The sequence below is a fragment of the Nonomuraea sp. JJY05 genome, assembly GCF_043496855.1.
In the GTDB taxonomy this organism is placed as follows: Bacteria; Actinomycetota; Actinomycetes; order Streptosporangiales; family Streptosporangiaceae; genus Nonomuraea.
Genome location: NZ_JBIEIS010000018.1, coordinates 113,193 through 169,726, shown reverse-complemented (window position 1 = coordinate 169,726; position 56,534 = coordinate 113,193). Strand labels below are relative to the sequence as shown.

The window sequence follows — 56,534 nt, the reverse complement described above, 5'->3', positions numbered from 1 at the left end:
GGGCTCGCGCCGCCCAGGCGCAGGGCCTGGGTGAGACGCTTGCGCGCACGGTGGAGCCGGACGTTGTACGTACGGACCGAGCAGCCCACGACGGAGGCCGCCTGCTCGGGCGGCAGGCCGTACCAGGTGGCGAAGATCATGGCCTCTACGTCGTGCTCCGGCAGGGCCGACAGCGCGGCCAGCGCGGTCTCCCGGTCGATGACGTGCTCGGCCACGTCCCAGGCCACCTGGTCGCGCGGGGTGGTCAGGGCCACGATCCGGTCGACCAGGGCCTGCCGCCGGTGGCGCGAGTCGCGCTGCTTGGCCAGCAGGTTGCGCGCCACCCCGAGCAGCCACGGCAGCGGCGGCTCCGGCAGGTCGTCGAGCCGTCGCCACGCCACGAGGAACGTCTCGCTGGAGACGTCCTCGGCCAGGTCGCGCTCGGCCCGCAGCAGGGCGTAGCCCAGGACGCTGCGATAGTGCCGGTCGTAGAGGTCTGTGAATCGTTCCTCGGGATCATCCACACCCAGTAGTCCCTCCGGACGCTCCTGGATTACCGCGACCTACCGAATTATTCGGTTGCTCTCCTCCCGCGTGAGCCGGTTACGACGGGCCGCCGGCCCGGATGGCGGCGGGGCCATGGCCGTACCAGCGGTGGATGGCCCGCCGCAGCGCCCGGGAGTCGGTGAAGCCGACCCGCGCGGCGATGGACTCCACGCTGAGCGTGGTCTCCCGCAGCAGGCGGTCCACCCGCCGCCGGCGGAGCCTCTCCAGCTCCTCCCGCCAGCTGGTGCCCTCGTCGCGCAGGCGGCGCTGGAGGGTCCGCGGGCTCATGGCCAGCTGCCCGGCCACCTGGTCGAGGCCCGGCGGGCCGCCCGCGACCGCGGACTCGAGCACGGCGTGGAACCGGTCGAGCCAGCCCAGCACCGGCCGGGCGGCCGCGACGGACAGGCGCGCGTGGTCGTCCAGGATCGCGGCGAGCGCGGGGTCGGCACGCGGCAGCGGGGCCTCGATGTCGGCCCAGGCGAACGTGATCGACGGGTCATCGGTCTCCAACCGGACGCGCCTGGTGCCGAAGAGCGCGCCCGGCCGCCACAGCTCCATGACCCGGTTGCTGCCGCCCGTCTTCCACGCCGGGCCGGAGACCAGCCCTACGCGGAGTCCGCCGAGAGCGGGCGGGTCATGGCGCTGGCGCTGCACCCGTTCGTCATCGGCCAGGCGTTCCGGCGAAGTACCTGGATCAGGCGCTCGAGTACGTCGCCGGCCACGACGGCGTATGGCTGACGACCAGCGACGAGATCGCCGAGCACTACGCGGGCATGGGGCGGTCGTAGAGTGACCGCGTGAGAAGACATATCGCGTTCGAGCGGCTGCACAACTTCCGGGATCTGGGCGGCTACCGGGCCGCCGACGGGAGCGTGGTGCGGTGGGGGCGGCTGTTCAGGTCCGATTCGCTGGCCAAGCTGCGCGACGAGGACTGGGACCGCTTCCTCGGCTTGGGCGTCCGTACGGTGATCGACCTGCGCTACCCCTGGGAGATCGAGGCCAAGGGGCGGGTGCCGCACCACGACGGGGTGACCTACCACAACCTCAGCATCGAGCACCGGCCCTACGACCAGGCGGAGATCGACCCGGACGCCGACCCGTGGCGCTTCCTGGCCGACCGCTACGCCGAGGTCGCCCTCGACGGCGTCGCGGAGCTGCGGCAGGCCCTGGAGATCATCGCCTCGGCGGACGAGCCGCTGGTGTTCCACTGTGCCTCCGGCAAGGACCGGACCGGGCTGGTGGCAGCGCTGGTGCTGGCCCTGCTGGAGGTGCCGGAAGACGACATCGTGCGGGACTTCGCGCTGACCGAGCTGGCCACCGACCGGCTGATCGCCGATTGGCGGGCGGCCCACCCGGGCCGCGAACCGAAGTGGCCCGGGTACGGCAGAGCCCCCGCCGAGATCATGCGGCTCTTCCTGGCCGACCTGGCGGCGGCTCACGGCTCCGTCCGGCGTTATGTCACCGAGCGGCTCGGCGTGGACGAGGAGCTGATCTCAGAACTCCGCGCCCGGTACCTCCACGCCGGCGACCATCGGTAGGAGGCGACCTCGGCGCCAGAGGGAGGACGGCGTCCAGGCGCTCCGGTCCCGCGGGCCAGGCGGGGCCCGCGCTGAAGGCCGTCTCACGCTGCCGCAGAGGACGCGAAGTCCTCGAGGAGGTCGTTGAAGAGGTCCGGGCGCTCCATGTTGGGGTAGTGGGCGGCGCCGTCGATCGAGATCGCCCGCCCGTCGGCGACGGTACGGGCGAGCCGTTCGGCCATGCCGATGTGGTCCGGCGAGTCGAGGACGCCGTTGACCGCCAGCACGGGAACGCCGATCCCGGCGACGCGCTCCCAGGTGTCGCGGACCGGGACGAGCAGGTCGGGTTCGCCGGCGGTGTGCTTGGACATGGTGGCCCTGGCCATCCGGCGCAGGCGGCCGGCGACACCGGGGTCGAGGTCGTCGATGGCGCGGTGCGGGCCCGCCGCGAACAGCATGAAGCCCTCGACCGAGCCCTCCAGATCGCCGGCGGCCATCGCCGCGTGCCAGGTGGCCAGGGCCCGGGCGGTCCAGGGGTCGGCGAAGTACGGCTCGCCGGTGCCGGCGCCGCTGACGAGCACGGCGGCGACCAGGTCCGGGTGCTCCAGCGCGGTGTCGACCGCGATGCTCGCGCCCATGGACACGCCTGCCAGGACCGCCGGCCCCGTGTCCAGGTGGCGCAGCAGCGCGGCGAGGTCGTCGGTGAGCCGGTACGGCTCGGCGGCGTTGGCGGAGCGGCCGTGGCCGCGGGCGTCGGGGGCGATGACGCGGTAGCGCGAGGCGAAGCGGGAAATCTGGTCGTCCCACATGCCGTGGTCGACGAAGCCGCCGTGCAGCAGGACGAGGGGGCGACCGGTGCCGGTGTCGAGCCAGAACAGATCCTTCATGACAACTAGGGTGTCATTTTCGAGCGAACATGACAACCTAGGTGTCATCATGGAGAGGTGAGCGACACGAACCGCAGTCCGGGCGACCGGCTCACCGAGGTGTTCGACCTGGTGGGTCCGCTGTATCGGCGCGCCCAGCGCAAGGTGGAGCAGGACGCGCCCATCGAGGGGCTGTCGGTCGGGGTACGGGCCGTGCTCAACCTACTCCGCGAGCACGGGCCCATGACGGTCCCCCAGATGGGGCGGGCCCAGGCGTTGAGCCGCCAGTTCGTCCAGCGGATGATCAACGATGCGGCCGGGCGGGGTCTGGTCGAGTTCGTCGCCAACCCGGCGCACAGGAGGTCGTCGCTCATCCGGCTGACGGAGCCGGGGCGGGTCGTCATCACCACCGTGATCGACCGCGAGCGCGCCGAGCTGCGCCGGATCGGCGGCGACCTCACCGACGACGAGGTCACCGCCTGCCTCCGGGTCCTCTCGCGCCTGCTCGGGCATCTCGACGACATCGACATGGACTGACCTGGACCTCATCCCACGGTGTAGTCCTTGAGCGGCACCACGTCCTCGGCCACCTCCACCAGGGGCTCGGTGGGCGGCTGGAGGAACCAGCGGGCCGCGGCCCGGCCGTGCAGCTGGTTGCGCTCGACGTAGTCGCGCAGCCGGCTCTCGTACGCGGCGAAGGCGGTGGCGTGGTCCGGGGCCTGCGCCAGCTCCCCGGCCAGCACGTACGCGCCGATCAGCGCCTGTGAGGTGCCGCGGCCGGAGGTGGGCGCGGCGCAGTAGGCGGCGTCGCCCACCAGCGCCACCCGGCCGGCCGACCACGAGTCCATCACCACCTGGCCGGAGGAGTCGAAGAAGAACTCCTCGGCCTCGCTCATGGCCTCCAGCAGCCGGGGCACCTCCCAGCCCGCGCCGGCGAAGTGCTCGGCCACCAGCTTCTCCTGCTGCCGGCGGTCGCGCCGGTCGTAGTCCAGGTGGTCGGCCGCGAACGACAGGCCGACGCGGAGCTCGCTGTTGCCGCGGGCGGCGAGGGCCAGCGCGTTGCGGCCGGCGGTGTTGTGCATCAGGCCCGTGCGGTCGAGGCCGAACAGGTTGGGGGCGGTGAACAGCGCGCCGTAGATGCCCAGGTGGCGGACGTAGCGGGACTCGGGGCCGAAGGCGAGCCGACGCACGGTCGAGTGCATCCCGTCCGCGCCGATCACCAGGTCGAACGTACGGGATCCGGCCCGCTCGAAGGTCACGTGGACGCCGGAGCCGTCCTGGTCGAGCCCCGTGATCGTGTCGTCGAACAGGTAGTCGGTGGTGTCGCGGGTGGCCTCGTACAGGATGGCCGTCACGTCGGACTTGAGCACCTCCAGGTCGCCGGAGATGGCGGAGGCGGGCAGCTCGGCCAGGGGCGCGCCGGCGTCGTCGACCAGCGTCATCCCGGTCATGCCGGTCTCGTGCCGGCGCATCTCCTCCAGCAGGCCCATCCGCTCCAGCACCTGCAGCGCGCTGCCGCGGAAGTCGATGGCGGCGCCGCCGCCGCGGACGGCCGGGGCCCGCTCCACGATCGTGGGCGCGTGGCCGTGCCGGTGCAGCCAGTAGGCCAGGGCGGGGCCGGCGACGCTGCCGCCGGAGATCAGGATCCGCATGGGGACTTCCCTTCTCGGTTGGGGTGGGGCAACCGTACGCCGAATTTGGGCAAATGCGCAAGACGTCTGTCTCACGCGTACGTGCTAGGCTGGCCGCCATGGGAAACCGTGAGGACCTGCTGGCCGGGGCGCGGCGCTGCCTGGAGGAGAAGGGGTGGGCGCGCACGACCGTCCGCGACATCTCGGCCGCGGCCGGCGTCAGCATGGCCGCGATCGGCTACCACTTCGGCTCGCGCGAGGCGCTGCTCAACGCGGCGCTGGTGGAGGCGATGCGGGAGTGGGGCGAGCAGATCGGCGCCGCGATGGCGGCCGTGGACGAGGCGGCCACGCCCGATGAGCGCTTCGAGGCGCTCTGGGAGCGGCTCATCGTGTCGATCGGCGAGCACCGCACGCTGTGGCTGGCCAATCTGGAGGCCATGGTGCAGGCTGAGCACTCGCCGGAGCTGCGTGACGAGCTCGTGGCCGGTCAGCGCGAGGGCCGCCGCGGCATGGCCGCGCACCTGGTGGACGGCGACGAGGCGGACATCGCCGAGCGCGAGGTGCGTACTGTCGGCTCGGTGCACCTCGCGCTGCTGCTGGGCGTGATGACGCAGTGGCTCAACGACCCGGATCAGGCCCCGACGGGGGCGGAGGTCCTTGCGGGCCTGCGGGCGCTGACCTCCCGGCTGGGTTGAAGTCCGTCAATCGCGTCGGCGGGATGCCGCTAGCGCCGCAGGTCCAGCCGTACCCTGGCCAGCCAGGACCCCCAGCCGTTCTCCGGCCGGCTGTCCCCGATGCGCAGGTAGAACGTACGGGCCTCGCCCCGCAGCTCGTTGAGGTCGAGCGTGCGCGCCGAGCGGTTGGACAGGTCGCGCACGTCGGCGCCCTCCTGCAGCACGGTCCGCCAGCTCCGGTTGTCGGCCGAGACCTGCACCAGGAACTGGTTGCCGAGGTCCAGCGTCACCGACCCCCCGCTCACCTGGGCCGGCAGCACGAACCGGTAGGTGGCGTGGCTGTCGCCGTCGGTGAAACGGGCGCGCCCGTCGAACACCTCGCCGTCGAGCTGGGACCCGTCGGCCTCCAGGAGCCAGGGCTCCTCGGCCGCCGTGCCGGGCGTGAACTCCACGGTGTCGCCGACCACCGTGACCGTCACCTGCTCGCCGGTCGTGCCCTGGTCGGAGGTCGCGGCGAGCCGGATCGGGTGGCTGCCGGGACCCGCCGTCGCCGGCACCGTCACCTGGAACGTCACGGTCTGCGACGCGCCCGGCGCGATGGGGCCGAAGGCGACCGCTCCCGAGGGTTGGACGGTCCAGCCCTGAGGGGCGGTCGCGGTCAGCCGCCCGGTGGCGGGCCGGTCGGCGTGGCCGGACACGGTCACCGGGAGCGCCACGGTCTCCCCGGGCGAGGCGAAGATCCCGGCGGCCTCGATGACCAGCGGTGACGTGGCGGGCGGCGCGGGCGCGAGCAGCTCGATCTCCGCGAGCGACGTGCCGCCGGCGAACCTGATCCGGTAGTGGGCGTACGCGCCAGGATGCGCGATCTTGAACGGCCGCGTCTGCAGCCGCCACGGGAAGCTCTCGCCGGCCCGCTCGTCGAGCACCTTCCACGACGTGCCGTCGGCGGATCCCTCCAGGACCCATCCGGACGGATCCTCGGACGGCCGGCCGGAGCCGGAGGTGAGCGTGTAGTAACGCGCCTCCCGGTCGCCGTCGAAGCTGTAGCGCACCCATTCGGGCAGCGTCGCCCGGGTCGCCGAGTCGTCGTCGAACAGCGCGCTCACGTCGGCGCCGCCGGCCGCCGACGCCGTGCCGCGCCCCGGCCCCGTGAGGTCGTGCAGCGGAGCGGGGATCCGGTCGTCGTCGGTGATCGAGGGCGGGGCGGCGTTCTTGCCGGTGCCCCAGCGTGACGGCTTCGGCCCCATCTCGAACACCAGCTCGCCGCCCTTGGCGATCAGGTCGTGCGGAAGGTACGTCTTGTCGTACGCCCTGCCGTTGACCTTCAGCCCCTGCACGTAGACGTTGCGCGCGCTGTTGCCCGGCGCCTTGATGACCAGCTTCCTGCCGCCCTCCAGGTGCACCGTCGCCTTCTTGAACAGCGGCGAGCCGATCGCGTAGCAGGGGCTGCCCATCTGCAGCGGGTAGAAGCCCAGCGCCCCGAAGACCTGCCAGGCCGACATCTCCCCGTTGTCCTCGTCGCCGGGATAGCCCTGGCCGATCTCGCTGCCCAGGTACAGCCGCGAGAGCGCCTCGCGCACCCTGGCCTGGGTCTTCCACGGTTGTCCCGCGTAGTCGTACATGTAGGCGATGTGGTGCGAGGGCTGGTTGCTGTGCCCGTACTGGCCCATCCGGATGTCCCGGGCCTCGCGCATCTCGTGGATGATCCCCCCGTACGAGCCGGGGAACGTCGCCGTCTCCTGGGCGGCGAAGAACGCGTCCAGCTTGGCGGCCAGCTTGTCCGCGCCGCCGTACAGGTTGGCCAGGCCGCGGCCGTCCTGCGGGACGTGGAAGGCCATGTTCCAGCCGTCGGTCTCGGTGTAGTCGAAGCCCCACGTACGCGGGTCGTACGCGCTCGGCTTGCGCCGGAAGGAGCCGTCGGCGTTCCTGCCCTGGAAGAAGCGCACCGCGGGGTCGAACAGGTGGACGTAGTTACGGGCCCGGTTCCGGAAATATTCGTATTCCTCCAGGTAGCGGGCACGCTGCGCCCCCGTGGACCGCTCGGCCAGCGCCCTGGCCATGTTCGCGATCCCGAAGTCGTTGATGTAGCCGTCCATCGCCCACGACATCGCCTCGCCGGTCGACTGGATGCTGGTGTACCCGAGGAAGACGGAGGTGGTCAGGCCCTTGCGGCCCACCTGCCGGGTGGGCGGGGCGACGGTGGCGTTCTTGACCGCGGCCTGGTACGCCGCCGCAGCGTCGAAGCCGGTCACCCCCTTCAGGTACGCGTCGGCGAAGGCGACGTCGGAGCTGGTGCCGACCATCAGATCGGCGTACCCGGGCGAGGACCACCGGGAGATCCAGCCGCCGTCCAGGTACTGCCGCACGAACCCGTCGACCATCTCCCCGGCCGCCTTCGGCGTGAGCAGCGCGTACGCGGGCCAGGTGGTGCGGTAGGTGTCCCAGAAGCCGTTGTTGACGTACACCTTCCCGTCCGCCACCGGCGCCCCGGTCTGGGTGGGCGTGCTGGGCGGGGTGCTGGTCGCCGACTGCACGGCGTGCCTGTAGACCGGCGCGGCGGCGGTGCCGGTGTTCTCGAAGCCGGAGTTGGGATACAGGAACAGGCGGTACAGGTTGGAGTACAGCGTGACCAGCTGGTCCCGGCTCGCCCCTTCGACCTCGATGACGCCCAGCTTGGCGTCCCACGCCCGGCGCGCCCGCTCGCTGACCGTCTCCAGCGTGTCCGAGGCGGCGATCTCCAGCTCCAGGTTGCGCCTGGCCTGGTCGACGCTGATCAGCGAGGACGCGATGCGCATGGTGACCGTTCGAGTCGCGCCGGCGTCGAAGGACAGGTAGCCGAGCACGTTGTCGCGGCCCTGGCCGGTCAGCTTGCCGCCGCCGGTGACCGGGCGGTCGAAGACGGCGTAGTAGAACATCCGCGTGGCCCCGGTGGACAGGTCGCTGCGCACGTCGGAGTAGCCGGTCACCACACCGCCGGCCGGGTCCAGGGTCAGGCCGCCGCTGTTGCTCACGTTGTCGAAGATGAGCTTGGCCTCGGAGCCGGGGAAGGTGAAGCGGGCCAGCGCCGCGTGGTCCGCCGGGGCGAGCTCGGTCCTGAGCCCGCTGTCGAAGGTGACCGCGTACAGGTGCGGCTGCGCGACCTCCCGCTCGTGGCGGAAGGCCAGCGCGCGGGCGGTACGGGAGGGATCGGGCACCCCTTCGGCCGCCGAGGGCATGAACTGGAACGTCTGCCGGTCACCCATCCACGGGCTGGGCTCATGGCTGGCGGCGAACGCCTGGATCTGGGGCAGGTTGGCGGCGTTGTTGGCCCGGTGGTAGTCGTACAGCCAGCTCGTCGAGCCGGCGTTGGTCATCGGGGTCCAGAAGTTGAACCCGTGCGGCACCGCGGTGGCCGGGAAGTTGTTCCCCCGCGAGAAACCGCCGGTGGAGTGTGTCCCCCGGGTGGTCACCACGTACTGGGCGGGGCTGCGGTCGTCGCGTGCCGGACGGCCCTCGTACGGCTGCCGCCTCCGCTCCGAGACGATCTTGATGTCGTCCACCCACCCGCGGAACCCGGCGGGCCCTACGGGGCTGTCGTAGGCCACCAGGATGCGGCTGATCCGCTTGCCCTTGGCGACCTCGCCGATCTGGGCGCGCTTGTAGTTCCACTGGTCGGCGTACAGGGTCTTGGACTCGCCCTGCGCGCGCGGCGACAGCCGGACGCCGTGCTGGTCGACGGCCTTCAGGTCGCTGAGGTAGGTGCCGTCGCGGAAGGCCAGGTCCACCGAGACGTACGTGCTGGGGTAGCGCAGATCGGCCGCGGTGAACTCGGGGAAGACCAGGTAGGACAGCTCCGTCGTGGCGGTGACCGGGATGTCCACCTCGAACACCTTGTTGGTGGAGTGGCCGCCGGTCTGGGCGGTGGTGCTGCCCGCGTACTGGAACGCCCGCAGGCCGGAGAAGCCGGCGCGCGGCTTGGACACGAAGCCGCCGTTCGGCCCCGCGCCGATCTGGCTGCGCATGTCGCTGGGCGGCGTGGGGCCGGTCCGGCCGTCCGACAGCTCCCACTCGGCCAGCTGCAGGGTCGAGCCGCCGCCGATCCGGGTGACGTTCAGCCGGTAGTGGGCGTAGGCGGTCGGGTTGGCGAAGCGGTACTCCTTGCGCTGGAAGCGCGCCGTGAACGTCTCGCCGGTCCGGGTGTCCAGCGTGGTCCAGCTCTGCCCGTCCTGGGAGCCCTGCAGCTGCCAGTCGCGCGGGTCGCGCTCGGGCGCGTCGTTGGCGGAGGTCAGCGCGTAGTGCACGACCGCGACGGGGCCCGACAGCGTGTACTGCGCCCAGCCGGTGCCGGCGAACACCAGCCACTTGGTGTTGGCGTCATCGTCGGCCAGGTTCTCCTTCCCCTCGCCGCCGGAGGCGTTCTCGCCGCTGGCGCCGACCTGGGCGATCCGGTCCGAGATGCTGCCCTCGACGCGTCCGGGCAGGGTGCCGATGACGTTCGCGGCCTTCTTGACGCCGCGGGCGTCGGCCTCCGGCGTGTCGATCCATGCCGGCTGCGGGTCTCCGGGCTCGAAGGAGGAGGCGAAGGCCGCGCCCTCGGCCTGGGCCAGGGCCTGCCCGTCCCGCGCGGCCCGCTGCGTCTCCGCCGCGGGCGGAGCCGGCTCGGCGGCCTGCGGGCCGGGGGGCGGGCTGTAGGAGGGGTTGGGAGCCGGAGTGCCCGAAGGGCCCGGGTTGGGCACGGGATCAGGTCCGGCCGGGCCGGTCAGCGCGGCGGCGGGTGCGGCGAGGGCGAGGGTGGTCACGGCGCATAAGACCGCCATCATAAGAGATCGTTCACGACGGGACGGGGAAGGCCAGAGGGTGCTCACAGCGGTCTCCCAGGAGGAGTGATGACAACGTTGTCAACCCCGATCTGTTAAGGAAGTTTTCAAATCGGCGGCGCCGTGTCAATACCTCAATGGGAGCCGATCAGGGTCTTGAGCGCGATGATGGCCAGCCCCAGCGCGAGGTTGGCGGCGCCGGAGAGGGCCACGACCCGCGCGGTGGCCCGGGCCGTCACGGCCGCCGCGACGGCCCAGGCCGCCTGGCTCACCACGGCGACGACCAGCGCCACCCAGGTCGCCGCCTTGTCGGACAGGCCCAGCGACGAGGCGAAGGCGGCGCCGATGGCAGGGGGAAAGGACGCCTGCGCCACCGGCCAGTCGTGCCGGCCGGCCGTGCGGAGCCGCTGCCAGGTCAGGGGCCGGGTTCCGCCGGACACCACCCGGGCGTAGACGTGGGCGAGCCAGAACACCACGCCCGTGCAGATCAACACGACCACGAGGTCCCCCGCATGGAGCGGCGTGCCGTCCACCGCGCTGCCTGCCACGACCGAGGCCGCGAGCAGCGAGCCGTACACGGCCCCGGCGACCTCGGTCCGCTCCTGGTCGCCCTCGGTGCCATGCGTGTCCATGGCAGCAGTGTCGTCGGGGGCCTGCCGGGCCCGGCCGGTCGGCGTGCTGGAGGATGCACAGTTTTGGGCTGTTCGGGAGGATCGCCAGCCTGAGCCGGCTTGCCGCGTGAGAGGATCTCCTGGCGATATGGCCTGGTTTTTGATCGTTGGGGGAACGATGTTCGCAATATCCCTGGGCGAGGACGGCGCGGAGCTGCGCCCGCTGGAGCCGTGGCGGGCCGAGGAGCTCCTGGCCCACATGGAACGGGGGCGGGAGTTCATCGGGCAGTTCATCGCGCTGCCGGACAAGGTCACGGACCTGGAGTCGAGCCGGTCCCTGCTGCTGTCGTACGCGGAGAAGGCCGCCACCGACACCGGGAGCATCTACGGCATCTGGTCGGACGGCACGCTGGTCGGCGGCGTGCTCTTCCGCACGATGGACGTCCCGAGAGGGCTCGCGGAGGTGGGCTGCTGGCTGGAGCCGTCGGCGGCGGGCAAGGGCCTGGTGACCAGGGCCGCACGGGTGATCATCGACTGGGCCGTCGAGGAACGGGACATCCACCGCATCGAGTGGGTCGTCGCGGCGGAGAACGCGGCCAGCATCGCCGTGGCCCGGCGGCTGGGGATGACCAGGGACGGCGTGCTGCGGGAGAGCTACCCGCACCGGGGCAAGCGGCACGACCTGGAGATCTGGTCGGTGCTCGCGCCCGAGTGGCGCTCGGCCAGGCAGCCGTCCTAGCGTGACCGGCACCCGCCCGCCGTCCGGGCGGGCGGGTTCACTTCGCGGACCTCGGCGGCTGCCTCACGGGCTGACGTGGGCGCAGTGGCGGAACACGTCGCCGGGGTCCCAGGCCGCCTTCACCTGCTGCAGCCGGCGGTACCTGTTCACGCCCATCGCCCAGCGCACCCGGTCGTCGTCGGCCTGCTCCAGGTTCAGGTAGGAGCCGGTGACCCCGTGCTTCCTGATCGCGGAGGTCACCGCCTCCACCCAGGCGAGGTTGGCGGGGTCGTCGCCGGGATCCACCCAGACGCCGACGGGATGCACCAGCCAGCGCCCGCCGTCGCGGCTGGGAAAGGCGGAGTCCGGCGCCGTCCTGACCGCCTCCGGCAGCGGCGAGACGATCAGCTGCGACAGCGGGCTCGGCGCGGCGATCGCGGCGTCCTGCAGGTCGGAGATCAGGCTGGCGTCGAGGCCGGGCACGAACTCCGCCGACCACCTGTTGCGCCGCCCCGGCTGCGAGCCGTCGTCCAGCATCGACTGCAGCGCCAGGTACGGCATCGGCTGGACGGCGTCGAACAGCGGCGTCGCCGCCTCGAACAGCGGCCGGATCGCCTCGGCGCCCGCCTCCGGGTCGCCGAGCCAGACGGGCACGATCGCGAGGATCGGCCGGCCCACCACGTGCCCGGGCACGAACGGCGCCGGAGGCGCCGTCAGGAAGACCGCCGCGGGGGCGAAGTCGTCGTGCCCGGCCGAGTGCAGCCGGTCCAGGGCGTCCAGTACGGCGGGCGCGTCGGACACCCGATAGCCGATCATGCCGCCGAGCACCAGCGGGCCCAGCGGGTGCAGGCGGAAGGTGAACGACATGACCACGCCGACGGGGGGTCAACGGGCTGTCGCCGACCGCCATGGCGTCCATCACCAGCTCGCGTCGAGATACCGGCCACCCCGGTGGACCTTGCGGATCGCCTCGCCCAGTTCCTCGGCATGCGCGTGCTTGCCGAGGAACCCGCTCACCCCCGCCGCCATCGCCCGCCGCAGATGGCCGGGCCGTACCAGGCGGGTGAGGATCACCACCTTGCACTGCGAACGGATCGCCTCGGCGGCGGACAGCCCGTCCATCCCGGGCAGCTCGATGTCGATCACCGCGACGTCGGGGCGGTGCTCGGCCACCGCCCCGCTGATCTCGTCCCCACGGGCGACCTGCGCCACGACCTCGATGTCCTGCTCCAACCCCAGCAGCGCGACGAGCGCCCCGCGGACCAGGTGCTCGTCGTCGGCCAGCAGCACGCGCGCATTCATCCCCATGGGGACAAAGGTGGCGTGGGCCCCTTTCACCCACATCTCACGCACATTTCAGGACCTCGGACCTCGTACGCGCGGGTCAGAGCACTCTCACGGCTCCAGGCCGAACAGTGCCCAGGACTCGCCCGCGGCCAGGCCGGCCAGTTCGCGGCCGCACTCCCGCAGCAGCTGCGGGCCCGAGGTGATGTGCGCGGCGCCGGCGTGGACGTCCCTGAACAGCCGCTGGATCAGCCCGTCGCGCAGCGCCGAGGTGCCGCCCGACGCGTAGACGAAGTGGGAGACCTCGATGATCGTCGACGTGATGTGGTTCAGCGCGAGCCGCACCATCGTCTCCTGCCGCACGTCGAGCGTCCGTCCCGAGTCGAGGGTGCGCTCCACGTCGTCCCACGTCTCGCGCACCAGGGCCGACGCGGCGCGGAACTTCGCCTCGGCGCGGGCGAAGTCGGTGTGGAAGGCGTGGCTGTCGGCGATCTGCCCGGTCCGCCCGGCGCGTGCCACGGCGTAGCGGCTCAGCTCGTCCAGCAGCCGGCGGCCGACGCCGAGCGCCCAGGCGGAGTGGCAGATCAGCGCCTGGTCGACCAGGCCGAGCCGGTAGATGGCGCCGCCGCGCAGGGGCTCGTTCGTGTCGAAGACGTGCGACTGCGACTCCGGCACGAAGACGTCGTCCATGGAGTAGTCGACGCTGCCGGTCGCGCGCAGGCCCAGGACATCCCAGTTGCCGAGCAGCTTGACATCCTCGATCGGGGTGATGAAGATCCGGACCTCGTCGGTGCCCTCGATGGCGCCCAGGCTGTGGACGTACTGGGAGTGCAGCATGGCGGAGGCGAAGCTCCACTGGCCGCTGAGGCGAAAGCCCCCGTCCTCCGGGACGGCGACGCCCGGACGGGTGCCCTGGCCCGCGAAGAGCGGCATCCGCGGGCCCTTGAAGATGCGCTCGACGGCCTCGTCGCCCAGGTAGGCGCCGGCCGTGCCGTTCTCCAGGGTGGTGGCCATGACCACCCAGCCCGTCGAGGGGTCGGCGTAGGAGAGCTCGCCGAGGACGGCCATCAGCTCCCTCGGCGACAGTTCGGCACCGCCGAGCGGTACTGGCACCCATATACCGAAAAGTCCTGCCTCGTGGAGGGCGTCCACGACGGGGGCGGTGAGTCTGCCCTGCTCCTCGGCCTGGTCCGCGTCGCGCTCGATCAGCGGGCGCAGTGCCCGGGCCCGCTCCAGCAGGGTGTTGCCCGCGGTGTGCAGTCGCGGCGTGTCGCTCATGTCCAGGTGCTCCTGTTCGCGATCGTCGGCGCTCTTACTCCGTCAGATCACGTAAGCGGCGCGGTGTCCAGAGCCGCCGCGCAACCTCATGGTCCGGCGGCCCGGCTCGATCCCCGGACGATCAGCTCGGTGGCCAGCTCGATGTGGCGGGACTCGATCCTCTCGCCGGCGGCCAGGCGCAGGGCCGTGCGCAGGGCGACGCCGCCCATCTCGCGCAGCGGCTGGCGTACGGTGGTCAGCTGCGGCGAGGTCATGATCGCGATCTCGGTGTCGTCGAAGCCGACCACGCTGAGGTCCTCGGGCACGCGCAGGCCCCGCGCCCTGGCGGCCTGTATGGCGCCGAGGGCGCTCTCGTCGCTGACGGCGAAAATGGCCGTCGGCGGGAGCCGCAGGTCGAGCAGGGCGGCTCCGCCCGTCTCCCCGTCGGGATAGCAGAAGCCCGAGGCACGGACGTACTCGGCGGGCACGGGCATGCCCGCGGCCTCCATCGCGGCGCGATAGCCGTGCATGCGTGCCTGGTTGGACGCCGCGCCGGCGATGCCGCCGAGGTAGGCGATGCGACGGTGCCCGAGATCCAGCAGATGCCGGGTGGCGGACAGGCCGCCGGCGAAGTTGGTGGAGCCGACGCTGGTCACAGGGGTGTCCGGCAGGTTCATCGGGTCGATGACGACCACCGGCAGGCGAGCCCGGGACAGCGCGGCGAGCTGGGCCGGGGCCGGCTCACTGCCGAAGGTGATCACCGCTCGCCGCCCGGCGTCGACCAGGCCGCGGACCCAGGAGGCCCCGCCGCCGGCCATGACCGCCGGGCTGGTGACGACGACGGCCGCGCCCGACTCGGCTCCGGCCTCGATCATGCCCTGGATGATCTGGGCGGAGTAGGCACACAGATCCGAGGTCACCTCCACCTCGACGGTCGCCGGAGCCGCCGTCCGCGCCCGGCGTGACCGGCGGGCGACGTAGCCGTGCTCGTGCAGCAGGGACTGCACCAGCGAGCGGGTGGCGGGTGCGACGTCGCTGCGGCCGTTGAGGACCTTGGACACGGTGGTCACGGACACGCCGGCCGAGGCGGCGACGGTGGCCAGCGTGGAACGCCCGGGACTGCTCGGCATCGATACCTCCCTCAGGAACCACCCTAAAGGGAAAGATCAACCGAGGACGGGCCGTCGGGACAGGGATCAGGGATTTCCCGATCGGCAGACGGGTGTGGTGTGGTACTCGACGGAAGCGCCGGTGGCGTCGGAGATCACCGCCCGGATGTCGTACCGCACCGTGGGCGGTCTAGGAGGGGCGGTCGTTCGGCGGTGGCGTGAACTGGCCGTAGCGGACGGCGCGCGTCTGCTCACCCGAGGGCGGCTGCGCCTGGCCGTGCGGGGGCGCGGCGTACCCGTACGGGCCCGGTCCGTACTGGGGGTTGCCGTGGTCCGGGGCGGCTCCGTACTGGGGGTTGCCGTGGTCCGGAGCCGGTCCATAGTGGGGGTTGCCGTGGTCGGGGGCCGACCCGTACTGGGGGTTGCCGTGGTCCGGGGCCGACCCGTAGGGCGCGGCACCGTAGCCGCCGGCGTTGTACGCGACGGGGCCGTACCCGTCGGCGCCCTGCCCGTACGCCGCCTGCCCATACGCTGGCTGCCCGTATGCCCCTTGCCCGTGTGCCGCCTGCCCGTACGCCTCCTGCGCCGGAGGCGGCGCCTGGCCCGCGGGGAGTTGCCGCCATGAGGGGGGCGTCACCGCGCCGGGCGGGGGCTGGACGAAGGACGGCTCGGAGTGACGGCGCCGGCGCCCGCGTCCCCGGATGACCTTGGCCAGGACCGCGACGATCACGGCGGCGACCAGCACGCCGGCCCCGATCAGCACCCACAGCAGAATCGGCTTGGGCGACTCGTCCTTGCCCGCGGAGATCGCCTGCTGCGCGTCGCTGATGTACTTGGCCACGTACGGGTGGTTCGGGAACAGCGCCTGGACCTCGCGGAACTTCGGCAGCGAGTCCGAGTAGTAGTGCCGGAAGAAGTCGTTGAGCGCCTCGTTGTAGCGGGTCGTCGTGGTGGTCTGGGCGGGCTTGATGTTCTTCTCGCCGAGCTTCTCCTTGATGATGCCCACCGGCAGGACGAAGCTCTCGCTCTCCGACGCCTCGCCGTTCTCGCTCACCGTGCCGGCGATCAGCATGCCGATGACCTTGCCGTCCTTGCTGAACACCGGGCCGCCGGAGTTGCCGTGGTAGGAGGGCGCCTGGGTCTGGATGTAGGGCACGCCGGTCTGCGTGGTCCGCTTGGCGTTGTACGGGCCCTCGGTCAGCGCCGGCTCCAGCTTGGACTCCAGGCTGAAGAACGGCGTATTGGTGACCAGGCCGGGGAAGCCGCTGATGTAGAGCGTGTCACCGGTACGCACGTCGGCGTCGTCGCCGAGTGGCACGGTCGGCAGGTTCTGCTGGCCGTTGACCTTGAGCAGCGCGAAGTCCTTGCCCGGGTAGCTCTCGCCCACCGACACCAGCTCGGCCGGGACCGCCTTGGCCGTCTTGTCCACGCCGCCGCCGGGCAGGCTCTGCATCACCGACAGGCTCTGCTTCAGGTTGCGGAGCTGCATGTGGTTGGTGTTGAACGTGACGTAGATCTGCTGCGCGAGCTTGACGATCTCCTCGTCGGCCTCCAGACCCCGCAGCCCGCTGATGATCTCCTTGGCGTCCTGCTTATTGAACTTGGCCAGCGCCTGCTGCGCGAACAGCTGGCTCAGCTCGGTCTCGCCGACCTGGACGCAGTGCGCCCCGGTGACCATGTACCCGTCGGGGGTGACCCACCAGCCGGTGCACAGGCCGCCGACCTCGGCTTCGACCGTACGCTCCGGGGTGGTCGAGGCGAGGTAGGTGTCCACGTCGGCCGCGATCTGCTGGAACAGCCACTTGGCGATGCTGCGCTCGTCCGAGGAGATCTTGCCGGACGCCACGGTGGCGGTGGCCTGCTCCACGAGCCGGTTGAACGCGGTCTGGTTGATCGTGCTGGTCGGCACGGCGACCGTGCCGGTGTAGGTGAAGCTCGTCAGCTGGACCGCGGGCTGGGTACGCGCGGCCAGCCAGGTGCCGACGGGCACGTCGGGCCGCTCATCGGGCGTGTCGGCCGCCGCCGGTAACGCGGGCAGCGCGACCGCCATGGCGACCGCCGCACCTGCGGCGATCTTCATCAACCTTGTCCTGAAATTTCCGCTCACATCCGGAAATGGTGAGGTCCGGCTCTTGTGCGTGGCTTGGAGCCGACTTGGGGGTGCGGCGCACTCCGCACGGACCGGGATGCCCAGTCCTCTCGGGTCGGGAGGCTCAGCCCTCTCGGGTCCGGAGGCTCAGCCCTCTCGGGCCGGGAGGCTCAGCCCTCTCGGGCCGGGAGGCTCAGCCCTCTCGGACCGGGATGCGCAGGACGAAGCGGGCGCCGCGGTCGGAGTCCTCGATCGTGAGCGTGCCGCCATGGGCGCGCGCGATCTCGCGGGCGATGGGCAGGCCGAGCCCGGTCCCGCCGGCGTCGCGGTTGCGCGCGGCGTCCAGGCGGGTGAAGCGCTGGAAGACCGTCTCGCGCTGCCCGGGCGCGATGCCGGCGCCGTCGTCGAGCACCTCCAGCACGGCCTGCCGGCCCTGCCGCCGTACGGTGACGAGGATCTGCGACTCGGCGTGCCGCTCGGCGTTGTCCAGCAGGTTCGTCAGGAGGCGGGCCAGTTGCAGGCGGTCGCCCGTGACGGCCACGCCCGGCTGCAGCGTGGTGACGACGCTCTTCGTACGCTGCCTGTCGGTCTCGGCGGCGACCAGCTCGCACAGCTCCACCGGTTCCCGGGAGCTCGGCGCGCCCGCGTCCAGCTTGGTCAGCGTGAGCAGGTCGACGACGATGGCCTGGAGCCGGTCCAGGCTGGCCAGCAGCGCCTCGCCCGTCGCCCGCCAGTCGGCGTCCTCGGGGTTGAGCAGCGCGTCCTCGACCTGGGTGCGCATCGCCGTGATCGGGCTGCGCAGGTCGTGCGAGGCGTCCCCGGCGAACCTGCGCTGCTGCTCCACCGCCTCCGCCTGCTTGTCCATCGCGGCCTCCAGCCGCTCCAGCATCTGGTTGCCGGTCCAGGCGAGCGTCCTGATCTCGTCGTCGACGTTCTCCGGTACGGGGAGCCGCATCCCGCCTCCACCGGCGGTGATCTCGGCCAGCCTCTTCGTGATGTTGTGGACGGGCGCGAGAGTCCGGGCCACCACGCGCGACACCCCGAACCAGCTCAGCGCGACCAGCAGCGACGCCACGCAGATCTGGAAGAGGATCACTTTCAGGCTGACGTACCAGGGCACGGCCGGGGCGAAGGCGTAGATGACCCACGCGCCGTCCGGCTGGTACGCGTGCATGGCGACCACCAGCTCGCACCGCCCGGGAAACGCGCGCAGGTCACAGAACTCGGCGACGTCGTTGGCCGTGTTCTGATGCGGGATCGCCCTCGTGAGCTGGGGCAGGCCGGCCAGGTTCGGCGTCGAGGAGACCACGCGTCCCGCCGAGTCGATCACCTGGATGCCGTCGAGCCCGTTGGCGGTCACCGTCGCGGGCAACTGGTTGCGCTTGACCATGAGAAGCACGCGCAGGGCCTGGCTGGCCACGTCGTACGCCCGGATGTCGGCGGCCTCGTTCCTGATGGCGTACAGCACGAACGCGCTGACGACGACGTTCAGCAGCAACATGGCCAAGCTGGCGAGCAGCGCCAGCCGCATCCGCAACGACCGGCCCAGCCGTCTGATCACTCCACACCCCGGTAGTCAGAAGACCACATCGAGTGCGTTCGCCCCTAATTCAGGGAGATTCCCCCACAAATCCGATAAGTGGGTCACGCCTGCCGCGAACGGCTACCGTAGGCGCCCGGAGGTGATCACGAAGTCTTGCGTAGGACGATCGCGGGCCTGTGCCTGGTGCTGCTCCTGGCCTCCTGTGGCTGGTGGTCCGATCGGGTCTCGCCGTGCCGGTTCGAGGCACGCGCCCTGGAGGTGGTGGCGCGCTGGGACGGCTCGTCAGGCGACCGCGCCTGGCGTTCGGGTTTCGTGCCATTACGAGGGCTCCAGGCTCCCCAGGGCTGGATCGACCCTCCCGCCTGGGTCACCCAGAGCGCGCACAACGGCGTGTGGAAGCTCGCGGGCGAGTTGCCCCCGAAGTCCCCGGTCGAAGCGCGCGTGCGGTGGCCGGACGGCTCGGTCTCGCAGGTGCCGCTCGTCACGGCGGCCGAGGCGTACGCGGAGCTCAGCAAGCCGGCCGACTTCATCGAGGAGGAGTGCCCGGCCAAGGGCTGCCGCCCGCTCCGGGTGACCGGGGCCGAGCTGGGCGAGACGACGCTGGAGACCAGCCGCGGCGCGATCCCGGTGCCCACCTGGCTGTTCACCGTCAAGGGGGTCGAGTCGAAGTTCGAGTACGTGGCGGTCGCCCCCTCGGCCGTCACCGCCCGGCCGCAGGCCCGGGAGGGGGAATTCGAAGAGGTGATGGGGTTCGACCTCGTCGCAGGCAAGCCGCACGAATTGCTCCTGGAGTACGGCTACGGCTCCTGCGACCGCGTTCACGGGGCGCGGGCGTACGAGACCGGCAAGCTCGTGGTGGTGGACGTGGATGAGGAGGGCTCCGGCGGGATCTGCGACTTGGCGCTTCACATGGGCACGATCACCGTCACGCTGACGCGGCCGCTCGGCGATCGCCTCGTGCTCGACTCGGGCACGGGGCTGCCCGTCGTGCGCGGGGTGACATAGGCGCTGTACGGCCACGGGTAGCAGGGGCACAATGGCGCGATGGCAGCGCAGTACGACAACACCGACGCGTTCCGGGCCGCGAGCTTCACGATGGCCGACCTCTCCGCCGCGACGTTCCGCAGCTGTGACCTACGCCGGATCAAGATCGTCGACTCCTGGCTCATGGACGTCAACGTGTCCGGAGAAATACGCAATTTCCGCGTCAACGACGTGGACGTCACCCCCTACGTCGAGGCCGAGCTCGACCGCCGCCATCCCGAACGGGTGCGGCTACGGGAGATGCGTACGGCCGACGACTTCCGCGCGATGTGGGAGACCATCGAGCAGCTCTGGTCCGAAACGCTCGCCCGCGCCGAACGGCTGCCCGAAGAGGCGCGCCACGAACGGGTCGACGGCGAATGGTCCCTCGTCGAGACGCTTCGCCACCTCGTCTTCGCCACCGACGCCTGGGCGGGGCGGGCGATCCTCGATGCGCCGGACCCGTTCCACCGGCTCGGCCTCACCCACTCCGGCTACCCGCCCGAGGACGCGGCGGCGCTCGGCATCGACCTCGACGCGCGCCCGTCGTACGCGGAGGTGGCGCGGGCGCGCGCCGACCGGGTGGCGCTGGTGCGCGGCATCCTCGACGGCCTCACCGACGAAGGGCTCGAACGGGCCTGCACCCGCACACCCGCGCCCGGCTACCCGGAGGAGCCGCGCACGGTCGGCAGCTGCCTGCGCGTGGTGATGGGTGAGGAGTGCGAGCACCGCCGCTACCTGCTGCGCGACCTCGCGACACTCGAAGCACACTGACACGACCCCCACGCCGCCCGGCGGCACGTCATCCACAGCAGCACGTCATCCAGCGGCACGTCATCCAGCGGCACGTCATGCGTGTGGTGCGTCATGCGTGTGGTGCGTTATGCGTGTGGTGCGTCATGCGTGTGGTGCGTCATGTGGTCGGGCGGAACGGGTCGCCGGCCGGGAGCCAGGCCGTGGCGGCGTCCGGGCCGAGCCCGCCGACGTCCCGGGTCAGCGCCTCGACGGCGGCCCGTACGGCCTTGCGGGTCTCGTCGCGCCGGGACACCAGGGCCCAGGTCCAGTACGGCGCCGGGTCGACCACCGGCCGCTGGACGAGGTCCGGCGGCACCGGGGCGGTCTGCCCCTTCGGCGAGTTGACGACGGGGCTGCGGAGCCGCCGTACATGGTCGAAGAAGGCCGGCCCGGTGATGCCGCCGTCGTTGATGCGCAGGACCCGGGCGCCGGTGTCGCGGGCGAACTCCTCGGCATAGCGGTTCCACGAGTCCCAGGTGGCGGCGTCGGCGTCCACCAGCACCGACGTGTCCTTGGCCGGGACCGCGGACGCGGCGCCCGTGGAGATCGCGAAGAGCCGGTCGGCGCCGATCAGCCGGGCCTCCAGCGCGTGGGCGGCCAGGTCGTCGGCCCGTACCCAGCAGATGGCCAGGTCGATGCTGCCGTCGGCGACCCGTCCCGCCTGGGTGTGTGACGGCATGACCCATGCGTCGACGTGCAGCTGCGCGACGCCGGACACGCGGGCGGTCAGGTCGGGCGGGCGCCAGCTGACGTAGCCGAGCCGGACGGGCTCGGTGGCGGCCACGCCGGCCGCCGAGCGGCGCAGCTCGTCGGCCTGGTCGAGCAGCGCCCTGACCTGGGGGAGCAGCGCCTGTCCTGAGGGGGTGAGGGCGACCGAACGGCGGTCCCGGTCGAACAGGCGTACGCCCAGATCCCGCTCCAGGGCCTTGATCTGCTGGGAGAGCGACGGGCCGGCGATGCGCAGCCGGAGCGCGGCGCGGCCGAAGTGCAGCTCCTCGGCCGCCGCGACGAAATAGCGCAGCTGGCGTAGCTCCATTCGCCCAGGGTAGTGCGCTGGGAGGCACAGCCTCATAGCAGAGAGTGAACCGGTCGTGGCGGGATCGCGCCCGGCCGGCACCATGGCCGCGCGGTGCCGGTCCGTCCCATTTGCCGACCGGCCGCGCTGATCGAGGCCCGATGACGTACGGCCTCAATCTTCTGAGAAGAGAAACCCATGAGCACGCATAAAGTCGCCGTGATCACCGGCGCGTCCCAGGGCATCGGCGCGGGGCTGGTGGCCGCCTACCGCAAGCTCGGCTACGCGGTTGTCGCGAACTCCCGAACGATCGCGCCCTCCGACGACCCCCTGGTGCGGACCGTCGCCGGTGACATCGCCGCCCCGTCCGCCGGCGGGCGCGTCATCGAGCGGGCGCTGGAGGCGTTCGGCCGGGTCGACACGCTGATCAACAACGCCGGCGTCTTCGTGGCCAAGCCGTTCACCGACTACACCGACGAGGACTACGAGCTGGTGACGGGGGTCAACCTGCGCGGGTTCTTCGAGATCACTCAGCGGGCCGTCGACGTCATGCTCACCCAGGGTGGCGGGCACGTGGTCAACATCACGACCAGCCTGGCCGACCAGGCCGACAGCCGGGTGCCGTCCGCGCTGGCGGCGCTGACGAAGGGCGGCCTCAACTCGGCCACCAGGTCGCTGGCCATCGAGTACGCCTCCCGAGGCATCCGGGTCAACGCGGTCGCGCCCGGCGTCATCCGCACGCCGATGCACCCGGACGAGACCCACGACTTCCTCGCCGGCCTGCACCCCGTGGGCCGGATGGGCGAGATCGGAGACATCGTCGACGCGATCGTCTATCTGGAGACGGCCCCGTTCGTCACCGGCGAGATCCTGCACGTCGACGGCGGCCAGAGCGCCGGCCACTGAGCCCCGGAAGCCCCCGCTCCCCGCCGGCCAGAGCGACGGCCACTGAGCCCCGGAAGCCCCGCTCCCCGCCGGCCAGAGCGACGGCCTGAGTCCCGGGGGCGCGCGCTCCCGCAGGCCGAGCGAACGGCCAAGGTTGACCTCCGCACAGGAGCATGGACGGCGGCGTTGGCGCGGGGATCGCCATGTCGGGGGTCGCCGTGCTGGGCTCGCGTATCACCGCCGGGAATGTGACGTGAGTCGCAAAGTTCCCCGTTTGTGACAGATGACCAGAATGACGCAACAGTTTGTCGTCCCTTCAGCCTCTCTCTGCACAACGTTCACTCGTGCGCTCCAACGTGTCCGCCCGGGAGCAAGCCGCTTTATGGCCTGCTTATGCACGTATAGAAGGGACTGCCAATGGCAGCACGAAAGTCACTGGGCGGCTTAGGGGGCCGGGCGCGGTTCGCCCTGGCCGCCTCGATCGCGACGCTGATGGTGAGCAGCTTCGTCACGGCCGCGTACGCCGACCCGGGGACGGCGGAACAGGACCGGGGCCGGCCCAGCCCCACGCCGACGACCACCGCCGTCCCGAGCCCTCCGACGCTCACCCCCGCCGGCGGTTCGTACCTGGAGGGCACGGCGAAGGTCGCGGCGGTCCCGACCGCGGCCGGTGACAGCGTCACGAAGCTCGCCGTCGACGACACCGCGCTCGACGCCACCCGTACGGTGGGCGTCTCCAAGCTCCGCTTCGACGTGGGCTCGAACTCGACGGAGGCGCAGTATCACAGCTACGTGCTCGTCAACGGCGAGTACCGCAACGAAATCGGCAACTTCGTGAACGAGCGCGCGACCATGGACATCCCGAACGAGCGCCTCGTCAAGGGAGAGAACACCGTCGAGATCGTCGTCGGCGCGATCCCCTCCTCGTGCGGCAGCAACTACGACGACTTCGTGCTGTCCGACGTGGGCCTCGAACTCCTCGGCGAGGTCGCGGACGGCGAGGACAACCCGTACACGCTCTCCTTCGGCGACGGCAGCTGCGGCACGAACACCACGCTGCTGAAGCGCGCCACGCTCAAGTTCTTCGTCCAGGGCGACCCGCAGGGCACCACGGGCCTGGCCGCGGACCTGGACACCACGACGCTGACCAACGGTGAGCACGCCATCACCGCCACGACCGCGGCCGGCGTGACCGTCAAGAACACCGTGACCGTGAACAACGCCCCCGCCGGGGCGCCGCGCCTGCTGCCGACGGACGGCACGCTCGTGGCGGGCACCGAACCGGTCTTCGCGACGGTCCCGGCGAACAGCGGTGGCGGCGTCAAGTCCCTCACCGTGGACGGCGAGAAGCCCGTCACGAAGCCCACGCTGGGCAACGGCGCCGCGATGCTCAGCTTCGACGTGGGCGCGGACGGGATCGAGGACAAGTACGACGACTTCCTGCTCGTCAACGGCAAGCGCGTCGACCTGGGCGGCACCTGGGCGAGCCGGCGCGTGACCGTCGCGGTGCCGGCCAAGTTCCTGGTGCCCGGCGACAACACGATCAAGGTCGTCACCGGCGACGCCAAGGAGACCTGCGGCAACAACCGCGACGACTTCACGATCACGAACCTCGAGCTCACCCTCGACGGCGCCACCGTGACCGGCCAGGACGTCCAGGCGTCGTACGAGATGGGCGACGGCACCTGCGGCAGCGGCCAGACCCTCCTGCGCGAGGCCGAGCTGCGCTACAAGATCGACGCCCCGGCCGTGCAGGTCATCGAGACCCTCGGCTCGGGCGAGGCGACCTTCAGCTTCAACGTGGGCAGCAACTCGATCGAGGCGCGCTACCAGAACTTCCTGCTCGTCAACGGCCAGAAGGTCGTGCTGGACGGCGACTTCGTGAGCAGGCGCGTCGACTTCACGATCCCGAACGAGTTCCTGGTGCCCGGCTGGAACACGATCGACTTCGTGGCCGGCACCTTCCCGACCTCGTGCGGCAACAACCGCGACGACTTCGCGATCTCGAACATCGCGCTGACCCCGGCGCAGGGCACGGCGACCGGACAGCTGCTGAAGACCTCGTACAGCATGGGTGACGGCAACTGCGGCGACAACGTCAACCCGCTCACCGAGATCGACCTCGAGTTCCTGGTGGACGCCCCGGCCCGGGGCCTGCGCGCGGACCTCGACACCACCGCCCTCAAGGACGGCAAGCACAAGCTCGCGGCGGAGTCGGCCACCGGCGAGGTCGCCACCCGCACCCTGATCACCGACAACTCGGCGCCGAAGGTCGCCAGGAGCGTCCCGGCCGGCGGTGAGAAGATCACCGCCACAGTCGTCCTGGACGTCAAGCTGGAGGACGCCTCCGGCGTCGTGTCCGGCCCGGACGTCAAGCTCGACGGCCGGCCGATCGAGCTGGGCGCCCAGGTGGGCCCGGGACTGCGCGCCGGCAGGCACACCCTGGCCGTGACCGGTGCCGACGGGCTCGGCAACGCCACGACCCGCGAGGTGGTGTTCGAGTCCGCGGGCATCCCGGACGTGCCGGCCGAGCTGAGCCCGGCGCGGGGCGCCACCGACGTGTCGGATCCCGTCACGCTCTCGGCGAAGGTGGCCGAGCCCGACGGCGGCCAGGTGACGGCCACGTTCAACGAGGCGAAGATCCTCACCCCGGAGCAGGCGTACCAGGGCACGGCCCAGTCTCTCCCGGCCACCCTGCGGGTGCCGGGCGAGAAGCGCGTCAGGACCGACGGGCTGGAGCCCGCCGACGGCAAGACGGTGGACGCGCCCTCCGGGCAGGATCTCGTCTACCAGCGCTACGACGTCGAGGTGCAGGGTCACGTGGACTCCCCGGTCCTGCGCTGGGAGGGCGTCATCGACCCCGAGCGCCTGGCGGGACTGCGGGCATGGAACGCCAGGTCCAAGGCGTGGGACCTGCTGACGAGCACCCGCGGCGCAGCCGAGGGCAAGACCGTGCTCACGGCCGTCGTCGACGACGACCACATCGACAGGCACCAGGTCCACGTCATGGTGACGGGCGAGGACCCGTTCGCCGACGACATCGACCCCGGCGACCCGAACGGCTTCGCCGACCCCTCCTCCTACGACTTCTCGATCGTCCACTTCACCGACACCCAGTACATCTCCGAGGGCGCGGTGGAGCAGGAGACCGCCGAGGAGCGCGCGGTGTGGGAGTCCGCCTACGCCGGCATCGTCAACTGGATCAAGGACAACAAGGACCAGCGCAAGATCTCGTACGTCGCCCACACCGGCGACATCATCGAGAACAACATCCGCAAGCCCGCTGACGAGGCCACGCAGCAGCAGGTCGTCGGCGAGCTGGAGGTGTCCTCGAAGCAGCAGAAGGTGCTGGACGACGCGGGCATCCCGAACGGCGTGATCGCCGGCAACCACGACAACCAGTCCGGCACCGAGAACGGGCCGGAGGCGATCTACAACAAGTACTACGGCCCCGGCCGGTACCAGGGCGCGTCGCAGGGCTGGCAGCACGCCGAGTACGGCGGGCCGTGGAAGGAAGGCGACAACCAGAACCACTACGACCTGTTCTCCGCGGGCGGGCTGGACTTCGTCGTGGTGGGACTGTCGTACGGCGTGACGAGGGAGGAGGCCGAGTGGGCCGACTCCGTCTTCAAGAAGTTCCCCAACCGCAACGGCATCCTGCTCTCGCACGACTACCTCGTGCCGAGCACCAACCCGGACGGCCGCGGCGCCGGCTTCTCGGCTCCCGACGGCTCGATGCTGTACAAGACGGTGGTCGAGAAGAATCCCAACGTCTTCCTCATCCTCGCCGGTCACGAGCACGGCGTGGGCACCAACGTGAAGCCGAAGGTGGGCCAGGTCGGCAACGGCGTCGTCGAGCTCCTGGCGGACTACCAGTTCTACACGGTGTCGGCCGACCGGCTGGGGCTGACCGCGATCGGCGGCTACAACCCGCAGGACCAGCTCCAGTTCGGCGCGAGCTTCTTCCGGATGCTGCAGTTCAACGTCAAGCGGGCGGAGCTGAGCGTGGACACCTACTCCCCGCTGCTCAACGAGTTCGGCGCCAACGAGTACGACCCGCTGCGCCGCTACAACGGGCTCGAGGACAACATGGTGCTGCCGGTCGACCTGACCTCCCGTACGACGACCTTCCAGACCGACTCGCTGGCGATCTACAAGCCCACGCGGGTCATCGGTAAGAGCACGGTCACGTCGGGCCAGGTCGCCTCGGTGACCTGGAAGCGCCTCAAGGACGACACGGCCTACGCCTGGTTCGTCACGGCGCGCTCCACCGGCGGCGGCGTGACCGCCTCCGAGCCGAGCGTCTTCGTCACCAAGGACGAGCACGGCCGCCCCGGCACGTGGGGACCGGACTCGCCCATGTACCACTGGTTCGACCGCTGACCCAGTCCTCGCCGCCCCCGGACCCCGGTCCGGGGGCGGCTCTCATCCCTTACATGGAGAAACGAGACATGCCCCGCATGCGCCGGCTGTCCGCCGTCGTCCTCGCCCTGGTCCTCGGCGGTGTGCTGGCCGGCCTGGCGCCTCCCGCCCCGGCGGCGGCACACGACGCGACCACGACCACCCACGCCGAGGTGACCGGCTCGGGCCTGGACGTCAAGGCCGTGCTCGACCTCGAGTACGACCTCCTCATGAAGTCGGCCTGGCTCTACGCCGAGGCCTACGACGCGAAGGAGCGGACCGAGCAGCTCCGCCAGCTCAAGATCAACCGCGACGCCGTGACCGACTATGTCACGCGCCGCTTCGCCGTGGCGTACGCCGGCAAGCCGTGCGCGCCCACCCAGGTCGGCGAGGCCGGCATCCGCGTCCGTGGCAAGGCGGCCTTCGCCGTGCTCACCTACGCCTACGCCTGCCGGGGCGAGAGCGGGGGAGCGCACGAGATCTCCAGCGCGTTGTTCCCCGACGCCGAGAGCTTCGTCCACAGCACGAAGACCATGGTCCGCTACGAGCTCGACGGCGAGACGGGCTCGGCCGTCCTGGAGGCCGGGGCGCCGACGGTGAAGGTCGGCGAGCACCAGGCGTCGAGCCAGGCAGGGGAGTTCTTCGTGCTCGGCGCCGAGCACCTGCTGTTCGGCCTCGACCACATCTTCTTCCTGCTGGCGCTGGTCATCGGGGCCCGCCGCCTGCGCGACGTCGTCGTCACGGCCTCCGCCTTCACCGTCGCCCACAGCATCACGTTCCTGCTGGCGGCGATGGGGATCGTGGACGTTCCGGGAGCGATCGTCGAGCCGGTCATCGCGGTGTCGATCATCGTCGTGGCGGTCGCCAACCTCCTGGGCCGCGACGAGGACAAGCCGGGCAAGTGGCGGCTGCCGATCGTCTTCGCCTTCGGCCTGATCCACGGGCTGGGCTTCGCGGGCGCGCTGGACATCAAGGAGAGCGGGTCCTGGGGGCTGCTCCTGTCGCTCCTGAGCTTCAACCTCGGCATCGAGGTGACGCAGCTCGTGCTCATCGCGGCGCTCTTCCCGCTGCTGGCGCTGCTGCGCCGCACGTCCGCGGCCCGCTGGGCGGTGGCCGCGATCTCGGCCCCGATCGTGGCGGTCAGCCTGTACTGGTTCTTCGACCGCATCCCGCTGCCGCTCTGACGGTTCTGCCTACCTCTGAGGTAATCGACCCCCTTACGTGCACCCCGGCAGGATGTTCCCCATGAGGCCGCCGGGGCGGCGGCCCGCTGACGAAGGAGAAAGCCATGAGCGCGTACGCCCTCGCCCACCTGCGTCCCACGGCGGAGCCGCACGAGGAGGTGTTCCAGTACATGGAGCGCATCCAGGCCACCCTGGATCCGTTCGGCGGCCGGTTCGTGGTGCACGGGGCGCCGGTGGAGGTACGCGAGGGTGAGTGGCCCGGCGGATTGGTGATCATCGAGTTCCCGTCGATCGAGCAGGCGCGCGAGTGGTACGACTCGCCTGCCTACCAGGCGATCCTGCGCCTGCGTGCCGACCACATCCCCGGTGACCTGGTACTGGTGGACGGCGCGGAGCCGGACCACGACTCGGCGGCGATGGCGGCCGCGATGCGGGCGGCCGCGAACCGGTGAGGTCCCGCCGAAGGTGAACGCGGCATGCACGTTTTGTTAGGAAACGCGTCATTTGCGCCCTCTACCGTGCCGGACATGAAACGCATCTCCCTGGCGGTAGGCGCCGCCGCGCTGGCCGTGAGCATCGCCGCGACCGGTCCCGCGTCCTACGCCACCGCTGCCGCTGCCGCTGCCGCTGCCGCTGCCGCTGCCGCCACGCCGGACGGCGCGGCCCGGGCCACGCTGACCGGGTTCGCCTCGCTCCCCGCCCAGACCTTCGTGCCCGGCAGCGAGCCGTCCGGCTCCCAGATCGGTACGGCTGCGATCAACGGGGTGACCCCGCCCTTCTCCGGCCAGCCGGTCCAGGGGTTCAGCGGCATCGTCCGGCGCGGCGACGGCACGTTCGACGTGCTGTCCGACAACGGGTACGGGAACAAGGCCAACAGCGCCGACTTCCTCCTGCGCGTCCACCGCATCAAGCCGGACTTCCGCGCGGGCACCGTGGACGTGCTCGGCGGGTTCAACCTGACCGACCCGCGCGGGCGGGTGCCCTGGCCGCTGACCAGGGCCGACCGCAAGCTCACCGGCGCCGACTTCGACGTGGAGTCGATCGTGCGGGCCGATGACGGCACGTACTGGATCGGCGACGAGTTCGGCCCGTTCCTGCTGCACTTCTCCGCGCGGGGCACGCTGCTGGAGGCGCCGATCGAGCTGCCGGGCGTCAAGGCGCCCGAGAACCCGACGCTGAACGGCGCGACCCCCAACCTGGCCGGCAGCAAGGGCTTCGAGGGCATGGCCCGCTCCGCCGACGGGCGGTGGCTGTACCCGCTGCTGGAGGGCACGGTCAACGGCGACCCGGCGGGCACGCTGCGGATGAACGAGTTCGACGTGCGCAAGCGCGCCTACACCGGCAAGCGGTGGACGTACCGGCTGGACAGCCCCGCCAACGCGATCGGCGACACCATCGCGGTGGACGAGCACCGCTTCCTGATCATCGAGCGGGACAACAACCAGGGCGACGCGGCCGCGCTCAAGCGCGTCTACCTGGCCGACGACCGCGACCGCGACCGCGACGGCGCGATGGACAAGACCCTGGCCGCCGACCTGCTGGACCTGGCCAACCCCAAGGGGCTCGGCGGGTTCGGGGAGACGTTCCGTTTCCCGTTCCAGACCATCGAGGACGTCGTCATCCTGGACGACCGCACGCTCGGGATCCTCAACGACAACAACTTCCCGTTCTCGTCGGGACGCACGCCGGGGCAGCCGGACAACGACGAGTTCATCACCGTCCGCCTGCCCTGGCGCCTGCACGCCCGCTGACTGGCGAGGGTCTTCCCGGCGGGCCGCCGGGAAGACCCTTCAGGCCGTGGTCACGTGGTTCGGCCGGCGGGCGAGCCAGGTGGCCGGATGCCGGCGGATCTGGTCGATGGAGGTCAGCGCGGCGCCGATGACGGCCGCGTCCGGGCCCAGCAGTGCGGGCCGGAGCGTGATCGGCGCCCAGGCGGCGGTCAGGACGCGCCGATCGATCTCGGCTCTGGCGTTCGCGGTGAGCCAGGACGCCAGGAGGGAGAAGCTGCCGCCCAGCAGCACGGTGTCGATGTCGAGGATGTTGAGCATGTCGGCCAGCGCGATGCCCAGCGCGGTGCCGGCCGCGTCGAGGGCGGCGATGGTGGCGGGGTGCCCCGCCTCGGCCCGGCCGGTGGCGGCGGCGTCGGGGGTGGTGCCGGCCGGCGCGGGCTCGTCGCCGAGGACGGCGGACAGGCTGGCATAGGTCTGCAGGCACCCGCGCGAGCCGCACGGGCAGGCGTTGCCGTCGGGATAGACCGTCACGTGCCCGAGCTCGCCGCTCCAGCCCCGGGCGCCGCGCATGAGCTGACCGTCCAGGACGATGCCGGCGCCGATGCCGAGCCCGCCGGAGACGTACACGAAGCTGTGCAGGGTGTTGTCGCTGGCGTAGAGCTCGCCGAGGGCGGCCAGGTTGGCCTCGTTGTCGACCGAGATCGGCAGGTCGAGGGGCTCGATGGCGTCGCGCAGCAACGCCTGGGCGTCGACGTCGCGCCAGCCGAGCTCGGGCGCGGACTGCACGATGCCCGCCTGCACCGGGCCGGGGACGGCGAGGGTGGCGGTCAGGACGGTGAGGTCTTCGGCGGCGGTGGCGTCGATGGCGGCCCGGGCCATGTGGGCCAGCTGCGCGAGCACGTCGGGAGCGCTCAAGCCGGAGTACGTCGTGGGGGTGAAGGCCAGATGGCGGACGGTGCCGGTGAGGTCGACCACGCAGGCCGCCAGGCCGTCCGCGCGGATGTCGAGCCCCAGCCCGGCCGGCCCCTTCTCCGACAGCGTCAGGCCGACGCGGGGCCGCCCCGCGCGGCCGTTGTGCGACAGGCCGGTCTCGGTGATGAGCTTGCCGGCCAGGAGTTCCTCGGCGATGCGGGTGATGGTGGGGCGGGTCAGCCCGGTGACCGAGGCGAGCTCGGTGCGGGAGATGGGGCGCGCGGCGGCCAGGATGTGGCGGAAGACCAGCTCGAGGTTGAGCGTGCGCAGGTTTTCCTGCCGTACGGGTTCTTCGGACTCGCGCGGCCTGCTCGGCCGGACGCGCGCGGTCATGCGGCCGACCGGGCGGTGCGGGCGAGCTCGGCGGCCGTGGCGGCGGAGACGTCACCGTCGATCACCACGGTGACGACGTGCCGGTCGATGGTCTCGCCGGGCGCCAGCACGAGCGGCTCGTCCCAGGCCGGCGACGAGCAGACCCCGAGGTAGTCGCGGGCGCGGACGAACCACCTGTCCCGCGCGCCGGCCTCGTCGGCGTGGGTGAAGAGCGTCGTCCAGGGGCGGCCGTCGCGGTCGTGGCCGGTGACGGCGACCCAGTCGGCGCTCTGCCCGTGGACGCGCCGGATGTCGGCGCCGTCCGGGCTGAGCACCTGCGCGGCGCCGGCGAAGGCGGGGCCGCGCCAGAAGACGCCGCCGTAGCCGGCGCCGACCCGGCCCAGCGCCGCCGGGGTGCGCCAGGGCAGCGGCCGGTCGGCGGCGTTGGTGAGCCGGGTGTGGACGCTCAGGGACCAGGCGGTCTCGTCGACCGGCCGGCAGGCGATCGAGCGCTGCTCCCGCAGCAGCGTCGCCTGGCGCGGGTCGGCCCATTCGAGGGTGTGGTGCAGCTCGGTGTTGGTGCGGCGCAGCCATCGCTGGTGGCGCTGGATGCCGTGGTTGTCCAGCCAGGCCGGGCCGTGGCCGGCGACGAAGGTGCGCCCGCCCCAGAAGTTGCACCCGTCGAGGTCGGGGGCGGCCACGCTGATGCCGAACTGGTGGGGGTGGGAGTCGGGCGCCGCGTCGGTGACGGTGACGCCGGCGAGCGTGCGTACGGGATGCAGGTAGGGACGCGGGGACGCCGACAGCGGCAGGTCGGGCTCCCAGACGTACTCGGCGACGTCGTGCCCGCGCAGCCGCAGCACGGCGACTCCGTGCGGCCGGTCGGTGCGCGCGGGAGGTACGCCGGGAGCGTGCATGGTCGTATCGCCGCCTCTCTGGGCCTCGACGAGGGCGAGCATCTTTTCCCAGGGTTGAGCGTACGACAATTCCCGGCTTCGCCAGTTTCGAGATCGGCGGGCGTACAGGGCGCGTCCCGAGGTCTTCTGTGCCATGGGCGGCGGGGGTTCGCCCCCGCCGCCCGCAGGCCCTTACTTGTTGACGTGTCTGTACAGGAACACGGCGACATTCTTCAGCTGGACGGCGCTCGCCCGGCCGGTGCGGTGCCGCTCCGCGGCGGTGATCGCCTGCTTCAGCGTCGTCTTCCCGGACACCTTGGCCGAGCCGTTGTAGACGCCGTGCGCGTAGTTCAGCCACGCGGCCAGCAGCTCACGGTCCAGCAGCGCCTTGGCGGCCTTGCTCTTGGTGGCGAGGGCCTTGTACGCGGCGGACAGCGTGGTGGCGTCGGTCAGCTCGGGGAAGACCTTGCTGCCGTTCTGCGCGATCGCGAGGTAGCACGACAGCGTCTGGTCGCTCAGCGAGCCCTTTCCGCGCAGCATCTCCTTGGCCCAGGCCTTGGCGCTCAGCGGCTTGGTGCCCTTGCCTCGCGTGCAGTCGTCGGGAGTGGGCACCGGCACCGGCTCGATGTCCGTGCCGGGGTCGGTCGGGCGGTTCGAGTGGGTCGGCGCGGCCGTCGGGCTCGGCGACTTCGTCGCGGTGGGCGTCCCCGTGGGCGTCCCCGTGGGCGTCCCCGTGGGCGTCACGGTCGGCGTCGCGGTCGGGGTCGGCGTGGGGGTCGGGGTCGGGGTGGCGTCCGGGGTCCACGGCATCGCCCTGGCGACGTCGATCCGCTTGGTGGTGACCGAGGCGCCGCCGCTGGTGTACGTGATGTTCTTGCCGGTGGCCCGCAGCTTGTCGACGAGCTGGTCCATGGACAGGTTGGGGTACGCCTGGCGCATCACGGCCAGCGCCCCGGCGACGTGCGGGGCCGCCATCGAGGTGCCGTTCTTGGAGCCGTACCCGTTGCCGGGCACCGAGGAGTTGATGCCCACGCCGGGCGCGAAGAAGTCCAGCAGCGCGCCGCGGTTGCCGAACGAGGCCACGGCGTCGTTGTCATCGGTGGCGCCGACCGCGACCGCCCGGGAGATGCAGGCCGGGCTGGAGACGCCGTCGGTGAAGCCGTTGTTGCCGGAGGCGATGACCGTGGCCACGCCGAACTGCTGCAGCCAGACGATCTCGTCCCGCAGCGCGCCGTAGTCGGGGTCGTCGTCGCAGTGCTCGGTCTGCTTCGGGCCGCCGCCGAGGCTCAGGTTGGCCGCCACGACCTTGTAGCCGGCGTGGACGCTGTCGACGTACTGCAGGGCCAGCTTCTGGTCGGAGGTGTAGCTGAGGAAGCACGGGGCGCTGGTGCCCAGCTCGCCGCAGATGGGGCCGTTGAAGCGGGTGAAGACCTGGATGGGCAGGATGCCCGCCTCGGGGGCGACACCGTTGGATGGAGCGTTCCCGGCCTTCTTGCCTGCCGCGATGCCGGCCACGTGGGTGCCGTGGTCGCACTTGTTCACCCCCTGAACCAAGCACTTGGGGGTCTCGGCGTCGGCCGCGCCGGGGCCGGTCTGGACCGGCAGGCCGTTCGGGCACAGCGACTCGGCCTGAATGGCCGGGTCGTTGTCGACGGTGGAGAAGCACGCCTCGTTCACGATCCGCCCGGCGAAGAACGGGTGGTCGCGGTCGATGCCGGTGTCGACGATGGCGACGGTGGCGCCCTTGCCGGTCCAGCCGGTCTTGTTGGCCCAGTCGGAGCCGATCAGCTTGGTGCTGACGTCGAGCGAGGGCGCGCTCAGCTCGTCCTCGTAGATGGACTTGATCCGGTCGTCCGTCCTGAGCTTGTCGAGCGTGGCCCGGTCCAGGGAGGCGACCAGGAACTCCTTGGAGCTCGTCCGGTCGATGACCTTGGTCTTGGCCGAGGCCTGCTCGGTGGTGTCGGCCACGGCCGCGAGATTCTCACCGCTCTTGATCTCGATGATCGCGCGGACCTTGTGGCCGCTCTTCACCTCGGCGGTGAGGCTCTTGGCGACGGCGGGGTCGTTCGCGGCCGCCTGGGCGGGCGAGGCGGCGGCCAAGGCGCCCGTCATCGTGGTGGCGAGCAGGGAAGCGCTCGCCAGCAGAGACCGTAGTCTCACTGATCCTCCGGGGGGAACGGGCCCGTCTCGTCCGGACGGGGCTGCGTAAGGGGAGCAGGACAGCAGCGGGCGCTGCGCCAGCCGCCGGCGTCGAACAAGATCCCCTTTGAGTGCGAGCAACAGGCTAGGAGGTTATGAGGGATATAAGCGGGAATGAGGTGATTCCGTTATCTGGAAATCTCCGCAGGTCACATGGGCCAGAAGGCGGAGGTGTCCCGCATTCGTGAGATAATGCCTTTATCGGAGCCCTCTCGGCCTCGGGCACAGCCCGGGCGGGAGGGTTTTTTCATGCCCGCCTTCAGGTCGGGCGCCTTCCCTCTTCACCCCGTCAAGGAGTGCCTCTATGGACCTCGGTCTGACCTGCCCGCGTTTCCTCTGGCCCGGCGGCGACGCCGCGATCGGCGGCAAGTTCGCCGCCGTCGCCCGCGGCGCCGACCAGGCGGGCCTGCGCAGCCTCTGGGTGATGGACCACTTCTTCCAGATCCCCAACTTCGGCTCCGCGCAGGACCCGATGCTGGAGGCGTACGGCGCGCTGTCGTACGCCGCCGCCCTCACCGGCCGGGTGAGCCTGGGCGCGCTCGTGACCGGCGCCGCCTACCGCGCGCCCGGCCTGCTGATCAAGCAGGTCAGCACCCTGGACGCGCTCTCCGGCGGCCGTGCCGTCCTCGGCATCGGCGCCGGCTGGTACGAGCCCGAGGCCCGCGGTCTCGGGCTGCCCTTCCCGCCGCTGGCCGAACGGTTCGAACGGCTCGAGGAGACCCTGCAGATCGCCCGGCAGATGTGGAGCGACCAGGACGGGCCGTACCGGGGCCGGCACTACAGCCTGGAGCGTACGCTCAACGCGCCGCAGGCCGACCCGCCCATCCTCATCGGCGGTAGCGGCGAGAAGAAGACGCTCCGCCTCGTCGCCCAGTACGCCGACGCCTGCAATTTCCTCTATGGCGCCGACGTCCGGCACAAGCTCGGCGTGCTGCGCGCCCACTGCGAACGCCTGGGCCGGCCCTACGAGGACATCGAGAAGACCCTTCACATGCGCATCCCCGAGGGAGAGAGCGTCGAACAGAGCGTTCAGCGCTGCGCCGAACTCGCCGCCCTGGGCATCGACCACGTCATCGTCGCCGTACCCGACCCCGCCGCCGACTCGTGGCTGACCCACCTGGCGGAGCTCGCCGCGCGGATATCCACCATCACACCATTCGGCCGTAACGGGAGCAATTCCGGCTGAATAACGTCTCGCGATGCGATGAATATCGCGTCCGCGTACCATGGAATGGTGGTTTTCCGGGTGCACTCGAGATTCGCCTCATGAGCGCGCAGGGCGTCGCCTTGCTGACCGCGGCGATGAACTTCGTCACGCTGCTCTTCGTCGGGCTCCAGACGAGGGCGTTAACGAGGCAGACCAGGCTGGTGGCGGCGAATCTCGAGTACGGCACCCATCAGCGGCTCATCGATTATCTCAACGAGATCAACACCATGATCATCGATAATGACCGCGTTCGCGAGATATTCGCCGACATCGATTTCATCGGCGACAGTGTCCGGCGAAATCCGGAAATTTCCGTGCAGAACATCGCCCTCGCCTGGTCGATATTCAACCGCTACGAGGCCGCCCACACCGGCTACCGGCTGGGCGTCATCAAGGACGACGACTGGGAGATCTGGCTGCGCAGGATCAGGAAGGACCTCAAGATCCCCTTCATCCGCGCGGTGTGGCTGCAGGACATGCAGAACTTCGACTACCGCAAGGACTTCAGGGACCTGATCAACGACCTCCTGTAGGCGACCCGGCCGGCCGGACGGCGGGAGCAGAACGCCACGTTTGACACCAAAACCTGACTATCCCCCTTCGCGGATTGCGATAGCTTGTGTACGGAATGATCACGAATGGAGGCCGTGGCATGCCGGAGCAAGGCGGTGGCGGAGCTATGGGGATCGACGTCACCAGGCCAAGCGTCGCCCGTATGTACGACTACTACCTCGGAGGGAAGGACAACTTCGAGGTCGACCGGGACGCCGTGGGGCGGGTCGAGAAGGCGATGCCCGAGATCCGCCAGCTGGCCCAGGAAAATCGGGCGTTCCTGCGCCGCGCGGTGCGGTACATGGCCCGGCAGGGGATCCGGCAGTTCATCGACATCGGCTCCGGCCTGCCCACCGTGGGCAACACGCACGAGATCGCCCAGCAGATCATTCCGGACGCCCGGGTGGTGTACGTCGACAACGACCCGGTCGTGCTGCAACACGGCCGCGCGCTCCTGGCGACCGACCGCAACACCACCGTGGCCGCCGCCGACATGCGCCGCCCGGCCGACGTGCTCGGGCACCCGGAGACCGTCAAGCTCATCGACTTCAACGAGCCGGTCGGCGTCCTGATGATCGCCATGGTGCACTTCCTCACCCTGGAAGAGCGCGGCTCGGTCATGGGGCAGCTGCGCCACGCCCTGGTGTCCGGCAGCCACCTGACGGCCACCCACGTCACCGTCGACGGCCACTCGGCCGACGCGGTCGCCCAGATCGAGACGGTGTACGCGGCCACGCCGACGCCGATCTACTTCCGCGAGCACGCCGACGTGGCGGGCTTCTTCGATGGGTTCGACCTGGTGGATCCCGGTCTGGTCACCATCGACGCCTGGCACCCCGACCCGGCCGACCCGGCTCCCGCCGCCACGCGATGGCTGTACGGGGGAGTCGGCCGCAAGCCGTGAGCCCGTGCTGTACGGGGGGTCGGCCGCAAGCCGTGAGCCCGTGCTGTACGGGGGGTCGGCCGCAAGCCGTGAGCCGTCTCAGCGGTGTTCGGCGCCGCCGGCGACCAGGCGTTTGCCGAGGCGCTGGGCCGGGGCCTCGATCAGCCGGTAGGTCAGGGCGCTGAGCGGGATCAGGGCCAGGAAGTACAGCACCGGGTCCGGGATCACGTGCAGCAGGATCGGGTGCAGCAGGTAGACGGAGAAGCTGATCACGCCGAGCCACGCCAGCCAGCGCGGGAACGCCCGCCGGCGCAACGCGAACGCCAGCCCGAAGGCGCCGTACGCCAGCGCGATCGAGGGCGCCCAGCTGGGCTCGTCCCTGGCGAAGAGGCCGCAGCCGAGCACCACCGCCACCGCGACGGCCGCCGTACGCCAGGGGACGGCTCCCTGCTCGGCCCGGTACACCGCCGTCCCCGCGAACATCGTCGCCAGGATGATCACGCCCTGCCAGGTGCCGGCCCGGCTGCCCAGGATCACCAGCCCGAGCCCGAGGAGACCGCCCGCGACCGCGGCGGCCGTACGTACCCTGCCGTGCCCGAGGGCGGTCACCGCGATGGCCGCGACGACCGCGACGGGGAGCAGCACGGCGGCCAGGTCGTCCCGGCCGCCGATCATCGTCTGCGGCACCAGCAGGCCCAGCGCCACGGCCACCAGCGCCAGGACGACGGCGATCTCCGCCGATCTGCCGGCCTGCCGCACCTGGAACAGCGCGACGCTGATCAGGTAGAACGCCATCTCGTACGAGAGTGTCCACGTCACGCTGATGACGGCCGGCAGGTTGAGCAGTTCCTGCAGCATGCTCAGATTGCCGAGCGCGACCACGGGAAGGGGGCGCTCGGCGAGCCGGGGGTCGAGGGGGAGCACGCCCGCCAGGGCGAGGAGGAGCACCAGGCACAGGGCGCTGACCAGCAGGGGGAGGAGCCGGAAGGCCCGCCCGGTCCAGAAGGCGCGCACGTCGCCGCGCCGTTCCAGGGAGGCGGGGATGATGTACCCGCTGACCAGGAAGAACACGAACACGCCCCACGTGCCGAGGTCGATCCGCCGGTCCACCTCCGTCCAGAGCTCAGGGGCGAAGGTCCAGCCGGCATGGTGCAGGGTGACGGCCAGCGCGGCCGGTCCCCGCAGGGCGTCCAGCCAGGCCAGCCGGGCGGGGGCCGCGAACATCTGCCGGATTCTAGGCCATGTGGAACCGTCGGGAGTCCACGTCCCAGACCAGCCGGGCGTCGGGCGATGGGCGTGAATGTGCCGGATGCGGGGGTAGGGGGCGCGCGTAGTCCGAAGAAACGGGGAACGTATATGAGCCGCATCGGCGAATGGCTGAAGAAGGCGGAGAACCTGGCCAGAGGGCATTCCAAGCAGGCCGACCAGCTACTGGATCGCGCCGAGCGATACGCGAAGGAGCGGACCGGCCACAAGTACGACGACAAGATCTCGAAGGGCGCGGACGCGGTGCAGCGGCGCTACGGCGGCGGCGAGAAGCAGCCGCCCGTGCGGGACGAGGAGACCAGGGACCAGAGGCGCGAGGGCTGAACGGCCGGCTACCTGTCCTCGACGTCCTCGACGTGCTCGACGAAGGAGAGGTAGCGGTCGGCTGAGCGGCGGACGGCCTCCGCGCCGTCCCCGTGCACGATCCTCTTCCACCAACCCCCGTAAACCCTCTCGAACGCATACGGCTCCAGCAGGTCCAGGGCGCGGCGCACGACGTGCGGACGCTCCGGGATGTAGTTGGGGTAGCTGTACATGAAGCTCACCCAGCGCCGGTCCTGGACGACCTGGAGGATGTCACCCGAGAACAGGGCACGCTCGGACGACCAGTGCAGCACCTGGCCGCCCTCGAAGTGCACGCCCGCGTTGATCAGGGTGAGGTCCTCCGACAGCCGGTGGGTGTCGCCTTCCCAGAAGACCACCGCGTCGTCCGGCCTGGCCACCCACTGCCTGTCGGCGGCGTGGATGTAGACCGGGGCGTCGAAGGCCCGGGACCATTCGATCATGGAGCCGTAGAAGTGGGGGTGGCTGATGGCGATGGCCGAGACCCCGCCGAGCTCCTGGACCTGGGCGAGCAGGTCGTCGTCGAGGTAGGAGACCATGTCCCAGAGGACGTTGCCCTCCGGCGTGCGGAGCAGGAGCGCGCGCTGCCCGATCGCCGTGGGCGGGGTGGTGCCGATGCCCACCACGCCCGGGCCCTCCTCCTCCACCCGGCCGCGATGGCCCTCGGCCGCCAGGCCGGCGAGGGTGGTCCACCGCTGGCCGTCCCAGCCGACGTACTGGCGCTCGTCCTCGCAGATCGGGCAGTCGGGGCGCGGCTCGGCGTACTGGACGCCGCAGGTGCGGCAAATGGGCAGGTCAGCCGGTGGCATGCGATCAGCCTAGCGCGTGGCCTGTACGGTGATCACATGGTCAGAGGGGGGTTGCTGGTCGCGGGGACCACGTCCGACGCGGGCAAGAGCGTGCTGACGGCGGGGATCTGCCGGTGGCTGGCCCGCAGGGGCGTGCGCGTCGCGCCCTTCAAGGCGCAGAACATGTCGCTCAACTCGTACGTCACCGCTCAAGGCGCCGAGATCGGCCGGGCCCAGGCGACGCAGGCGCAGGCCGCCTACCTGGAGCCGACGGTGGACATGAACCCCATCCTCCTGAAACCGGGCACCGACCGCCGCAGCCAGGTCGTCCTCATGGGCAATCCGGTGGCGGACGTGGACGCGATGGAGTACGGCGCCCTCAAGGACCTCCTGCGCGCCACCGCGCTGGAGGCGCTCGAAAGGCTCAGGAGCCAGTACGACGTGGTCGTGTGCGAGGGCGCGGGCAGCCCCGCCGAGATCAACCTGCGCCGCGGCGACATCGCCAACATGGGCCTGGCCAGGGCCGCGAACCTGCCCGTGATCGTGGTCGGCGACATCGACAGGGGAGGGGTGTTCGCCGCGTTCTACGGCACGGTGGGCCTCCTGGACGCCGACGACCAATCTCATATTTCCGGATTTGTCGTGAACAAGTTCCGCGGGGCGCGGGAGCTCCTGGAGCCCGGGCTCGACATGCTCAGGCGGCTGACCGGGCGCGAGGTGTACGGCGTCCTGCCCTGGCTCGACGGGCTCTGGCTGGACGTCGAGGACTCGCTGGCCCTGGACAGCCGGAAGGTCGCGGTCCACGCCCCCCACGGCAGGCAGACCCTCCGGGTGGCCGTCGTGCGGCTGCCGAGGATCTCGAACTTCACCGACGCGGACGCCCTGGCCGCCGAGCCCGGGGTCGTGGTGCGTTTCGTGACCGATCCGGTCGAGCTGGACGACGCCGACCTGGTGGTGCTGCCGGGCTCCAGGGCCACGGTGAGCGACCTGGCGTGGTTGCGGGAGCGCGGGCTGGCGGCGGCGATCATCGACCGGGCGGGGCCCGTGCTGGGGATCTGCGGCGGGTTCCAGATGCTCGGGCGGGAGATCGTGGACGAGGTCGAGTCGGGGGCGGGCAAGGTCGAAGGGCTCGGGCGGCTGCCGGTACGCGTCGAGTTCGCGAAGGAGAAGCGGCTCGGGCGGCCCGAGGGCACGGCGTACGGGCAGCCGGTCCGCGCGTACGAGATCCACCACGGGCTGGCCTCGGCCGACGGAGGCGAGCCGTTCCTCGACGGCTGCCGGGTCGGCAACGTCTGGGGCACCACCTGGCACGGCGCCCTGGAGAACGACGGCTTCCGCCGGGCCTTCCTGGCCGACGTGGCCGCGCGGGCGGGACGCGACTTCACGCCGGCTCCCGGCACGGACTTCGCCGCGCTCAGGGAGGAGCGGCTCGACGCGCTCGGCGACCTGGTGGAGCGGCACCTCGACACCGACGCGCTGCTGCGCCTCATCGAGCACGGCCCGCCGGACGTCCCGGTCCTGCCCCCGGGCGCGCCGCCGCTCGGCTAGCCGGCGCTCCGGGCCATGCGCTGGGCGGCGATCCAGGCGTCGATCTGCTCCCAGTGGTCGTACAGCCACCGGATGCGGTCCTCCCGCTCCACCGGGATCTCGGCCGCGGGCACCCGCCACCACTTCGCGGTGATGTGAGCGTTGAAGGGCAGCTTGCGCCACACGTCCCCCAGCGTGACGAGGTCGTCGAGTCCGGTGTGCGCGACGAAGATGACGTCCGCCGACGGGCACGCCTCGATGGCCGTGATGGCGCCGTTCGGGCGGGGTGGGAGCAGGTGGTCCATGCCGCGCGCCCGCTCCGCCTCCTCGGTCAGCCCCTTCTCCTCCAGCCGCCGGATGGCGAGCCGGCGGCGGCGCGGGGTGAAGTTCCCGCCCTCGGGGAAGATCACGAGGGCGTCCTGGTCGCCCATCGTGGCGGCGAGGCGGTGGATCTCCTCGATGATCCGCTTCTGTCCGGACTTGCGGGGCACGAACGCGTTCGGCAGCCGGTTGATCACGACGTCCAGCGAGGGGTCGTACTGGAGTGCGGCCTTCATGACGATGCGCGGCCGCCGGCGATAGAGCGCCAGAAGGTAATAAATCAGCAAAAAGGAGTCGCCGGGGCCCGCGTGCCGCGACAGCACGATCACCGGTCGCGTCAGCCGGGCGGCCTGCTCCTCGGCTGTCAGGTCGGGCTCCTGGATCTCCAGCGTCAGCCGGAAGATCCGCACGGCGGCCGCGTGCACCTTGGCCAGGAACCACCTGATCAGGGCGTAATGCCGCTCCTGTCGCCGCGCCCCGCCCGCCACCCATAGCCACAGGCACGTGATCAGCACGCCCGACTCCAGCGTCAGCCACACCGTGGCGAACCAGACGAACCTCGCCCCTCTGCGCCGCGGCGGCGGCAGGCGCAGCGAGGCCGCGGCCGTGACGACGAGCCAGAACGGCAGCGTCACCACCATGAACACGGTCACCACGATGACCAGCGGAGCCAGCACCAGCCGGCGGAGAATACGCGGTGGAAGCAACGGCGGCCTCCCTGCAACGGTCTAACCCTCATCCTCCTCTGTTACGCAAATAGCGGGAAGACGCGTCGTACGCGCGCTCGATGCAGGCGGAGATCTGCGAGATGTCGCGGTAGCGCAGCGGGGAGAGCGCCTCGGTCATCCCGGCGGGCAGCACGTGCACCTCCACGCCGTGCGGCAGGCTGGCCATGTCCTCGGCGAACCGGTGCCTGCGCGCGATCTCGAACGCCACCATGCCCACCTCCCAGAACCTCCTGGGCGGCGCCAGCGGCCGCTCGATCCGCCCGACGTGCAGGACGTAGACGCGCTTGGCGCCGAGCTGCACGGCCCGCCCCACGGGGATGCTGTGCACCAGCCCCCCGTCGTAGAAGTGCTCACCGCCGATCACGACCGGGGGCAGCAGCCCGGGCACCGCGCACGACGCCAGCACCGCATCGACCAGCGGTCCGCCGGTGAACCAGTGCGCCGCCGCCCGCTCGACCGAGGCCGCCACGCACTGGAAGGGCACCTCCAGCTCCTCGATCTGCGAAACCCCTACGGTCCCGCTCAGAACCTCGCGCAATGGCCCGATCGGGTGCAGATGGGTGCCAGTCCTGGCCAGCGTGGACAATCGGGCCACCCACGAGCCGGCGAAGGCCGTACGCACGACGTCGGAGCGCCACAGCGAGGTCAGCCGCTCCACCGCCTCGGCCGGGGCGGCGGCGATGACCACCCCGTTCAGGGCGCCCACGGACGTGCCCACCACGAGGTCGGGACTGATGCCCGCCTCGTCGAGCGCCTGCAGCATGCCCACCTCGTGCGCGCCGAGCACGCCTCCGCCACCGAGCACGAACGCCGTTTCCACGCAACACACCCTCTCGTTGCCGCGTCCCGGAAGCAAAGCCATCCGCACGCTGCCGGACCTGTCCGATGACGGAGGTTTCGCGCGGCGGGACGATTCGGCCATGACAGCAGTGGTGCAGGCCGAAGGGCTGACCAAGTATTACGGCAGGCGCCGCGGCCTGGAGGATCTCACGCTGGAGATCCAGCCTGGGGAGATCTTCGGGTATCTCGGGCCGAACGGCGCAGGCAAGACGACCACGCTCCGGTTGCTGCTCGACGTGATCAGGCCCACCCGGGGCACGGTACGCCTCCTCGGCGCCGACCCGCACGAGGCCGCCACCCGCTCCAGGATCGGATACCTGCCGGGCGAGCTGGCGCTGGAGGGCCGCGAGCGGGCCAGGGACTACCTGCGCTTCCTCGGCAGGATGCGCGGCGGCGTGCCGGACACGCGCATCGACGCCCTGGCCGAGCGCCTCGACGCCGACCTGTCGGTGCAGATGCGCAAGCTCTCCAAGGGCAACAAGCAGAAGGTCGGGCTGATCCAGGCGTTCATGCACGAGCCGGAGTTCCTCATCCTGGACGAGCCGACGGGCGGGCTGGATCCGCTGGTGCAGCACGAGTTCCTGGCCATGGTCAGGGAGGTGCGCCAGTCGGGGCGTACCGTGCTGATGTCCTCGCACGTGCTCGCCGAGGTCGAGAACGTCTCGGACCGGGTCGGAATCGTACGGGACGGGCGCCTGGTGGCCGTGGAGGACGTGGCGGCGCTGCGCGAGAAGGCGGTGCGCCGGGTCGAGCTGCACTTCGACGCGCCCGTGCCGCGAGCGGCGTTCGAGAACCTGCCCGGCGTGCGCGACCTGCGCATCGAGGGCGCCGGTCTGCGCTGCACGATCGACGGCCGGCCGGACGCGCTGATCAAGGCGGCGGCCGCCTTCACCGTGGTGCACATGGTGAGCGCGGAGCCGGACCTGGAGGAGATCTTCCTGACCTACTACAGCGACGAGGAGCGGCACCATGATCGCTAAGAGCCTGCGGGACAACCGGCGGTCGCTCATCTGGTGGTGCCTGGGCATCAGCGCCTTCATGGGCGTCTATCTGAGCGCGTACGCCAACGTCAAGCTGAACCCCGAGACCTACGACTCCATGGCCATGGCCAAGTTCCCGGGGCCGCTCAAGGACCTGATGGGCGGGCTCGGGGACTTCGCCTCCGGCGCCGGCTACCTGCAGACGGTCGTCTACCAGCTCTTCGTCCCCATGCTGTTCATCGTGTTCGCGATGGTCCTGGCCAACCGGGCGATCGCGCAGCCGGAGGAGTCGGGCACGCTGGAGCTGGTCGTCACGCTGCCGGTGGACCGGCGGCGGCTGGTGCTGGACAGGTTCGCCGCGCTGGCGGTCGCGATGCTCGTGCTGGCCGTCGTGACGCTGCTCGCCACGTGGGCGATGAGCGAGGTCGTGGAGATGGGGGTGCCGTTCGACCGGATCCTGGCCGCGCACCTCGGGGTGCTCCTGGTCGGACTGCTGTTCGGGACGATGGGACTGGCGGTCGGCGCGGCCATTGGGCGCAGGGCGATCGCCTCCGCCGTGGTCGGGGTCTGGGCGGTGGCCGGCTTCGTCGTGGTCACGATCGGCCGCGACATCGACGCCATCTCCTGGCTGAAGTGGGTCTCGCCGTTCCACTACTACGCCGAGGGCAGGCCGCTCTATGAGGGGCTGCCGGTCGGGGACTACCTTGTGCTGGCGGGGGCGACGGCCGTGCTCGCGCTCACCGCGGTGCTCTCCTTCGACAGGCGTGACGTAGGAGTGTGATGGCGATCTCCGAGATGCCCGCCGACCTGCTCGGCGGGCATCGGCAGGTGCTGGCCGAGCACGTTGCGACCGGCCGATTACCCACCCGCGAGGCGCTCGACGCCTACCGCGCCGCGGGCAGGCGCGCCGCCAGGCTGGGGGTCCCGCTGCGGGTGCTGGTGGACGGCGCGCTCGCCGCCGGCGAGGAGCTGCCGGGAGCGCTGCCCGCGCTGCGCAAGGCGGTCTCCGCGCTGATGGAGGGGTACGAGAGGGCGCAGGCCGCCGCCATCCGCGAGGAGGAGCAGGCTTGGCGGGAGTTCGTGGACGACCTGCTCCAGGGGCGGGCCGAGCGGCTGGCGGAGCGGGCCGAGCACTTCGGGTTGCGGCTGGCGGGGTCGTACGTGGTGGCCGTGGCCCGCGGCATGCGCGACGGCGACCGAGACCGCATCGAGCGGGACCTGATCGCCCGGTTCGGCTCCCACAACGTGCTCGTGGCCGTGCGCGACGGGCTGCTGGTGTGCGTGGCCCCGGCGACGCTGCCGGCCGCGGTGGGGGAGTTCACCTATCACGTACGCGCCCGCTTCCCGGCCGGGTGGCGGGTCGCGGTGGGACGCCCGCAGCGCGGCCCCGGCGGCGTGGTGGCCTCCTACCGGGAGGCGGCGCAGGCCCTGGAGCTGGCCGACGGGCTGGGGCTCAGGGCCGACGTGGTCAAGGCTGCCGACCTGCTCGTCTTCCCCGTGCTGCTGCGTGACAGGGGCGCGATCGAGGACCTAGTGACCAGCGTGCTGAGCCCGCTGCTGGGAGTGCGGGGCGGGCACGAGCCGCTGCTGGAGACGCTGGAGGCGGTCTTCGCCTCGCACGGCAACCAGACGGCCGCGGCCCGGCGGCTCGGGCTCAGCCCGCGGGCGGTCACGTACCGGCTGGAGCGCATCCGCCGCCTGACCGGCTTCTCGCCGGACGACCCGACGCAGCGCTTCACCTTGGAGACCGCCGTGCTCGGGGCCCGCCTGCTGGGCTGGCCCACGAGCCCCGGCTTCGGCCTCAGTCGGTGACGGCGAGGCGGATGCCGAAGCCGACGATGACCACGCCGGTCAGACGGTCGAGGAAGCGGCGCACGGCGGGCGTCCGAAGAAAGCCGCTCGCCAGCGACGCGAACCCGATCAGCGCCGCGCTCCACACCAGCCCCTCGGCCACGTGCACCCCGGCCAGCAGCAACCCCATGACCGCGTGCGGCGCCCCGTCCGGGATGAAGTGCGGCAGCATGGCCACGTAGAACGCCCCGACCTTGGGGTTGAGCAGGTTCGTGACCAGCCCGCGGCGGAAACCGGCGCCGAACCGCACCGCCTGCTGCGGCTCGTCGTGGGGCGCGGCCTTGGCCAGGAGCATGCGCAGGCCCATCCACACCAGGTACGCCACGCCGGCCCAGCGCAGGATCTCGTAGCCGAGCCGCGAGGCGGCCAGCAGCGCCGACAGCCCCGCCGCGGTGAGCACGCCCCACGTGAGCGTGCCGAGCTGGATGCCGAGCGTCACGCCCCAGGCCGCCCGCCTGCTCACCAGCAAGGACGTACGCAGGATCAGGGCCGTGTCGAGGCCGGGGGTGAGCGTGAGCAGCGCCGCAACGAGGGCGAACGACCAGACTGATCCTGCGATGTCCATGACGTCATGGTATGAGGAGCAGTTTCCCTGTCGTCCGGCGGGCCGCCAGGTCCTCGTGCGCCTGATGTGCCTCGGCCAGCGGGTAGCGGTGGGAGATGTTGATGGTGAGCTGTCCCGACTTGATCCAGCCGAACAGGTCGGAGGCGCGCTGGAGCAGCTCCTCGCGCTCGGCTATGTAGTGGACGAGCGTGGGCCTGGTGAGGAAGAGCGAGCCCTTCCGGTTGAGGATCTGGGGGTCGATCGGCGGGACCGGGCCGCTGGCGGCGCCGTACAGGGCCATGAGGCCGCGCGGCCGCAGCGCCTCGAGCCCGCCCTCGAACGTGGCCTTGCCGACGCCGTCGTACACCACGTCGATCTTGTCCCGCAGCGCCTCGGCGAAGTCGTCGTAGCGCAGCACCTCGTCGGCGCCGGCCGCCCTGGCCAGCTTCTCCTTCTCGCTGCTGGAGACGGTGGTGTGGACCTTGGCGCCCTTGAGCTTGGCCAGCTGGATGAGCAGCTGCCCCATGCCGCCGGCTCCGGCGTGGACGAGCACCTCGTCGCCTTCGCGTACCTCGTGGGTGGAGTGGGTGAGGTAGTGGGCGGTCAGCCCCTGCAGCATCGCCGCCGCGGCCACGTCGGCCGGGACGCCGTCGGGCACCGGCACCGCCCGGACCGCCGGGATCACCGCCTTCTCGGCGTAGCTGCCCAGGACGTTGACCCAGACCACGGTGTCGCCCACGGCCAGCCTCTGCACCCCCGGCCCGACGGCCGAGACCGTGCCCGCGCCCTCGGAGCCGATGGGGGTGGGCAGGTCGAGCGGGTACGCGCCGGAGCGGTGGTAGATGTCGATGAAGTTGACGCCGACGGCGGCGACGTCGACCACGATCTCCCCTTCGCCGGGTACGGGATCGGGCCGCTCGACGTATTCGAGAACCTCTGGACCGCCAGGGGCGGAGACGATGATGGCATGCATGACGACTAGTCAACTCCGTGCGTGCGGGGAAAGGCCACTCAGGGTGGGGCATGTACGTGGTGTGCTCGACCCTGCGCGGTGAGCGGCAGGTCGGTAAGCTTGCCCGGCGTGAGCGGTGAAACCTCCCACATCGGGCGCTACAGGTTGCTCAGCGTGCTGGGTCGGGGCGGCATGGGCACGGTCCATCTGGCCGAGGATCCGGCCGGGCAGCGGGTCGCCGTCAAAGTGATCAACCCGGAGCTGACCCAGCACGAGCAGTTCCGCATGCGGTTCCGCAGGGAGGCGGACGCCGCCCAGCGGGTGCGCAGGTTCTGCACGGCCGCGGTGATCGAGGCCGCGCTCGACGGCGACCAGCTCTACGTCGTCACCGAATACGTGCCGGGCCCCAACCTCGAGGCCGCCGTACGCCAGTCTGGCCCCCTGCGCGGCTCCAGCCTCGACGCGCTGGCTGTCAGCGTGGCCACCGCGCTGACCGCCATCCACGGCGCCGGTGTGGTGCACCGGGACCTCAAGCCGTCCAACGTGCTGCTGTCGCCCGTCGGCCCGCGCGTGATCGACTTCGGCATCGCGCGGGCGCTCGACACGCTCGGAGGCGTCACCGGCACCGGCGAGCTGGTGGGCACGCCCCGCTACATGGCCCCCGAGGTGCTGCGGGGCGAGCCCGTGTCCCCGGCCTGCGACGTGTTCTCGTGGGGGTGCCTGGTCGCGTTCGCCGCCAGCGGCAGGGCGCCCTTCGGGGGCGACACGCTGCCCTCGATCGTCTACCAGGTGCTCAACACCGAGCCGGATCTCAGCGACGTCGAGCCCGGCCTGCGCGAGCTGGTCGGAGCCGCGCTGTGCAAGGACCCGGCCGCGCGGCCCACCGCGCAGCAGCTGCTCGACCAGCTCGTCGGGCGGTCGGCCGGGCCCGAGCAGGCGGCGCACACCGTACAGGTGGCCTGGCAGCAGGCCACGGCGCCGTACACGTCCGTCCAGCAGCCGTCCAAGGGCAACCGCACCAAGCTGATCGCGGGGGTCGCGGCGGCGGCCGCGGCGGTGCTCGTGGCGGGCTCCGTGGCCGCTTGGGCGGTGTTCAGTCCCAGCGGGCCGCCCGACATGAGCGTTCTCTACCGCGAGGACTTCACGCAGACCTCCGGCGGCTGGAACGGCGTCTACGACCCGGACGAGACGGCCAGCTACGGCTACCGGACGGACGGGACGTACGGGCTGGATGTGGAGAAGGGGTCCGAAGAGCGGTGGGCGAAGGCGCCCATCCCCTTCCTCATAGCCAAGCCGACCACCACGCCTGAGCCGTCGGCCACGCCCACGCCGATGTTGCCCTCGTCCGTCGTCGTGGCCGTCACCGCCGAGGTCAAGAAGTCCGTCGGGAGCGGCGAGTACGGCGTTTACTGCCACAACGTGGACGATGACGACACGTACTACGAGTTCGCGCTCGACACGACCGGGAAGGCCAGGATCCGGCGGATCGTGGACGGATCGGGCGGGACGCTGGCCCAGCCGGTGCAGGTGGACGGGCTGCCCGGCAAGGCCCGGCTGGTGGCGGCGTGCGAGCAGGTCGGCTCGGCGGTGCGGCTGACGATGTGGGTGAACGATCGGCGGGTGCACCAGGTGGAGGACCCTAACGGGCTCGGGAACGGCTATGTGGGGCTGTTCGCGCGTACGCCCAAGGACGAGACGTCGCTGCTGAAGACGACGTTCGACGACTTCGAACTACGCGGCCAGAAGGAGCCCTGACCGGCGGGGGCGGGCTCACAGAGCACCGGCGCGGGCCGCGGCTCATAGAGCATCGGCCCTGGTGGCGGCTCACAGAACACGGGCCCGGCAGCGGCCCACAGAGCATCGGCCCTGGCGGCCGCTCACAGAACACCGGCGCGGGCGGCGGCAAGGGCCGCGTCGGCGGCACGATCGGCGTCCCGCTCGGTGACCGGCTCATGCGCTACGAACAACCGGTAGTAAACGGGCGCGACCGCCACCCTGATCACTTCCCTGACATCCACGACGTCAGGCAGCTCGCCGCGTGCGACCGCCCGCCGCACCACCTCGGCCGACTGCTCGTGCCGGGCCGTGAAGAACTCGTGCAGCGCCCGCGCCGCGTCGGGATCCTGTACGGCCGCCGCCACGAACGCCGACGACACCGGCCCCAGCTCCGGGTCGTCGAATCCGCTGCGCACCAGCTGGACGATGCCCCTCAGGTCGCCCTCGATCGAGCCCGTGTCGGGGATGGGCCACGGCTCGTCCCTGGCCAGCTCCAGGGCGTCGGAGATCAGCCCCGCGACGCTGCCCCAGCGCCGGTAGACGGTCGTCTTGTGCACCCCTGACCGCTCGGCCACATTTTCCACCGTCAGACCCCGGTATCCGTGCTCGGCCAGCTCGGCGAGGGTGGCCTGCCGTACGGCGTCCCGGACCCGGGCGCTTCGTCCGCCCGGCCGCTTGTTCGACTCCAAAAACTACTCCAGTTGCGTTAGCATCTCCCGCGTGGCACACTAAAGCTACAACAGTTGCGATTGGAGTTCCATCCTGATCAGCCTTCGAGGGGTTTTCAAGTCGTACGGCGAGCGAGCCGTCCTCGCTGACGTGTCCATGTCCGTGAAGCCCGGCGAGCGCGTGGGCATCGTCGGCGAGAACGGCTCGGGCAAGTCCACGCTGCTGCGGTTGCTGGCCGGGGTCGAGTCGCCCGACGACGGCGAGGTGGCCCTGGCCGACGACACCGGCTATCTCCGGCAGACGCTCGACCTGCCGCCCAGCCACACGGTCGCGCAGGCCGTCGACGCCGCCCTGGCCGGCCTGCGCGCCATGGAGCGCCGGATCCGCGAGCTGGAGTCGGCGCTCACCGACGACGTCATGGCGGAGTACGGTGAGCTGCTCACGGCGTACGAGCTGCGCGGCGGCTACGAGGCGGACGCGCGGGTCGACAAGGCCTTCCATGGGCTGGGGCTGTCCCACGTGGGCCGCGACCGGCCGCTGTCCAGCCTGTCGGGCGGGGAGCGCGCACGCCTCGGCCTGGCCTGCGTCCTGGCCGCCGCGCCCAAGGTCCTGCTGCTCGACGAGCCGACCAACCACCTCGACGAGTCGGCTCTGACCTGGCTCGAAGCCCGGCTGCGCGAGCACCGGGGCACGGTCGTCGTGGTCTCCCACGACCGCGTCTTCCTCGACCGGGTGGCCACAGCAGTGCTCGAGGTCGAGCACGCGGCGATCACCCGGTTCGGCGGCGGCTACACCGGCTTCCTGGCCGCCAAGGCCGCCGCTCGGGCCCGTTGGGAGCAGTCCTATGCGGCGTGGTGCGAGGAGGTGCGGCAGGTGCGCGACTACGCGGCCACGACCGCCCACCGGGTGGCCGCGGGGCGGCCGATGCGCGACAACAACAAGATGGCCTACGACCGCAACGCCGGGCGGGTGCAGAGCACGGTGGCCGGCCGAGTCCGCAACGCACACGAGCGCCTACGCCGACTGGAGGCCGACCCCGTCCCCCGACCCCCGGCCCCACTCCGCTTCCACGGCACCTTCACCACCACCCCCGCCCTCCCCGACTCCCCACACCCCGTCGACACCACGGCGACCGCCGCCTCCGAGTACTCGGGCCTCTCGCACGCTGTCGACACCGCCGCCGCCTCCGAGCTCTCCGGCCTCTCGCACGCCGTCGACACCACCGCAGTCCCTGAGGCCTCCGGCCTCTCACACGCCGTCGACACCACCGCAGCCCCTGAGGCCTCCGGTACCGCACACACCGGTGACACCACCGCCACCCCCGCCCCAGGCCACGCCGCCAACGCAGCACCCGAGCCCACCCCGGAACGCCGGCCCGGCACACGCCGCAGCCCTGATACGACACGCGAGCCGGGTTCGATCCATGAGCCCGCCCCGGGACGCGCACCCGGGACGAGAGGCGCCGCTGCTGTGGGACGCGTGCCCGGCGCGAGCCGCGAGGCCGGTCCGAGACACGCGCCTGTCGTGCGACGCGCCCCGGAGGCGGGATGCGAGCCCAACCTGCGTCATGAGCCTGGCCGGAGTCATGACCCCGGTCCTGGACGCGCCCCTGCCGCCGGACATGAACTCGGTCTCGGACATCAGCGTGCGGGACATGAGCTCGGTCTCGGACATCAGCGTGCGGGACATGAGCTCGGTCTCGGACATCAGCGTGCCGGACATGAGCTCGGTCTCGGACACCAGCGTGCCGGACATGAGCTCGGTCTCGGACACCAGCGTGCTGGACACGGGCATGGGGCCGGACACGACCGTGCCCAAGCTCGCGTGCTCGTGGAGCTGCGCGATGTCCGGGTCGGCGACCGGTTGCACGTCCCCTCCCTGACCGTCGAAGCCGGTGACCGGTTGCTGGTCCGCGGGGCCAACGGCGCGGGCAAGTCGACGCTGCTCCAGGCCATGGCCGAGCACGCCCAGGCAAGGGTCGGCCACCTGCCGCAGGAGGCGACGTTCGACCCCGACCTGACCGTCCTGGACGCCTACAGCCACAACCACGGCTATGCGGACGAGCGGCGCGCGGCTCTGCTGAGCACCGGCCTCTTCAAGCCCCGGACCCTCGACCAGAAGGTGGGCACGCTGTCCGTAGGGCAGCGGCGCAGGCTGGCGCTGGCCCGGCTGCTGGCGCAGGAGTACGACCTCCTCCTGCTCGACGAGCCGACCAACCACCTGTCGCTGGTCCTGGCCGAGGAGATCGAGCAGGCACTCGACGACTACCGCGGCGGGCTCGTCGTGGTGTCGCACGACCGCGCCCTCATCCGGCGCTTCCGGGGGACCGAGATCACGTTGGCAGGAGGACGCATATGTTGAGCCGCACAGGATCGACCAGTGAAGGACCGCAGATGGTGATCGAAATCAATGAAGGCGCGCCATACGGCATCGCCACCGGGCCGGATGGGGCGCTCTGGTTCACGCTCGTCCACGAAGGGCGCGTCGCCAGGATGGTGCCGGGCCAGAAGCCGGTGATCCATCAGCTCGATCCAGCCGACGGGCAGCCGACCGTGATCACTCCGGGTCCGGACGGGGCGATGTGGTTCGCGGAGGGCAAGGGCGGCCGGGTCTCCCGGATCACCGCTGATGGGCAGGTGACCTCCTATGAGGCGGACTCGCCGTACGGGATCGTCGCCGGGCCCGACGGAGCCATGTGGTTCACCCAGATGGGGACCGGCCGGATCGGACGTATCGGGCCCGGCGGGGAGCGGACGGAGTTCGAGGTGCCGGTGGAGGGCGGTATGCCCGCCTTCATCACGGCGGGGCCGGACGATGCCCTCTGGTTCACGATCAACCAGGGCAATGCCATTGGGCGGATCTCGCTGGCGGGCGAGGTGACCGTTCACCCGCTCCCTACGGAGGGCGCCGCCCCGGTGGGCATCACGCTGGGGCCGGACGGGGCGCTCTGGTTCGTGGAGATCGGCGCTGGCCAGGTCGGGCGGATCGACACCGCCGGAAAGATCACCGAATACCCTCTGCCCGACCGGGTCGCACGACCGCACGCGATCGTCACCGGTCCCGACGGCGCCCTCTGGTTCACCGAGTGGGCCGCCGACCGCCTCGGCCGCATCACCACCGACGGCACCATCGAATCGCACCCGCTCCCAACCGGACTGCAGCCGGGGGACGATGGCGCTCGGAAGGCCGAGCCGCACGGGCTGATGGTCGGGCCGGACGGGGCGATCTGGGTGGCCCTGGAGGCGGGCGCCCTGGCCCGCATCAGCATCGACTGAGGAACCACGACATCCTCAGCGACCTCACCGGCTCACCGGCAACCGATCGCCGATCGCCGATCACACTACTCACCCCTCCAACACTCACCCCCACCGTGCGCCTGGCACCGCGCACCCGGCATCGCGCACCCGGCCTGTTCAGCGGGCTCGGCTAAGCGGGCTCGGCTCACCCGGCACCGTTCACCGGGCTTGGTTCAGCGGCTTGGTTCAGCGGGCTTGGCTCGCCGGGCTCGGCTCACCCCGCACCGCGCACCGGGCTTGGCTCCCCGGGCTCGGCTCACCCCGCACCGGGCACCGGGCTTGGCTCAGCGGGCTCGGGTAGGGCCTTTGCTGGGGGCGAGGGCTGGGGCTGACGGGGGGCGGGGAGCGGGGCGTGAGTGGTGTGGTGCGGCGTGCGCGGTGAGCCGTCGGTTGCATGGTCGCCACCAGGGATCCGTTGATCTTGGGGTTCGCCGGTCGCGAGGTTGCCGGGTGGCGGTTATCGGTCGTTGGGCTCCGGTGGGTGGTTGGCGGTCAGGAGGTGGGTCAGCGACGGCAGGCCCTTCTCCGGGGACGTCACCAGGACGCGGCACCCCGCGGCCGTGGCGGCGGCGATGCCCGTGGGGCTGTCCTCGACGGCGACGCAGCGGGCGGGAGTCGTGCCGAGCCGGCGGGCCGCCTCCAGGTACGGGTCCGGGTACGGCTTGCCGCGGGCCGTGTCCTCGTTCGCGATCACCAGGTCGAACGGGTGCCCGAGCCGCGGCAGCACCAGCTCCACGATGGCCCGGGGCGAGGCGCTGACCAGGGCCGTCGGGATGGCGGTGGCGGCCAGCTCGGCCAGGAGCTCCGATGCCCCCGGCGTGACCTTCACGCCCTGCTCGATGAGGTCGGCGAAGGCGTCCGTGAGCTGCCTGACCACCTCGGTCATGAGGGCAGGGACGGAGGGAGCGGGGGTGAGGAGGTGGGCGGCTACGTCCTCGACCGTGCGGCCGAGCACGTACGGCATGTCCTCCGCCCCCAAAGGCCGGCCGAGGGAGGCGGCGATGGAGGCGGTGGCCTGCCACCACAGCCCTTCGGTGTCGACCAGGGTGCCGTCCATGTCGAACAGGACGGCATCCGGGCCGGCGTGCTCAGATCGCATCGGCCGCCACGACCGGGGCCGGGACCGTGACGGTGCGGGGCGCCACCAGGACGGGCCGGTCCACCAGGCGGACGGTGACCCGCGTTCCGGGGGTGAGGCGGGCCCCCTCGTGGCCGGGGACGTCGGCCAGGACCTCCCCGCCCTCCACCGCCACCCGGAGGCGGACGGAGGCGCCGCGGAAGGAGGCGGCGAGCACCTGGGCGGGACCGTCCTCGACCGGGACGACCTTGACGGCCTCCGGACGGATCAGGACGTCCACGGACGGATCCGCGGGCACCTGGCCGTCGACCGGCAGGAGCTGGCGGAGCACCGTGACCTGGTCACCGGAGACCTGGCCGGCGAGGTGGTTCATGGTGCCGACGAACTCCGCCACGAAGGGGGTGGCCGGGCGGTCGTAGATCTCGGCGGGCGAGCCGACCTGTTCGAGCCGCCCGTCGCGCAGCACCGCCACCTGGTCCGCGATCGACAGCGCCTCCTCCTGGTCATGGGTCACGAAGATGGTGGTGATGCCCAGGTCGAGCTGGAGGCGGCGGATCTCCTCGCGCAGCGACACGCGCACTTTCGCGTCCAGCGCCGACAGCGGCTCGTCCAGCAGCAGCACCCGGGGTTCCAGGGCGAGCGCGCGGGCCAGGGCGACGCGCTGCTGCTGGCCCCCGGAGAGCTGGTGCGGGTAGCGGTCGGCGTGCGAGGGGAGGCCGACCAGTTCGAGTAGCTCGTCCGCCTTCTTCCGTCTGGTGGCCGTCGCCACCTTGCGGACGCGCAGGCCGAAGGCCACGTTGTCGCGGGCGTTCAGGTTGGGGAAGAGGGAGTAGGACTGGAAGACCATGCCCGCGTCCCGCTTGTTGGCCGGTACGTCCGTGATGTCCCGGCCGTCCACGAGCACCGCCCCCGAGTCAGGCCGCTCGAAGCCGGCCACGCAACGCAGCGCGGTCGTCTTCCCGCAGCCCGAGGGCCCCAGCAGCGCGACGAACTCGCCGGGCGCGACGATGAGGTCGAAGCCGTCCAGCGCGACCGTCTTGCCGAACACCCGCCGCAGCGCGCGGAACTCCACCGATGCGGTCATTTGTTTCTCTCCTTACCGAACGCCGAGGACACGGCGAGCAGCAGCAGCCAGATGAGCAGGAGGCTGAGGATCGACACCGCGACCGAGAGCTGCCCCTTGGAGCCGGCGACGGTCACGATCCACACCGCGAACGGCTCGTACCCCAGCAGGCTGGCCACGGTGTATTCGCCCAGCACGAGGGCCAGGGTCAGGAACGACGCGCTGGCCAGGGCCGAGCGCAGGTTCGGCATGACCACCCTGACCAGCACGTACGGCCACGAGGCGCCCAGGTTGCGGGCCGCCTCCACCAGCGTTCGCACGTCCATGGCGCGCAGCCCCGCGTCCAGCGACCGGTAGACGAACGGCAGCACGAGCACCACGTACGCCAGCACCAGCACCACGGGGAACGCCGGGTCCTGGACCGCGATCAGCGTGGCCCAGAACGGCGTCGGAGCCAGCACGTCGGTCCCGGTGCGCAGCGACGTGCCGATCCCGGCCACGAAGGTGATGGGCGGCACCACCAGGGGCAGCGTGCACAGCACCTCCATCAGCGGGCGCAGCCGCGGCGCGAAGAGCCGTACGGCCAGCATCGCGGGCAACGCCAGCAGCAGCACCAGCACGATCGTGGCGACGGCCAGCGACAGCGACAGCAGCAGCGAGCGCACGAACCCGTCGGCCGTCAGCAGCGAGCCGTAGGCCGCGAACGACACCCCCGTGGCCGGGGTGTGGATCGTGTACCAGAACGAGGCCCCGAGCGGGATCAGGAAGTAGGCCGCGGCCAGGAGGAACACCGCACCGCGCCACAGGCGAGGGCGCGAGGAGCCTCCCGAGATGCGCTCCAGGCCGGTCAGTGCAGCCATCGGGAGCTCCTCTTCTGCAGCGGCAGGTAGATCGCCATCACGAGCCCGGCCACCACGACCATGTCGAGGCTGAGGGCCAGCGCGATGTTCTCGTAGCCGATCAGCACGTCGCCGGTGAGCGCGCTGGCGATCTTCAACGTGACGAGCGGGACGACGGTCCCGACCATGGCGTTGGCTGTGGCGTACGCGGAGAAGGCCGACCCGAAGAGCAGCACCACCCCGCCCAGCATCGACGGCGTCAGCACCGGCAGCGCGACGAAGCGCCAGTAGTGCCAGGCGGTGGCCCCGTTGTTGGCCGCCGCCTCGCGCCACTGCGGCCGCAGCCCGTCCAGCGCGGGCGCCATGACCAGCACCATCAGCGGGATCGAGAAGTACAGGTAGGTCACCACCAGGCCCCAGAACGTGTAGAGCGAGCCGGACGGCAGCCCGACCAGGCCGCTGACCACGCCGGAGTTGCCGAGCGTGGCGATCCAGAAGAACGCCAGCGGCACCCCGCCGAAGTTGGCCAGCACGCCGGAGGCCGTCAGCACGGCCTCGCGCAGCAACGTGAGGCGGGAGGTGACGACGGCGTACGCGAGGAACGTCCCCAGCACGGCACCCAGCAGGGCGACCACCGCGGACAGCTTCACGCTGCCGAGCATCGCGACGAGGTAGCCGCCCTGCAGGCTCTGCGACAGGTTGGCCAGGCTCGGCCGCCCCTGCGCCGTGAACGCCCCCGCCACCAGCGCGATGGCGGGGACGCCGAAGACGAGCGCGAAGAAGGCCAGCAGCGGCAGCGCCCCGAGCCAGCCCTTCGAACCGGAGCGGTTCATCCCGAGATCGCGGCGTCCCAGCCGCCGGCGAGCTTGGCCTTGGCCGCGTCCACCTGCTGGCTGGTCGGGAAGGTGGGCGTGCCCTCCACCGAAGGCAGCTTCTCCGCCAGGGCCTTGTCCACGGTGCCGTCGGAGGTCATCGAGGGCAGCAGGACGGGACGGGCGAA

49 protein-coding genes and 1 pseudogene (2 of these 50 cut by a window edge) are annotated in these 56,534 nt (G+C 71.4%); 22 read left to right on the top strand and 28 right to left on the bottom strand.

All coding sequences use genetic code 11. The features are described 5' to 3' along the window. Positions 1-503, bottom strand: partial view of an RNA polymerase sigma factor gene (locus tag ACFKCF_RS28440; protein WP_394498232.1) — the 5' portion only. Its footprint begins 22 nt before the window's first position; the window shows 503 of its 525 coding nt (coding positions 1-503); it begins with the start codon at positions 501-503; its stop codon lies beyond the left edge, outside the window. 79 nt (positions 504-582) lie between these two features. Beyond that, positions 583-1,179 (bottom strand): helix-turn-helix domain-containing protein, encoded by a 597-nt coding sequence (locus ACFKCF_RS28435; protein WP_394498230.1) that lies wholly within the window; start codon positions 1,177-1,179, stop codon positions 583-585. 143 nt (positions 1,180-1,322) lie between these two features. On the opposite strand from ACFKCF_RS28435, the gene ACFKCF_RS28430 reads away from it, so the two are divergent. Further along, positions 1,323-2,063: a tyrosine-protein phosphatase gene (locus tag ACFKCF_RS28430; protein WP_394498228.1), complete on the top strand. Its 741-nt coding sequence runs from the start codon at positions 1,323-1,325 to the stop codon at positions 2,061-2,063. 83 nt (positions 2,064-2,146) lie between these two features. Here ACFKCF_RS28430 and ACFKCF_RS28425 read toward each other — a convergent pair whose 3' ends face one another. Further along, positions 2,147-2,929 carry an alpha/beta fold hydrolase gene (locus tag ACFKCF_RS28425; RefSeq protein ID WP_394498226.1) on the bottom strand — a complete coding sequence of 261 codons (783 nt, stop codon included), beginning with the start codon at positions 2,927-2,929 and terminating at the stop codon, positions 2,147-2,149. 57 nt (positions 2,930-2,986) lie between these two features. Between ACFKCF_RS28425 and ACFKCF_RS28420 the strand changes: the two genes are divergently transcribed. After that, on the top strand, positions 2,987-3,445 hold the full coding sequence (locus tag ACFKCF_RS28420; RefSeq protein WP_394498225.1) for a MarR family winged helix-turn-helix transcriptional regulator: 459 nt from the start codon (positions 2,987-2,989) through the stop codon (positions 3,443-3,445). Between the two features lie 8 nt (positions 3,446-3,453). On the opposite strand, the gene ACFKCF_RS28415 is transcribed toward ACFKCF_RS28420, so the two are convergent. Continuing rightward, entirely contained in the window at positions 3,454-4,560 is a 1,107-nt protein-coding gene (locus tag ACFKCF_RS28415; RefSeq protein WP_394498223.1) for an FAD-dependent monooxygenase, read from the bottom strand. Between the two features lie 98 nt (positions 4,561-4,658). Between ACFKCF_RS28415 and ACFKCF_RS28410 the strand changes: the two genes are divergently transcribed. Continuing rightward, positions 4,659-5,234, top strand: coding sequence for a TetR/AcrR family transcriptional regulator (locus ACFKCF_RS28410; RefSeq protein WP_394498221.1), 576 nt, complete (start codon positions 4,659-4,661; stop codon positions 5,232-5,234). Positions 5,235-5,263: 29 nt separating this feature from the next. On the opposite strand, the gene ACFKCF_RS28405 is transcribed toward ACFKCF_RS28410, so the two are convergent. After that, the gene (locus tag ACFKCF_RS28405; RefSeq protein WP_394498220.1) at positions 5,264-9,991 is read right to left on the bottom strand and encodes a GH92 family glycosyl hydrolase; all 4,728 of its coding nucleotides are present in this window, start codon (positions 9,989-9,991) and stop codon (positions 5,264-5,266) included. Positions 9,992-10,143: 152 nt separating this feature from the next. Next, positions 10,144-10,641: a hypothetical protein gene (locus ACFKCF_RS28400; protein ID WP_394498218.1), complete on the bottom strand. Its 498-nt coding sequence runs from the start codon at positions 10,639-10,641 to the stop codon at positions 10,144-10,146. 157 nt (positions 10,642-10,798) lie between these two features. On the opposite strand from ACFKCF_RS28400, the gene ACFKCF_RS28395 reads away from it, so the two are divergent. Then, positions 10,799-11,359 carry a GNAT family N-acetyltransferase gene (locus tag ACFKCF_RS28395; protein ID WP_394498217.1) on the top strand — a complete coding sequence of 187 codons (561 nt, stop codon included), beginning with the start codon at positions 10,799-10,801 and terminating at the stop codon, positions 11,357-11,359. Between the two features lie 63 nt (positions 11,360-11,422). Here ACFKCF_RS28395 and ACFKCF_RS28390 read toward each other — a convergent pair whose 3' ends face one another. From ACFKCF_RS28390 to ACFKCF_RS28365, 6 genes and pseudogenes are all read right to left on the bottom strand, one after another. Then, positions 11,423-12,205 (bottom strand): BBE domain-containing protein, encoded by a 783-nt coding sequence (locus ACFKCF_RS28390; protein WP_394498215.1) that lies wholly within the window; start codon positions 12,203-12,205, stop codon positions 11,423-11,425. A 10-nt stretch (positions 12,206-12,215) separates the two neighbouring features. Continuing rightward, positions 12,216-12,640 (bottom strand): annotated as a pseudogene (locus tag ACFKCF_RS28385) (response regulator); the annotation flags it as partial. A 93-nt stretch (positions 12,641-12,733) separates the two neighbouring features. Further along, positions 12,734-13,900: an acyl-CoA dehydrogenase family protein gene (locus ACFKCF_RS28380; RefSeq protein WP_394498213.1), complete on the bottom strand. Its 1,167-nt coding sequence runs from the start codon at positions 13,898-13,900 to the stop codon at positions 12,734-12,736. 86 nt (positions 13,901-13,986) lie between these two features. Next, positions 13,987-15,009, bottom strand: coding sequence for a LacI family DNA-binding transcriptional regulator (locus tag ACFKCF_RS28375; RefSeq protein ID WP_394498211.1), 1,023 nt, complete (start codon positions 15,007-15,009; stop codon positions 13,987-13,989). Positions 15,010-15,178: 169 nt separating this feature from the next. Next, entirely contained in the window at positions 15,179-17,068 is a 1,890-nt protein-coding gene (locus tag ACFKCF_RS28370; RefSeq protein ID WP_394498209.1) for a trypsin-like peptidase domain-containing protein, read from the bottom strand. A gap of 202 nt (positions 17,069-17,270) precedes the next feature. Next, entirely contained in the window at positions 17,271-18,638 is a 1,368-nt protein-coding gene (locus ACFKCF_RS28365) for a sensor histidine kinase (protein ID WP_394498207.1), read from the bottom strand. A gap of 135 nt (positions 18,639-18,773) precedes the next feature. On the opposite strand from ACFKCF_RS28365, the gene ACFKCF_RS28360 reads away from it, so the two are divergent. Together ACFKCF_RS28360 and ACFKCF_RS28355 are read left to right on the top strand one after the other, a co-directional pair. Beyond that, positions 18,774-19,625, top strand: a complete 852-nt coding sequence (locus tag ACFKCF_RS28360; protein WP_394498205.1) for a hypothetical protein — start codon at positions 18,774-18,776, stop codon at positions 19,623-19,625. A 39-nt stretch (positions 19,626-19,664) separates the two neighbouring features. Beyond that, positions 19,665-20,417: a DinB family protein gene (locus tag ACFKCF_RS28355; protein WP_394498204.1), complete on the top strand. Its 753-nt coding sequence runs from the start codon at positions 19,665-19,667 to the stop codon at positions 20,415-20,417. Positions 20,418-20,556: 139 nt separating this feature from the next. Here ACFKCF_RS28355 and ACFKCF_RS28350 read toward each other — a convergent pair whose 3' ends face one another. Beyond that, on the bottom strand, positions 20,557-21,474 hold the full coding sequence (locus ACFKCF_RS28350; RefSeq protein ID WP_394498202.1) for a LysR family transcriptional regulator: 918 nt from the start codon (positions 21,472-21,474) through the stop codon (positions 20,557-20,559). Between the two features lie 177 nt (positions 21,475-21,651). Here ACFKCF_RS28350 and ACFKCF_RS28345 point away from each other — a divergent pair, with 177 nt between their 5' ends. The 5 genes from ACFKCF_RS28345 to ACFKCF_RS28325 all read left to right on the top strand — a co-directional run bounded on the left by ACFKCF_RS28345 (position 21,652) and on the right by ACFKCF_RS28325 (position 29,674). Further along, a complete protein-coding gene (locus ACFKCF_RS28345; protein WP_394498201.1) occupies positions 21,652-22,359 on the top strand; it encodes an SDR family NAD(P)-dependent oxidoreductase in 708 nt (235 codons plus the stop codon). 396 nt (positions 22,360-22,755) lie between these two features. Then, positions 22,756-26,721, top strand: coding sequence for a metallophosphoesterase (locus ACFKCF_RS28340; protein WP_394498199.1), 3,966 nt, complete (start codon positions 22,756-22,758; stop codon positions 26,719-26,721). A gap of 53 nt (positions 26,722-26,774) precedes the next feature. After that, positions 26,775-27,923, top strand: coding sequence for a HupE/UreJ family protein (locus tag ACFKCF_RS28335; RefSeq protein ID WP_394498197.1), 1,149 nt, complete (start codon positions 26,775-26,777; stop codon positions 27,921-27,923). Between the two features lie 104 nt (positions 27,924-28,027). Next, positions 28,028-28,375, top strand: a complete 348-nt coding sequence (locus ACFKCF_RS28330; protein ID WP_394498195.1) for a DUF1330 domain-containing protein — start codon at positions 28,028-28,030, stop codon at positions 28,373-28,375. Between the two features lie 75 nt (positions 28,376-28,450). After that, a complete protein-coding gene (locus tag ACFKCF_RS28325; RefSeq protein ID WP_394498194.1) occupies positions 28,451-29,674 on the top strand; it encodes an esterase-like activity of phytase family protein in 1,224 nt (407 codons plus the stop codon). A 39-nt stretch (positions 29,675-29,713) separates the two neighbouring features. Here the strand turns inward: ACFKCF_RS28325 and ACFKCF_RS28320 are convergent, their stop codons facing one another. The 3 genes from ACFKCF_RS28320 to ACFKCF_RS28310 all read right to left on the bottom strand — a co-directional run bounded on the left by ACFKCF_RS28320 (position 29,714) and on the right by ACFKCF_RS28310 (position 33,993). Then, entirely contained in the window at positions 29,714-30,958 is a 1,245-nt protein-coding gene (locus ACFKCF_RS28320) for an ROK family protein (RefSeq protein WP_394498192.1), read from the bottom strand. After that, entirely contained in the window at positions 30,955-31,896 is a 942-nt protein-coding gene (locus ACFKCF_RS28315; protein ID WP_394498190.1) for a PmoA family protein, read from the bottom strand. The genes ACFKCF_RS28320 and ACFKCF_RS28315 overlap by 4 nt, the downstream gene beginning before the upstream one ends. Positions 31,897-32,025: 129 nt before the next feature. After that, positions 32,026-33,993: a S8 family peptidase gene (locus tag ACFKCF_RS28310; protein WP_394498189.1), complete on the bottom strand. Its 1,968-nt coding sequence runs from the start codon at positions 33,991-33,993 to the stop codon at positions 32,026-32,028. Positions 33,994-34,336: 343 nt separating this feature from the next. Between ACFKCF_RS28310 and ACFKCF_RS28305 the strand changes: the two genes are divergently transcribed. The 3 genes from ACFKCF_RS28305 (at position 34,337) to ACFKCF_RS28295 (ending at position 36,695) form a co-directional block, all read left to right on the top strand. Continuing rightward, entirely contained in the window at positions 34,337-35,218 is an 882-nt protein-coding gene (locus tag ACFKCF_RS28305; RefSeq protein ID WP_394498187.1) for an LLM class F420-dependent oxidoreductase, read from the top strand. Positions 35,219-35,298: 80 nt separating this feature from the next. Continuing rightward, positions 35,299-35,772 carry a hypothetical protein gene (locus ACFKCF_RS28300; RefSeq protein ID WP_394498186.1) on the top strand — a complete coding sequence of 158 codons (474 nt, stop codon included), beginning with the start codon at positions 35,299-35,301 and terminating at the stop codon, positions 35,770-35,772. Positions 35,773-35,891: 119 nt separating this feature from the next. Then, positions 35,892-36,695: an SAM-dependent methyltransferase gene (locus ACFKCF_RS28295; RefSeq protein WP_394498184.1), complete on the top strand. Its 804-nt coding sequence runs from the start codon at positions 35,892-35,894 to the stop codon at positions 36,693-36,695. Between the two features lie 78 nt (positions 36,696-36,773). Here ACFKCF_RS28295 and ACFKCF_RS28290 read toward each other — a convergent pair whose 3' ends face one another. After that, positions 36,774-37,898, bottom strand: coding sequence for an acyltransferase family protein (locus ACFKCF_RS28290; protein ID WP_394498182.1), 1,125 nt, complete (start codon positions 37,896-37,898; stop codon positions 36,774-36,776). A gap of 132 nt (positions 37,899-38,030) precedes the next feature. Between ACFKCF_RS28290 and ACFKCF_RS28285 the strand changes: the two genes are divergently transcribed. After that, the gene (locus ACFKCF_RS28285; protein WP_394498180.1) at positions 38,031-38,264 is read left to right on the top strand and encodes an antitoxin; all 234 of its coding nucleotides are present in this window, start codon (positions 38,031-38,033) and stop codon (positions 38,262-38,264) included. Between the two features lie 8 nt (positions 38,265-38,272). Here ACFKCF_RS28285 and ACFKCF_RS28280 read toward each other — a convergent pair whose 3' ends face one another. After that, positions 38,273-39,091 (bottom strand): MBL fold metallo-hydrolase, encoded by an 819-nt coding sequence (locus ACFKCF_RS28280; RefSeq protein WP_394498179.1) that lies wholly within the window; start codon positions 39,089-39,091, stop codon positions 38,273-38,275. Between the two features lie 36 nt (positions 39,092-39,127). Here ACFKCF_RS28280 and ACFKCF_RS28275 point away from each other — a divergent pair, with 36 nt between their 5' ends. After that, positions 39,128-40,618 carry a cobyric acid synthase gene (locus ACFKCF_RS28275; RefSeq protein WP_394498177.1) on the top strand — a complete coding sequence of 497 codons (1,491 nt, stop codon included), beginning with the start codon at positions 39,128-39,130 and terminating at the stop codon, positions 40,616-40,618. Here the strand turns inward: ACFKCF_RS28275 and ACFKCF_RS28270 are convergent. Continuing rightward, the gene (locus ACFKCF_RS28270) at positions 40,615-41,625 is read right to left on the bottom strand and encodes a 1-acyl-sn-glycerol-3-phosphate acyltransferase (RefSeq protein WP_394498175.1); all 1,011 of its coding nucleotides are present in this window, start codon (positions 41,623-41,625) and stop codon (positions 40,615-40,617) included. The two genes, ACFKCF_RS28275 and ACFKCF_RS28270, sit on opposite strands and share 4 nt — an antisense overlap. A gap of 28 nt (positions 41,626-41,653) precedes the next feature. Further along, on the bottom strand, positions 41,654-42,466 hold the full coding sequence (locus ACFKCF_RS28265; protein ID WP_394498173.1) for a patatin-like phospholipase family protein: 813 nt from the start codon (positions 42,464-42,466) through the stop codon (positions 41,654-41,656). 100 nt (positions 42,467-42,566) lie between these two features. On the opposite strand from ACFKCF_RS28265, the gene ACFKCF_RS28260 reads away from it, so the two are divergent. From ACFKCF_RS28260 to ACFKCF_RS28250, 3 genes are read left to right on the top strand one after another with little or no spacing between them, the layout of a single operon-like run. Continuing rightward, on the top strand, positions 42,567-43,466 hold the full coding sequence (locus ACFKCF_RS28260; protein WP_394498171.1) for an ABC transporter ATP-binding protein: 900 nt from the start codon (positions 42,567-42,569) through the stop codon (positions 43,464-43,466). Then, complete coding sequence (locus ACFKCF_RS28255) at positions 43,456-44,247, top strand: ABC transporter permease subunit (protein ID WP_394498169.1); 792 nt, start codon at positions 43,456-43,458, stop codon at positions 44,245-44,247. The genes ACFKCF_RS28260 and ACFKCF_RS28255 overlap by 11 nt, the downstream gene beginning before the upstream one ends. Continuing rightward, positions 44,247-45,278, top strand: coding sequence for a PucR family transcriptional regulator (locus ACFKCF_RS28250; protein ID WP_394498168.1), 1,032 nt, complete (start codon positions 44,247-44,249; stop codon positions 45,276-45,278). The genes ACFKCF_RS28255 and ACFKCF_RS28250 overlap by 1 nt, the downstream gene beginning before the upstream one ends. Here the strand turns inward: ACFKCF_RS28250 and ACFKCF_RS28245 are convergent. After that, entirely contained in the window at positions 45,268-45,882 is a 615-nt protein-coding gene (locus tag ACFKCF_RS28245) for a LysE family translocator (protein ID WP_394498166.1), read from the bottom strand. The genes ACFKCF_RS28250 and ACFKCF_RS28245 overlap by 11 nt on opposite strands. A 4-nt stretch (positions 45,883-45,886) precedes the next feature. After that, positions 45,887-46,834 carry a quinone oxidoreductase family protein gene (locus ACFKCF_RS28240; protein ID WP_394498164.1) on the bottom strand — a complete coding sequence of 316 codons (948 nt, stop codon included), beginning with the start codon at positions 46,832-46,834 and terminating at the stop codon, positions 45,887-45,889. Between the two features lie 108 nt (positions 46,835-46,942). Here ACFKCF_RS28240 and ACFKCF_RS28235 point away from each other — a divergent pair, with 108 nt between their 5' ends. Further along, the gene (locus ACFKCF_RS28235; protein WP_394498162.1) at positions 46,943-48,568 is read left to right on the top strand and encodes a serine/threonine-protein kinase; all 1,626 of its coding nucleotides are present in this window, start codon (positions 46,943-46,945) and stop codon (positions 48,566-48,568) included. Between the two features lie 122 nt (positions 48,569-48,690). On the opposite strand, the gene ACFKCF_RS28230 is transcribed toward ACFKCF_RS28235, so the two are convergent. After that, positions 48,691-49,278: a TetR/AcrR family transcriptional regulator gene (locus tag ACFKCF_RS28230; RefSeq protein WP_364839135.1), complete on the bottom strand. Its 588-nt coding sequence runs from the start codon at positions 49,276-49,278 to the stop codon at positions 48,691-48,693. 130 nt (positions 49,279-49,408) lie between these two features. Here ACFKCF_RS28230 and ACFKCF_RS28225 point away from each other — a divergent pair, with 130 nt between their 5' ends. Beyond that, the gene (locus tag ACFKCF_RS28225) at positions 49,409-51,619 is read left to right on the top strand and encodes an ATP-binding cassette domain-containing protein (RefSeq protein ID WP_394498160.1); all 2,211 of its coding nucleotides are present in this window, start codon (positions 49,409-49,411) and stop codon (positions 51,617-51,619) included. 32 nt (positions 51,620-51,651) lie between these two features. Then, a complete protein-coding gene (locus ACFKCF_RS28220) occupies positions 51,652-52,533 on the top strand; it encodes a virginiamycin B lyase (RefSeq protein WP_394498158.1) in 882 nt (293 codons plus the stop codon). A 478-nt stretch (positions 52,534-53,011) separates the two neighbouring features. On the opposite strand, the gene ACFKCF_RS28215 is transcribed toward ACFKCF_RS28220, so the two are convergent. The 5 genes in view from ACFKCF_RS28215 to ACFKCF_RS28195 are tightly spaced (each overlapping or abutting the next) and all read right to left on the bottom strand, a layout consistent with a single transcriptional unit that may run on beyond the window. Beyond that, on the bottom strand, positions 53,012-53,653 hold the full coding sequence (locus ACFKCF_RS28215) for an HAD family hydrolase (RefSeq protein WP_394498157.1): 642 nt from the start codon (positions 53,651-53,653) through the stop codon (positions 53,012-53,014). Then, entirely contained in the window at positions 53,643-54,716 is a 1,074-nt protein-coding gene (locus ACFKCF_RS28210; protein ID WP_394498155.1) for an ABC transporter ATP-binding protein, read from the bottom strand. The genes ACFKCF_RS28215 and ACFKCF_RS28210 overlap by 11 nt, the downstream gene beginning before the upstream one ends. Beyond that, the gene (locus ACFKCF_RS28205) at positions 54,713-55,555 is read right to left on the bottom strand and encodes an ABC transporter permease (protein ID WP_394498153.1); all 843 of its coding nucleotides are present in this window, start codon (positions 55,553-55,555) and stop codon (positions 54,713-54,715) included. Before ACFKCF_RS28205 ends, ACFKCF_RS28210 begins: the two co-directional genes overlap by 4 nt. Beyond that, a complete protein-coding gene (locus ACFKCF_RS28200) occupies positions 55,543-56,367 on the bottom strand; it encodes an ABC transporter permease (protein WP_394498151.1) in 825 nt (274 codons plus the stop codon). The genes ACFKCF_RS28205 and ACFKCF_RS28200 overlap by 13 nt, the downstream gene beginning before the upstream one ends. After that, positions 56,364-56,534: the 3' end of an ABC transporter substrate-binding protein gene (locus ACFKCF_RS28195; protein ID WP_394498150.1), read on the bottom strand. It continues 984 nt past the right edge of the window; 171 of the gene's 1,155 nt are visible here — the last part of the coding sequence; its start codon lies beyond the right edge, outside the window; the stop codon is at positions 56,364-56,366. Before ACFKCF_RS28195 ends, ACFKCF_RS28200 begins: the two co-directional genes overlap by 4 nt.

Excerpts from the sequence above, each read along its gene's own strand:
- ACFKCF_RS28425 (WP_394498226.1), bottom strand. The coding sequence starts at position 2,929 with ATGAAGGATCTGTTCTGGCTCGACACCGGCACCGGTCGCCCCCTCGTC.
- ACFKCF_RS28415 (WP_394498223.1), bottom strand. The coding sequence starts at position 4,560 with ATGCGGATCCTGATCTCCGGCGGCAGCGTCGCCGGCCCCGCCCTGGCC.
- ACFKCF_RS28410 (WP_394498221.1), top strand. The coding sequence starts at position 4,659 with ATGGGAAACCGTGAGGACCTGCTGGCCGGGGCGCGGCGCTGCCTGGAG.
- ACFKCF_RS28400 (WP_394498218.1), bottom strand. The coding sequence starts at position 10,641 with ATGGACACGCATGGCACCGAGGGCGACCAGGAGCGGACCGAGGTCGCC.
- ACFKCF_RS28395 (WP_394498217.1), top strand. The coding sequence starts at position 10,799 with ATGTTCGCAATATCCCTGGGCGAGGACGGCGCGGAGCTGCGCCCGCTG.
- ACFKCF_RS28390 (WP_394498215.1), bottom strand. The coding sequence starts at position 12,205 with ATGTCGTTCACCTTCCGCCTGCACCCGCTGGGCCCGCTGGTGCTCGGC.
- ACFKCF_RS28380 (WP_394498213.1), bottom strand. The coding sequence starts at position 13,900 with ATGAGCGACACGCCGCGACTGCACACCGCGGGCAACACCCTGCTGGAG.
- ACFKCF_RS28375 (WP_394498211.1), bottom strand. The coding sequence starts at position 15,009 with ATGCCGAGCAGTCCCGGGCGTTCCACGCTGGCCACCGTCGCCGCCTCG.
- ACFKCF_RS28370 (WP_394498209.1), bottom strand. The coding sequence starts at position 17,068 with ATGAAGATCGCCGCAGGTGCGGCGGTCGCCATGGCGGTCGCGCTGCCC.
- ACFKCF_RS28355 (WP_394498204.1), top strand. The coding sequence starts at position 19,665 with ATGGCAGCGCAGTACGACAACACCGACGCGTTCCGGGCCGCGAGCTTC.
- ACFKCF_RS28350 (WP_394498202.1), bottom strand. The coding sequence starts at position 21,474 with ATGGAGCTACGCCAGCTGCGCTATTTCGTCGCGGCGGCCGAGGAGCTG.
- ACFKCF_RS28345 (WP_394498201.1), top strand. The coding sequence starts at position 21,652 with ATGAGCACGCATAAAGTCGCCGTGATCACCGGCGCGTCCCAGGGCATC.
- ACFKCF_RS28340 (WP_394498199.1), top strand. The coding sequence starts at position 22,756 with ATGGCAGCACGAAAGTCACTGGGCGGCTTAGGGGGCCGGGCGCGGTTC.
- ACFKCF_RS28335 (WP_394498197.1), top strand. The coding sequence starts at position 26,775 with ATGGAGAAACGAGACATGCCCCGCATGCGCCGGCTGTCCGCCGTCGTC.
- ACFKCF_RS28330 (WP_394498195.1), top strand. The coding sequence starts at position 28,028 with ATGAGCGCGTACGCCCTCGCCCACCTGCGTCCCACGGCGGAGCCGCAC.
- ACFKCF_RS28325 (WP_394498194.1), top strand. The coding sequence starts at position 28,451 with ATGAAACGCATCTCCCTGGCGGTAGGCGCCGCCGCGCTGGCCGTGAGC.
- ACFKCF_RS28320 (WP_394498192.1), bottom strand. The coding sequence starts at position 30,958 with ATGACCGCGCGCGTCCGGCCGAGCAGGCCGCGCGAGTCCGAAGAACCC.
- ACFKCF_RS28315 (WP_394498190.1), bottom strand. The coding sequence starts at position 31,896 with ATGCTCGCCCTCGTCGAGGCCCAGAGAGGCGGCGATACGACCATGCAC.
- ACFKCF_RS28305 (WP_394498187.1), top strand. The coding sequence starts at position 34,337 with ATGGACCTCGGTCTGACCTGCCCGCGTTTCCTCTGGCCCGGCGGCGAC.
- ACFKCF_RS28300 (WP_394498186.1), top strand. The coding sequence starts at position 35,299 with ATGAGCGCGCAGGGCGTCGCCTTGCTGACCGCGGCGATGAACTTCGTC.
- ACFKCF_RS28295 (WP_394498184.1), top strand. The coding sequence starts at position 35,892 with ATGCCGGAGCAAGGCGGTGGCGGAGCTATGGGGATCGACGTCACCAGG.
- ACFKCF_RS28290 (WP_394498182.1), bottom strand. The coding sequence starts at position 37,898 with ATGTTCGCGGCCCCCGCCCGGCTGGCCTGGCTGGACGCCCTGCGGGGA.
- ACFKCF_RS28285 (WP_394498180.1), top strand. The coding sequence starts at position 38,031 with ATGAGCCGCATCGGCGAATGGCTGAAGAAGGCGGAGAACCTGGCCAGA.
- ACFKCF_RS28280 (WP_394498179.1), bottom strand. The coding sequence starts at position 39,091 with ATGCCACCGGCTGACCTGCCCATTTGCCGCACCTGCGGCGTCCAGTAC.
- ACFKCF_RS28275 (WP_394498177.1), top strand. The coding sequence starts at position 39,128 with ATGGTCAGAGGGGGGTTGCTGGTCGCGGGGACCACGTCCGACGCGGGC.
- ACFKCF_RS28260 (WP_394498171.1), top strand. The coding sequence starts at position 42,567 with ATGACAGCAGTGGTGCAGGCCGAAGGGCTGACCAAGTATTACGGCAGG.
- ACFKCF_RS28255 (WP_394498169.1), top strand. The coding sequence starts at position 43,456 with ATGATCGCTAAGAGCCTGCGGGACAACCGGCGGTCGCTCATCTGGTGG.
- ACFKCF_RS28250 (WP_394498168.1), top strand. The coding sequence starts at position 44,247 with ATGGCGATCTCCGAGATGCCCGCCGACCTGCTCGGCGGGCATCGGCAG.
- ACFKCF_RS28245 (WP_394498166.1), bottom strand. The coding sequence starts at position 45,882 with ATGGACATCGCAGGATCAGTCTGGTCGTTCGCCCTCGTTGCGGCGCTG.
- ACFKCF_RS28240 (WP_394498164.1), bottom strand. The coding sequence starts at position 46,834 with ATGCATGCCATCATCGTCTCCGCCCCTGGCGGTCCAGAGGTTCTCGAA.
- ACFKCF_RS28220 (WP_394498158.1), top strand. The coding sequence starts at position 51,652 with ATGGTGATCGAAATCAATGAAGGCGCGCCATACGGCATCGCCACCGGG.
- ACFKCF_RS28215 (WP_394498157.1), bottom strand. The coding sequence starts at position 53,653 with ATGCGATCTGAGCACGCCGGCCCGGATGCCGTCCTGTTCGACATGGAC.
- ACFKCF_RS28210 (WP_394498155.1), bottom strand. The coding sequence starts at position 54,716 with ATGACCGCATCGGTGGAGTTCCGCGCGCTGCGGCGGGTGTTCGGCAAG.
- ACFKCF_RS28205 (WP_394498153.1), bottom strand. The coding sequence starts at position 55,555 with ATGGCTGCACTGACCGGCCTGGAGCGCATCTCGGGAGGCTCCTCGCGC.
- ACFKCF_RS28200 (WP_394498151.1), bottom strand. The coding sequence starts at position 56,367 with ATGAACCGCTCCGGTTCGAAGGGCTGGCTCGGGGCGCTGCCGCTGCTG.